The sequence below is a fragment of the Gloeomargarita sp. SKYB120 genome, assembly GCA_025062155.1.
GTDB lineage: Bacteria > Cyanobacteriota > Cyanobacteriia > Gloeomargaritales > Gloeomargaritaceae > Gloeomargarita.
Genome location: JANXAM010000014.1, coordinates 1 through 44,736 on the forward strand (window position 1 = coordinate 1; position 44,736 = coordinate 44,736).

Consider the following 44,736-nt stretch of genomic DNA (forward strand, 5'->3'; position numbering starts at 1 on the left):
GAGATGGCTTCTACCGCCTTCTTACGCAAATCATAGTTATATGGTCTGGGCATTTTCTCACTCCCTAGCAACACGTTTATTATATGACAACCTTAAAAAGCTTGGCTATAACTGTACCCAACTCATCAATAACTTTCCTAACAAGCCCACCGTATAACCATTCATGATCACTTTGCTTTCCCATGACAACTACAATCAAATACTTAAAGCTCACTTGAGGTAGGTCAGTAAACAATACTACATCACCTGGTTTGCTGCCATTAGGCTATGTACGAAATCAAATAGTCTTGGCCTACTGTAGCAGCAACTGCACCAATAGCAGAATCAGGTGCAAAGTGCCTTTCAGGATAAGATGATATAACAATCGTTTCTAGTTCGCTTGCACAAATATTACCATACCCCAAGGCAATAAATTTGCCGGATTTAATTTCCTTGAACATTTTTGTTCCTACGGAATGTGATGCGCCAGCTCGCTTGTAGAAGTTGCTCACAGTTATTTCCTATACCCCTTACTTTATTAGTCTAGAGATGAATTGTGAAAGCGAACTGTTCCTTTAACAAGAGTTTAACATTACCCAGCAACCTGACTTGGACCCTTGTCCGCATCGAGTCCGAAGGACGGCTATCCCTACCGCCTTAGCCATAACACTGGCCTAACATAGACATAGAAGGAGTTGGTCACAAAGGATCATGTTTTACTTTGACCCGTTGTACTTGATATTGGCGCTGCCGGCTCTCGTGCTTGGCTTGTGGGCGCAGATGCGAGTACAGTCAGCGTTTCAACGCTATTCGCAAGTAGGGACTCGGTTCACAGGGGCACAGGCAGCCCGTCTGTTGTTGGATCGCTATGGCTTAAAAGGCGTGCGGGTAGAACGAGCATACGGTTTTTTAACCGATCACTACAATCCTTTGACGCGGGAGTTGTGCCTGAGTCCAGCGGTGTATGATGCGCCAACGGTCGCTGCTGTAGGGGTGGCCGCCCATGAAGCCGGTCATGCCTTGCAACACGCAGAAGGTTATGCCCCGTTGCAATTTCGCTCAGCGATTGTGCCAGTTGTGGCGTTTGGCAGTTGGCTGGGGCCGATCCTGTTCATGGTGGGGTTTGTTTTCAGCGCCCTGCGCATCTTGGCCTGGATTGGGGTACTCATTTTCGCCGCATCTGCCCTGTTTGCCCTGATTACATTGCCGGTGGAGTTTGACGCCAGCAACCGCGCCAAGAAACTGCTGGTGGCCGAAGGGATTTTAGCGCCCCAGGAAATGGTGGGGGTCAATGCTGTACTGGACGCAGCAGCGTTGACGTACGTGGCGGCGGCGATTCAGGCCATTGCCAACCTGCTGTACTACGTGCTGCTGTTACTGGGCAACCGGCAACGCGAGTAGCTGGAGAATTTCCTGGGCAATCCCTGCGGCGCCCCCGCCCCGTGCGACCCGTTCTCGGCCATTGCGCCGACAGCGTTGGTGATACAGTTCATCGTCCACAATCTGATGCACTAAGTGGGCCGCTTGTTGTAATTCCCTGTCGCCAGCGGGACCTTGGCCAACCGTTTGCACCGAACATCCCAGTAGTCGCATTTGCGCTTCGGCAAACCGGTACGTAAACTGCGGCCCACGCCCAGGAATCTGTATCACGGGTTTACCCAACCCCACTGCCTGCTCAATGGCTGTGCCGGCCATGCCCACGACCACGCGGCTCGCCCACAGAATGTCTGCAAATTGCGACCGGCTGTAGTGAATGACCCCCTTATGGCACTGGAGTTGTCCTTCCTGGTGCAACCATCCTTCAGCCTGGGCAAGTTCACTCAGCACTGCATCGGTGAAGCCAGGTACGAGCGCGGCCCACACCTGCACCTGGGGACGGATAGCGAACAGATAGCGACAAAAACGCAGTAACAACCGGAAATTGTCGGTGGCTTCGGGCAAACGACTGCCTGGCAAGAGCGCAACAACAGGATATGCATTGTGGACATTGATTGGCTGGCCGCTGGGTTCTAGTCCGTCCATGATGGGATAGCCGGCAAAGACGGCTTTGACCATACCCTGTTGCTGCAACTGTTTCGCCGTCAGACTATCGCGTGTGAACACTTTGCGACATCGGGGCGCTGTCAATCCCCACCAGGTTAGCGCTGGTAGTTGCAATCGGCCTTCGTAATAACTGGATGTGGACACGATAAACGCCACGTAGGGCCGACCAGACAGGCGGGCAAAGGTCAAGGGAACACCGTCGCCCACCGCCACCAGCAGGTCAGAATGGGGAGCCACCCGTTGCAACGCCTGCCATTGCTGCCAGGTCAACTGGGGTAGTCCCGCTAGCACGTCCTGCACCAGCACCAGCGGATTCATATAAACCAGGCCCCCCGATGGCAATGCCCGCACCGGCCCCACAACCGGAATGTCCAAGCGCCGGTAGGCCTGCCCCAACCCCACCAGCGGTAATGCCAGAACGTCTGCTCCCCCTAACTGGCGACAGGCATCGGCAATCAAACTGGCGTTTAAGTCTTCTCCATGCCCATTGCTGAGAAATAGCAGCCGCGCCATCTATTCCCAACCGGCCCAACCGCTGGTTATCAATGTCTTCAAGGCTTGTAGCCAGTCCCGCACTTGCGCCTGCCGCGTTTCAAAGGTCGCTGCCATCCACAATAACACCACACCAGCCGCTAACCCCAGCACCCAGATGAAAAAGCTATGGGTCGTGACAAACATCCAGACTTGGATCAATGCTTGCAGGGCAAAGACGAGCGTTCCCACCCACAGATAAGCCCGCACTCGTCGCCATAGACCCAACCCCGCCAGCGCCAATCCCAACGCCATCGTCAGCAATCCTGGTCCCCAAGCTCCTTGCGTTTCCCAAATCAACGTTGCCCCGATCAATCCCGTCGCCCAACATCGCAGTGCGTGGCGTTCTTCCCGTGTGTCCGCCTGCCGCCAATAGACATCTACCTGCGCCACATACAGCATTGACACGCCGATGATCAGGGCATAGGCCAAAAATGATGACCAGTCTTGCTCCCGCAGAAACTTGAACAATCCCCAATCCAGCAGCAGCAGACTGACATAGCTCCAGCGCAAGTTATCCTTGGCGGCCCAGGCGTAAAATGCCGCTGTCACCAGTAGATTCGGCCAGGTCACCCAGTTCCCACCGGCCATCCAGCCCAACAGCAACACCGTCCCCCCTGGCACCGCCCATCCCACCGCCTGCCAGCGCTGTTTTTCCGGCCATCCCCACCGTTCCCAAGGGGCGCTCACGAAAAATAAGCCCAGCAAACTGCCCATGGTCCCCGCCCAGGCGGCTAACGTCGTCTCCGCTACCAGCACCATCAATATATCGCCTACTGCTGCTAGAAATATCGCCGCCCCTGCCCATACCCATGGCCCTTGATGCCGCCCGTACCCCAAGGCATAAACGCTGCACAGCAATAGGACAATGGCATTACCTACAACACCACTTTGACTCGTAGGAAAGCCCAAGCGAATGGCTGCCAGCAGCACCGCCAATCCCCAGTGGGCATGTCCCAGGTAGAACGCCACTGCCGGTGCAATGACCCGGGCCCCCCAGCGTTGTAGGCCAACGTAGGCATAACTCAGCAGCATCGCCAACGCCGCCAATGCCATCCAGCCATCGCCCGGTTGTCCCGCCGGTTGTTGCAGGAGCCAATAGACCAGGAATTGATAGAGTCCTAACGAAATCGCCCCCCAACCGGTGTAGGTCAGCCATAGACTGAGCGAGCGCCAGCGCTGGATACTCAACACCACCAAGCCAAAACCCACTGCCGTCCAACCCGTTAAATCTGTCAAGGGTGTTCCCAGCCCTACGACCAAACCAATCGTGACGTAGAACAGGGGAATGACCATCACCCAGCGAGACGGTAATTGCCGCCGAAGCAGCACCAGCGCCACTAGACCCAAAACGGTATTGCCCAGCGCCAACACCAGCCAGCGGTCCGCCGTTGCCAGTACAGCGCCGACTCCCAGGGCTGCTTCCAATCCCAGCACCAGCATCCAGCCGACCCAGCCTTGCACGCGTTGATACAACCGGTAGGCCAGCCCTAGATTGACAATTCCCAGGCCGGTGAGCGTGCGGACAACAGTGCTGGTATCCGGCAAAACACCTGCGGTATAGGCGGGGGAAATCGTGTACACTGCCCCGAACAGCAGCCCCCCACTCACCACGGCTGCCCAATCATCGGCAATCCAGGCGTAAAGCTCTCGATGTAAAGCCAAATAGTGGCGGCCCGCCCACACCAGCAATAAAAACCCCGTCTCGAGTAGTGTTGTGATGACTCCCAGCTCATCGGGGATCAACCGCAGCCACAGCCACCAGCCCAGCGACAGCGTCACCCAGCCGGTCAGACCATTCGGCCATTGCCAGGCATTGAATGCGGTTATCACTGCTGCTAACCCCAACGCCAGCGTTCGCCATTCATCCGGCATCCAAAGCGCCACCAACCCCGCACTCACAGTTGAAATTCCCAGCCACCAGCGCGGTAATGGGCACGGCGGCTGCCAGGCCAGAATACTCAACGCCAAGGGGGGGAGCAGTCCGCTCAGCAACCAGGCATTTGAGGAACTCATGAGCCACTGTCCGTAACCCAGCGCCATGAGCACCAACCCCACCGGCCAGCCCGTTTGGCGCCAGCGATGCTCTGTACAGCACCAGCACCATTCCCCCGCCGCCCCTATGAATAAAAGCAACGCCCAAATCTCGCTCGGTAATTCAGGCGCCAGCCGGTCAACGGCAAATAACACGGCACTCCACGTCAAGGCTTGCCCTAGATAGACCCAACCGAGATGAACCGCTGGTTGTCCCCGCCCCCACCCCCACAGGTACAGAGCACAACTGCCCCAGACCAGCACCCGCCAAGTGGGATTGGCCAGGCTGAGCACACACAAAGCCGCCCCTAACGCCAGGGCAAACCATCGGCCATCACGAGCAAAATCGGCATTTCCCCGGCGCTCCCACCACTGGCTGACCGCTAAGACCACTCCCAATGCCGGTAGCCACAGCACACTGAGCAACACCATTGGCATCCCCAACGTGCCCCCGACCCGTTCCGCTGTGGTCAGGACTGCATCTCGTCCCGTTGCTGGAATCGCTGTCCACAGCAGCCACCAGGCTTGAAGTTGCAGCAATCCCAAACCCCAAATCCCTATCCTGGCACGGGTTTGATGCACCCACCGGTAAATCAGCGCCCCTAGCACCAGCACCATGCCGGCTGCTGACCATGCCCATTCCGCGCCCCAACTGGCCCACAACCATCCCGCCCACGCCAGCGGCCAGCCTACCCACTGCGGTCCCAACAGCACCAACAACCCACCGCTCCCGCCCACTGCCAAAGCCAATTCTCGCGCTGACCAACCCAACGTCCCAATGGCCCGCACCAGCAACAGCCCCACGCTCCCAGCAACCGCTATTTCCGGCCATTGCCAGCGCCTTTGCCGCAGCAGCACTGCCGTTGCCAAGCCCACACCCAGATACACCGCGCCGTAAATGACCACCGGTTGCGGCCAGTACGATTGCAGCCAAACTAACGCGAGCGCTACACCCGCCGACCGGTTCTGCCCCAGTAACCACCATCCCAAACCGGTTAGTATCAGCCCTGAGCCGATGGCGACTGCCAATTGTTCCTGCCACAATCCCAGCCCATCCATCGCCCAGAAGTTAATGGGAATCAACAGTAACGTCAGGCTCTGGAGTAAAGTCGTTGTCAAAGGCACCCGGTTCGTACGCCGTAACCGCCAGGTCAGACCGCCAAACGCCAGTGTGTACAGCGCCACAAGGGCGTACTGCCCGACCCGGCCCAAGACATCCCAAACGCTGACCACCAGCACCACCGACGACAGCACCACCAAAAACACTCCCACAAGTCCCAGCCAGAGAATGCTCAGCTCGGCTTGCAGGGATTGCAACAGCGCTGGTGGTTGAGCGACAGATGCCACCGGTTCAGTCACGACAGAAACCACTCCTCGGCGCTGGTTGGCCACTCTTGTCATGTACGGAATGAGCAGAATATCTACCAATTGCCCGATGCCGCCCAATCCGAAGGTAAAAAACCACAGCAATCCCCAGCCTATTTGCCCTAGGTAGAGCCGGTGCAGGCCGCACAGTCCCACAAAGCCCAATGCCCACAGTAGATAGGCTGTTCCTATGGATAGGGGCTGAACCGCTCCGCCTAATCGTCCAGGTTCCGTCACGCGAGACGACCTTGGCTCTACCAACGACGGAATTTCCCTGAGCGGTTGCGTGAGATAGTCCTGGCAAAACCAGGCCAGCTGCTTGTCCGATAGCAACCCAAGTTGTAGCCAACGTTCTAACCCCCCTAACAACTGTTCCGGCAACTGGGAGAAAACCACTTTCCCTTCGACTGGCGCCGTCACCAAACCCAATTCTGCCCAGGTCTTCATCCCTTGAATCACTCGGGGAATTTGGGCAGTAGTCGTGATGTTTAGCGTTAAATCAATCGTCCGCGCCCCTCGCTGGATAATCGCTAGGTTTAGGGTTGCACCTTCCCACAATCCCCGCTCTTGCCAGTCTTGTAACCCCGCCACTAGCGCATCCGCCGATTGGCTGGAAAAACGCAACACATATCCTGCGGCTGGGGACATAACCCACTAGGGCGAGTTGCTCTTAGATATACCATATCGGTCTAGGTTAACCAAGCTGAACGGGCAAAGCAGCTTTAAGATGGATAGCCAGATGAACTGCGTGGAGTCTTTTATGGAATGGTTCAACCGCTGGGTAATGCCCTTGCTCCTAGTCCTGATGTTCGGGGTAGCGTTAGTTGCCGTAACGGCGCGTTCCTTTTTACCAGGAGACATGGCAGCGCCAGCACCGACGGGTGTAATTTTGCTGAGCGTTCTCAAAATGATTTGCGTGCTGTAGCTAAGTACAGAATGCTTGGCACGAGCAACCGCTGAAATCTTTGAGCAGCCGGCCTTAATTCCGGCGTGCCTGTGACAATCTAACTGTTTTCAGCTATAAATAGCTAAGCCGCTTCAGTTTGTTAGAAAAATGGGAGAAAAACCAAGGGCGGGGCTGCGCCCTGCGACTCCTAGCAAACATTGATGGCTCAGCTATAGTAGGTTCTGATGGCTCTTTGCCCACCCTGACCACCTCTCAAATAGGTTGCTATATCTCCTACTAGCAGATTAGAAACTTAACCTTTCACTAACAAAAATTTAACCCTAATATAACTACTATATGCACCTTAGCCTGATACAACTAACCCCTGTTGGCCATTGATTGCATCGCTAGGAAACTATGTCTGTTTCACTAACTCATGCAACGGTTTATACAGAGACTTTTGATATTTTCACAGACCCTAGTAGCACAACGTTTGTGACCCACCAGTCCCCTGTTGCAAATGATAGCAATGTAGCTACTGTAACTGCCTTTTCGTTGGTTGGTGAACAAACCGTGCAGTTCAGTAGTATCCTTAGCGAAACTAAAACCGGTGGCCTAACGCCTCCTATCGTCAATAATTTTGACACGAATCTGGGGACAGGTTGGCAAGTTTTTAGTGTAGATAGTGATAAAGCAAACACCTGGTTCTTTACCCTTGCTCAGGGCGGTCGTGCTGAAGTTAACGGGTTTGGTGACAGCGCGCCGGCTAATGATTGGTTAATTTCACCCCCTGTCAATTTGGATATCTTCAGTCAAGAGATTGTTTCCTTCACGACGTTTACCCAGTTCACTGACATTGGGCTACCCGTCAGTCAACAGCTACGATTTCTCTACTCCACCAACTACAGCGGTTCAGGGGACCCCAGCCTGGCCACCTGGATACCCCTGTCCTTTACACTGCCAGCTGCCAATAGCCAGGTGGATACCTTCTCGGGCAATATCGATCTAAGTGGTATCACTGGTAGTAAGGTCTATTTCGCCTTTCAGTACAAATCTTCGGGTACGGGAGCGAACACCTCTACCTTGTGGCGCATTGACAACTTTAATCTTAGGGATGCGGAGCCTGGTTTCTCGATTGTGGAAACTGATAATGTGACTGCGGTTGTTGAAGGGGGTGTTTCTGATAAGTACGAAATTGCCCTCATTCGCAATCCCTCTGCGCCCGTACAGGTTACGGTCAACCCTAATCCCGATTTACTCTTTAGTACCGATAATGTCAATTTTTTTAGCACAGTGACCCTCACGTTCACCAGTGGCCTTCGACCGCAAAGTGTGTTTGTTAAGGCGGTTAATGATACGACAGCAGAAGGCTTTGAACGTGTAACAATTACGCATACGGTTCGTACTAGCGACCCCAGCTACAGTCTTCTCTCGGCACCTACATCTGATCATTAATGACGACCGCATCACCCCCATCTATGAGATCCAAGGGGCAACCCATACGTCAATCGCCAAGGGTTTACCCATCAAAACTCAAGGGGTTGTGACCGCGAAAGCAAGCAATGGTTTTTACCTGCAAGACCCTGTCGGTGATGGCAATCCGGCCACGTCTGACGGGATTTTTGTCTTCACGGGTAGCGGTTCACCTATCCTGAGCACGATTGCTGTTGGGAAAAGCTATCAGGTCAGCGGCAAGGTGACCGAGTTTGGCACCGGTCTCAATCTCACCATTACTCAGATAACGAGTCCGACGGTCACGCCGATTGCGTCGCTTGGGACAGTGACGCCCACCGTCATCGGAGCGCTGGGCGGTCCGGGTGTGCGTGTTCCGCCAACGCAAGTAATTGATGATGACAATTTCACGGCCTTTGAGCCTGCAACGGACGGAATCGATTTCTTTGAGTCCCTTGAGGGGATGGTGGTTACTATCCGTAATTTCGTGGCGGTTGCACCGACGTTTGGTTCTGGGAATAATGCCAACATTTGGGGACTCTCTGATCAGGGCAAAGGTTCAACTGGCTTGAGTTTGCGGGGGACGAGCAACATTGCCCCTGGAGACTTTAATCCTGAAAAAATCCAAATCCGTCAAAACGACACGATTCTCCCCGGTTTTGCATTCCCAAATGTCAATGTGGGGGACCGCCTAGGGGATATAACGGGTGTTGTAACCTACAGCGGTGGCAATTACGAAATTATCCCCATTCAGCCCTTCAGGGTCGTGAATCCTACGGCTTTGACACCGGAAGTGACAACCTTCCCCAGGCTCGCCAATCGGAGCAACCAACAGTTACTCATTGCTAGCTACAACGTGCTCAATCTTGACCCTAATGACAACGATGGGGATACGGATATTGCGGATGGGAGGTTTGCAACCATTGCCCGGCATATTGTTAATAACTTAGCTGCCCCTGATATTATTGGTTTGCAAGAGATTCAAGACAATAGCGGGAGAGTGGATGATGGCACGACGTCTGCTACCGTGACTCTCCAGACACTGGTTGATGCTATTGACTTGGCCGATGATGGCCGGTTAAACGGTAGCTTGGTTTATCGGTTCATTGACAACCCCTTTATTATCAATAACCAGGTAGGGGGTGAACCAAGTGGGAACATCCGCACGGCTTTCCTGTACAATCCAGCGCGGGTTGCGGTGGTTCCCAATTCGGTGGGGACGCTTGACCCCAATGGTAACTTCACCCAAAGCCCCGTTAATTTCTTCAATAGTCGTCCGCCGCTGGTAGCCCGTTTTGTCTTTCTCCCTAACGGGCAGGAACTTACGATTGTGAATAATCACTTCACGTCAAAAGGCGGTAGCGCACCTTTGTTTGGCACCGTCCAGAATTTTGCCGCCTTGCAGGAAGACACCAACGTGAATGCTGGGTTGGCAAACCGTCGTCTCCAGGCCCAGGCGGTGGCAAACTATCTCAACTTTGTGCGCTCCCGCAACCCCGATGCCAACCTGGTGGTGCTGGGAGACTTAAATGAGTTTGAGTTTGTGTCACCGCTACAGATTGTGGCGGGCACCTTGCAGAGCAGTCCCGATGGTTTGAGTGTTACGCCGACGAGACAACCGGCTTTTATGCGGAATTTGATTGACACTTTGCCCGAAAATGAACGCTACAGTTTTATTTTTCAAGGAAATTCCCAGTCCCTAGACCACATCTTGGTATCCACCAACCTCGAAATCAACGCCAAGATTGACATTGTCCATGTCAATAGTGAATTTGCAACGACGCCGAGTACCGCTAGTGACCACGAGCCACTCGTCGCGCTCATCAATTTCACCATCAGGGGGACGACGGGCAACGACGTTCTCACGAGTGGGGATACGGATGACGTCATGGATGGGGACACGGGTAGCGACACACTGGATGGTCGTGGCGGGGATGATGTGCTCATCGGTAGTTCCGGCAATGACCGGCTGTTGGGTGGACTAGGCAATGATTTACTCAGTGGCGGCTCCGGCTCTGACGAGCTTTTGGGTGGGCCGGGAAATGATGTCCTTGATGGGGGGTCTGGCTTTGATGAACTCACCGGTGGTCAGGGGAATGATGTCCTTGATGGCGGTTCCGGTTTCGATACGGTTATTGAAGGGTACACCGGTTCCAGCGATGGCCAATACCTGATTACAGACCAGGCCATCATCCACAGGAATGCAGCCGGTACAGCCCTCGTACCTGACGGTCTCGGAGAAGATACGCTCATCAGCATCGAAAGGGTAGTCCTTACCGGCGGCAACGGCAATGAAGTTTTCGACGCCAGTGGATTCAGTGGTGTATTGGGTGTGGAGTTGAACGGGGGGGCTGGGAACGATGTACTCGTTGGCGGTTTCGGGACGGATGTGCTTACCGGTGGTGCTGGGAGTGACCGCTTTGGGTTCACCGCCAGCGCTGCGTTTAGTGCTTCGGCCCACAACCCTGACGTGATTACGGATTTCGACCCCAATCAGGATTTCCTTGTGCTGAGCCGCACGATGTTTGATGGCTTCGTTGAAGGGACTGCGAGTGGCACGCTGCTCAGTGGTGGCACGCCCGTAAGCAGCGGTGATTTTGCCGTTATCAACGTTCCCTTGTCCCAGGAGCAGGCCGTTGCGGGTAATGCCACAGCTCTAATTGTGTACAACCAGCAAACGGGTCACTTGTTCTATAACCAGAATCGGGGCGTGGCCGGCTTTGGAACTGGCGGCCTGTTGGCCACACTGGTGGGTACCCCCAACCTGACTGCTAGTCGGGTCTTACTCGTCCCCTGAAGCGCCGGTCGTTGACGGCCTGCTTATGCTACTGTTGACGGGACGCTCTCAGAAGGGAGTGCGCAAGTGGTGCAGCCTATTGCCTCCTGGCGCATGGGTTGCCGGCAATGAGTTCCCCCCAGGCGCGACCGGAGTTGCCGCTGGCGCTGGTGGAAACCTCGTTTTTGGCGAGTGCAGCTAGCTTGGCCTGGTTGACGAGTTTTTACCTGGGTTTGACGCCGGTGCTGCGGTTGTTTCTGCCGATTCCGTTGGCCATGGCGACCCGTCGCTGGGGGCATCGCTGGGGCTGGCTGGGATTAATCACCACGTTTTTGCTCCTGTCGGTGTTGATGGGACCGCCCCGTGGGTTGGCCTATATCCTGCGCTACGGCTTCCTGGCGGTTATGCTGGGCTATCACTGGCGCCGCGGCACAGGTTGGGGGATGACCATCCTGCAGGCAATTGGCGTGGGAACGGTGGGTTTTTTTGCCCAGATTGGCGTGCTGTCGGTTTTGGTGGGGGAAGACCTCTGGCTGTACATCACCAACCAGGCCACGGGGGCGCTGGAATGGCTCCTGGACCGGCTGGGGATTCTCTGGCAACCAACGGTCTGGGCGATTCAAATGGCAACGGTAGTGCTGGTGATGCTCAACACGGCGGTCTATACCTTGGTGGTGCAATTGATGGCCTGGGCGCTGCTGGAGCGATTGGATGCACCCGTTCCCCCCCCACCGGTTTGGCTGCGGGCTTGGTTGGGCTTGGATGAACCATGATCCAAACCCATAGCCAGCTTCTTCAGGTAGCCGATTGGTGCACCCAGGTGCAAAGGCAGCCCCCCGCCTTGATTTGCGTGCTGGGATTTACGGAAACCGCTTTGCGCCCAGGGATTTCCGCTGCTGGGGCTACCCCCTGGTCGCGACGGTTTACAGCCGCCGCCGATGCAGAGTTTTTAATCCATGGCCCCTGTTCCCAACCGGTGTATCCCCTACCGCCCTTGACGGCTGGGGTTTCGCCGGTGTACATCACGCGCGCCCTGGTACAGGCCCTGGACCTACCGGTGCGTCTGGTCAACGCGGGGTTGCCAGTGCCGCTGTCTGTTCCGGCTATGTCCCTGGGTCCGGTGCTTGCCCGCTGCGTCAGTACGGGAAACGCCATGGACCGGGCTGCTGTGGATTTACTCTGGCGACAGGGATGGGAGCTGGGAAAACAGCTATTGCAGTCACTTCCGCGGCCCTACTACGTCATCGGGGAATGTGTGGTGGGAGGAACAACGACGGCCCTAGCGGTATTGACGGGGTTGGGGTGGCCAGCCCAGGGACGGGTCAGTAGCAGCCATCCCAAGTGCAATCACGCCCAGAAATGGCACCTGGTGCAAACGGGTTTGCACCATTGCCGTGGCCAGTTGGGCGATCCCTGGTCAGTGGTGGCCGCCCTGGGTGACCCCATGCAGGTGGTGGTGGCGGCCATGACGCTGGCGATGCACCAGGATACTCCGATTCTGTTGGCGGGGGGAACGCAAATGCTGGCGGTGTGGGCCTTGATCCAGGCCATCGCCAACCACGAAGCTTTGCCCTGGCAACCCGAACGAGTCCTAGTCGGCACGACCAGTTGGGTGGTTCAAGACCCCAGCGCCCAGGTCGTTGCCTTGGCGCAGGCGCTGCAAGCACCCTTAGCAACGGCTAACTTGAATTTCCAGGCCTCCAGCTATCCGGCACTGCGGGCCTATGAACAGGGCTTTGTCAAAGAGGGGGTCGCCGCCGGAGGATGCGCAATCGCAGCCCACCTGTATCGTGGCTGGGGGAACGCCCAAGTGCTGGCTGCTGTGGAAACCCTGCTCAAGCAGTCGGCAACGCTAGCTTCACCAGACGGCTGACCAGTTCCGGGTAGGGAATCCCGCTGAGTTCCCAGAGCTTGGGGTACATGCTGATCGAGGTAAAACCGGGGATGGTGTTGATCTCGTTGACAATCCAGCGGCCCTCGGGGGTCAAAAACCAATCCACCCGCGCCAGGCCTCGCCCCTCGAGCACCTGAAAAACCCGCAGGGACAGGCGCTGGACTTCAGCCACCTGGTCGGGCGTGAGATCCGCTGGCGCTTTCAGCAACGCGCCCTGGGCGTCCAGGTATTTGGCGGCGTAGGAATAGAACTCGTGCTGGGGGATGATTTCGCCAGGAACCGACGCCTGGGGCGGCGACCCATCCAAAATGGCGCATTCGATTTCCCGTCCCACAATGGCCTGCTCCACCAGCGCTTTGGCGTCGTACCGCCAGGCCAGGGCCAAGGCCGGACCCAATTCATCAGCAGTATGGACTTTGGTGATCCCCACCGACGACCCCATGTTGGCCGGTTTCACAAACAGGGGCAACCCCAACTGGGCGACCAACGCTTGCGGGTCGACCGTCTCCCCGCGCCGGTAACAGCGATGGGGGGCCACCGCCAAACCCGCCTGGGTCAACAGCCGTTTCATCACCTCCTTGTCCATGCCCAGCGCCGAGCCGAGCACACCCGCACCGACAAACGGTAAACCCGCCAGGGTGAGCAACCCCTGCACCGTGCCATCTTCACCGCAGGGGCCGTGCAGCACCGGAAACACCACGTCCAAGGGCAACAGTTCCCACTGGTGCTGTTGACACACTGCTAGGCCTTGACCGGGTAGCACGCCCACCGGTGCGAGACCCTGGTCAAAGGTGGGCAACCGCTGGGGGTCCGCCTGCTGGAGCCAGGCCGGGTCGGCCAACCACCAGTGCCCCCGCCGTGTGATGCCGATGGGAATTGCCGTGTAATGGGCAGACGCCAACGCCGCCAGGACATTGCGCGCTGATTGCACGGAAATTTCGTGCTCTGCTGACTGGCCCCCAAACAGCACCCCAACCCGGATCATTCCGCCAGCACCGAACTCCGGGTCAAGGGCACCTCCGCGCGCGCAGGGCTGGGGTCCAGCTTTTCGATATAGGGGCGGATGTCGTTCAGGTCAATATAGCAGTCGGCGGCGTTGCGCAACTCCCGCGCGATCATCCCCTCAGTAGAGACCACAACGATATGGGTGTTTTTAGAACGTAGCAGTTCCACCGCCCGTTCAAAGTCGCCGTCGCCGCTAAACAGTACCACTCGGTTGTACTGCTCCACCGTGTTGAACATATCAATCACAATTTCAATATCTAGGTTGGCCTTTTGTAGGTGCCGGTTGGACTGTTCGTCGTAGAATTCCTTGAGCAGTTTTGTGCGCACAGTGTAGCCCAAGTTAATCAACGCATCCCGAAAGCTTCGCTGGTCGTTGGGGTCCTTGATCCCAGTGTACCAAAAGGCATTCACCAAATGGACATGGGGTTCGCGGGTAAAGTAGTCCAGCACACGTTTGGGGTCAAAAAACCAACCGTTTTTCTGCTGGGCATAAAACATATTATTCCCATCAATGAAGATGGACAGATACACATGGGGATAAGTCATATCTATCGCTAAAAAAATAGGCTCTCTCCATCTTAGCAAGGTTTCACCAGGGATTTCCTACCAGGGTAAAAGCTGCCCAGTTGTGGGGATGCGAAAAGTACTGTTCGCCCCCGGACGAGCTAGGTAACGGGAGTCCCCTTTGTTGGCCTTGCCGCCGCCACTCGCCGTCTCGCAGGGTGATTTGCTGTCGGAGTAAAGCCACCTGCGCCCCTTGCAGTGCGGTGGCCATCAAGGCCAGGGTGCTCTCATCACCTACGGACCAGAGACTGGCCAGCACCGATTTGATGTCGGCCTTGGCCGCCACTCCCGCAAATCCCATTTCTGCCCCTTTGTCCTCTACCGCCGTTCGGCACGCGTTGAGGACCAGCAAATCCATGCCCTCCCAAGGCAATTGGGTCATCTCCGACAAGCCTAGACGACGCTCCCAGAACTGGATGTGGGAATCATGGATTGCGCTGGGGCGAAAATCGGTATGGGTGGCAAGATGGACAACGTTGTATCGACGTTGGCGCTGTTGGGTCCGCAGTTGGTCAATTGTAAAGGCCGCTCCCGGCCATTAAGTGGTGATGGTCGCCGGTTCAACGGGCACGGCTGGTAGCGGGGGATGCTCGAAAAATTCCGACGCCCCTATTGCCAGGACGCGCAAATTCGGCAGGCGGGTGCGGTCATGATTGGTCAAGCTGTAGGCCGGCATACGCCCCACGGCGTATTTTTCAGTCAAGTCAGTCAAGAACTGTTGCCCGTCGTGCAGAGCAGCAAAGGGCACCGTGCGCAGTCCCGGCCTAGCGCAAAAAATGAGCGCCTGGATATGCTCTGCCTGCAAGGCCGCCTCCAAGGGAACAATGAGCCACTGGTGTAAAGGGCTTGCGCTAGCGGCAGGTAACGCTCGAGTTGGTGGGGGTATGGCCTGTAAAAACTGATCCGCCGTCGGTTGCAAAACCTCAGGGACCGCGTCGGTCACCCGTCTGACAACCAGGCCCCCGCTCGGCAGCATCAGCAGGAGTTCTAGGTCCGTTGCGCGCGGCACTACGTACAGCACAGCCACTCGTTGCAAATCCTGGCCCACCTGCTGTTGGGTCAGCACGGGAACGGTCCATTCCATCCGCAGGTGGCATAATCGTCTTTACCAAAGAGCCTCGATTGGGTTGACGGGGTCAAGTCCCAGCGTGACCTGAACGGGCGCAAGCTGGGGCAAAGCCAGATGGCCTGTCAAACTCAGAACGAATACAACCAAAGCCTGCTGCCGTTGCATGACGCCTGGCACGCAGGTAGGGAAAAGGTGCCGTGGACACTGCGCCAAAGAACAAGCGGACTTTCTACCCAGGCGCAAAACGATTCTAACCAAACCCCCTGTGGTTTGGCCAATCCCTTGACTTCGTTGACAGATATTCATCTCTGGCTACAAAAGTGCATAAATGGTTCAGCAGTTGGTAACCCGCGCGCGCCACCGGGCTGCTCCCTAATTCCAGGAATTACGCAGACCGACGCTGAGGCGATGGCGCTTGGTTTAATTCCAGGAGTCCGGGCGGCAACACAAGTTCCAGTCGTCCCTCCGCCAGATTCACCACCGGCACCAGTTCCGGCACAAAGGGCACCCAATGCACTTGGCCGGTCGGCGTGGTAATTTCTAACAAATCGTTACCGGCGGGAATCACCGCCGTGACCCGCCCCAACATCGCACCGGCATGCCAGGCGGTGAGACCAATTAAGTCGGGTACGTAGAATTCATCCGGCTCCAGATGAGGACGGTCTGCCTCCGACACCCACAGCGTCGCGCCCCGAAGCTGTAGAGCTTGTTCAGGGGTTTGAATTTCCTGAAATTGGACAATGTACAGGCGTTTGCCCGGTACAGGACGAGAACGCACCAGCGTCAAGGGTTGGGGTTGCGGCTGCTGCGGTAGGGAATACCAACGCACCCCCGGCTGGGTAAACCGCTCGGGAAAGTCGGTAAGGGACAAGACTTTGACCTCCCCGCGTAGGGCATGGGGCGCTAGGATTCGACCGATTTCGCGCATGGGCCGTGCAGGTAGGTCTGCCACCGCTGCAGGACTTGCCGCAACTCCTCCTTGTGGACGGGCTTGCTCAGGTAGTCGTCCATCCCGGCGGCCAGGCATTTCTCCCGGTCCTCCTTCATGGCGTTGGCGGTCAAGGCCACCACAATCGGGCGCTGGGGCAACCGCCCCTCCCGGTGCAATTCGTGCAGGCGGCGCGTCGCAGCAAACCCGTCCAGCACCGGCATTTGACAGTCCATCAGCACCAGGTCGTAGGGGAAACGCAACGCCATTTCCAGGGCCTCCTGACCATTGGCCGCCACGTCGGCTTTGTAGCCTAGGCTTTCCAGTTGTTTGAGGGCCACCTTCTGATTCACAGGATTGTCCTCCGCTAGGAGAATGCGCAGGGTACTAACAGGCACAGTGGAAGCGGGGCTGGGCATCGCCGTTGTTGCCGGCGTCAGGGTGCCCTCCAGCACATTCATAATCGTATCCAGCAAACGGGAGGCCTTGACGGGTTTGACCAGATGGGCGGCAAACCCAATCGCTTGTGCCTGTTGCGCATGCTCCTGCAGGGGACTGGAAGTGAGCATGATCAGGGGTGTCTGGGCCAGTTGGGCGTCGGCTTTGACCTGCCGCCCTAGCGTTAACCCGTCCACCTCAGGCATGTTCATGTCCACCAGCACCACCGCGTAGGACCGCTGCCGCATTTTTGCCAGTGCTTCGGCCGCCGAAGCTGCTTCTTCGACTTCCAATCCCCAGCGGCTCGCGTGGTAGCGCACCACCTTGCGGTTGATGGGATGGTCGTCCACCACCAGCAGCGCCTTGCCCTCCAGCGGTTGGGTCGAAAGCGCCGGAGCTTCCGCTGTCGGTGCCGCTACGGCGGGCAAGGGCACGGTGAAGAAAAAGCGCGACCCCTGTCCAGGGGTGCTCTCTAGCCCGATTTCACCCCCCATCAAGGTCACTAGTTGCTTGCAGATGGCCAGGCCCAACCCCGTGCCGCCGAATTTGCGGGTGGTGGAGACATCCGCCTGGGTAAAGGGACGAAACAGACGGCTTTGCACCTCCGGTGGGATGCCAATCCCTGTGTCGGTGACGCTAAACAGCAGCAAGGGCGGGTGTTCCCCTGGTTGCACCCGGATCACCACTTCGCCGCGTTCGGTGAATTTGATGGCGTTGCTCACTAGGTTCATCAACACCTGGCGTAGGCGGGTGGCGTCACCCCGCACCCAGGAGGGCACCTGTGGGTCTACCAGCGCGGCGATCTCTAGCCCCTTGACGTGGGCCTGGGGCGCCAGCAGGTCCACCACCTCCTCCACCACCGTCAACACCTCAAAGTCGAGCGCCTCCAGTTCCACCTGGCCCGCCTCGAGCTTGGACAGGTCGAGAATTTCGTTGATGAGATTCAACAGAGTGTCGCCGCTGACCCGAATGGTATTGACAAAGTCGCGCTGCTCGGGGGTCAAGGGGGTCTCTAGCAGCAGACCGGTCATCCCCAGCACGGCGTTCATCGGGGTGCGAATCTCGTGGCTCATGTTGGCCAAAAAGGCGCTTTTGACCCGCGACGACTCCTCAGCGGCCCGCCGCGCCTGCTCCAGCTCCTGCAGCAAATGGGCTTGGGTCAGGGCTACCCCCACTTGGTCCGCCAACTGGGTGAGCAAGTCCTGTTCAAAGGCATTCCAGATGCGGGGTTTGGCGTACTGGTGACAGACCAGCATCCCCCACAGCTCTGCCTTACGCATCAGGGGCACCACCAGTTGGGCCTGGATCCCCAGCGCCTGCAGTCGCCCTAGCTGGGTGGTGAGTTCATCGGTCACCAGGAGTTGCCCTTGCCGCAGCCAGGCCAGCTCGTCCGCTATGCTTTGATACCACTGGTCCGTCCAGTCGTCGCTAAGGGTACAGTCGCCGCAACAGGCCTGGGCCACCACCGCTTGCTGGTCGAGCGCGTAGATAAATGTGCGGTCGGCCTGGATGATCTTTTGCACCTCGTCCACGGTGGTTTGCAGGATCACCGGCAAGTCTAAGCTTTGGCGGATTTTCAGGGTGATGTCGTTAAAAATTTGCAACCGGCGATTCTGGCGCGCCAGCTCGGCTTCCGCCCGTTTGCGGTCGGTCACATCCCGGAAAATCCCCCGCGTGGCGACCGGACAACCCCGCTCGTTATAGGAACAACTGGTGCTGCCCTCAAGCAGGCGGGTTTCCCCATCCCGCGTCCGCACCCGCAACTCCACAAAGGGGAGCGTCCCCGTCGCCAGCAACTGCTGGAATTTCTCGCGGCAGGCCTCGCGGGCGTCGGGATGGAGGACGTCCCAAATGGTTAAACCGACAATCTCCTCATCGCTGTAGCCCAGAGTCTGTTTCCAGGCCCGATTCACGTACAGGAACCGCCCCTGCATATCCACGCTTTGGATCAGGTCGTAGGCGTTTTCAAACAAATCCCGGTAGCGGGCTTCGCTGGCGGCCAGGGCTTGGCGCGCAGCCTGTTCCTCGGTGATGTCAATCCCAGCGGCGATGACGTACTCGGTCTCCCGCTGGTGGTCGGTCAGCAGGGTGGCAGTCCAGCGGATCAAGCGCTTGTCGCCAGTGCGGGTGCGCCAGTGGTTTTCGTAGGCGGTCAAGGGCTGACCCTGCAGCAGTTGGGCAAAGGCAGCTCGCACACTCTCCTGTTCCTCCGGTGGCACCAGCAGTTCCCAGACCGGTTGTCGGTTGACGTCGGCCAGGGTGTAGCCGCTGAGTTCTTCGCAAAACCGGTTCCAGCGTACCACTCGCCCGTCGTCATCCAGCGCCAGGATCAAGGCGGGGGTGGTTTGGAAGATGGCCTCCGTGAGGTGGGTCTCCTGCTGGGCAGCCTGCTGGGCCTGCTGACGCGCTTGGATTTGCCGCGCCACAAACACCGCTGTTGCCCACAGGATTGCAAAATTCAACACCAGCCCGCCGCTGAACAGGTGCTGGGCTTGCTGGTTGACGGCCGCTAACCGGTCTAGCCGTTGTTGCAGCAGGTATTCCTCTGTCCGGCGCATCGCCTCCAGTAGCTCCCGCACCTCCTGAGTCAGACGGCGTTGGGCCTCGGAACGCACGGCCCGGATACTGGCCGGTTGCCCCTGCTGCTGGTACAACCGAATGCTCTGGTCCCAGTGGAGCAACGTGGTGGTGGTAAGGGTGTGGAGCCGGTCCCAGCGGGCCTGCTGGGCGGCGTTGTCCTGGATCAAATGCCGTAGAGTCTGCAGGGTCAGTTGCAGGTCGGTGCGGGTTACCTCGTAATCCCGCAGGTTCTCCGCCTCACCGGTTAGGAGATAACTGCGGTGCTGGCTTTTCAGGGTCGCTAGCTGCGCTTCGATTTGGGTTAGGGACCGCAACACCTGCTCCGTATGGCGCACCCACTCCTCGGAGGCCATTTGCGCCTGCCAGCTGCGCAGCAGGGCGTTTCCACCCACCACCAACATCACCGTGGCGGCGCTGAACCCCAACAGCACGCGGTTCACCCAGGGAAAAGTTGTCTTGGTTTTTTTCGGGGGCAAGGCCATCCCAGCAGCCAGCGCTCTATGGTACCAGTCTAGTCCGCCAACCGGTTAATCTGGTAAAAAAGCCTCTGCTGGAGCGCCTGTGTCCTTGGTCAATCCCCTGCACTATCCCTTGGCTGTGTTCCTGGGGGTGCTTGTGTGGGTCGTCGGCGTGCGAGTTGGGTCCCTGCCGCGGCTGCTTGTGGTGCCGGTAGGGGTTGGGGTGGCCCTGGGCGCAAGTGGGTTTTTGCACCAGCGGGAGCTTCAGGCGCGACTCGACCCGGCCTTGGCCCGGCAAATCTCGGACCTGCGACAACAGGTGCATCGTTTGGTGGAAGGAGCCGAACAGGTTCGAGCCGAAGCGGCGCGGTTGTTGGCTGATGCCCCCGATTTCGACCTGCTGATTACGGTGCAGGAGGTGTGCGACCAGGTGCAAACCCTACCCCAGGCGGTGGAACAACAGCTCGCGCGGCTCCGGCAGATGGATGAAGCGGTGTTGTCCGTGGAGACGCTGGAGCGGCAACTGGCCCAGGTGCAACGCCAGCAACGGCACGTCGGTCCTGCGGCCTCAGAGCAGTTTGCCCAATTGGCTGCGAGTTTAGCTCGCAATATCCAGCTTGCCAAGGCCGGTCAGGACATCCGTTCGGCCCACCTCACAGCGCTGGCAACCCTAGTGCAGGATGCGGCGGGGGTCCTCCAGCAATTGCAAAACCAACTGCGGGCGATGGAGGTGGGCAATCCACGCCAACGGCAGGAGGTGCAGGCTTTGAGTGAAACCCTGCGGGGGTTTGAACAGCAGATGACCATCCTGACGCGCCGTTAATGGACCTGCTGCGCTCGTTGCCCCTGGGTCTTTACCTGGAATCCCCCCAGACTTGGTTGCACTGGCTGGATGCGCGGGTGAAGTTAGGCTGGTTGATGGCCCTCCTGCTGACGCCCATCCTGGCCAATGGTCTCTGGCGTGGGGTATTGGTAGCCCTGCTGGTGGCGCTAACCCTGCTTTCCGGTCTACCCCCGCGGGTGTGGCGCAAGCAACTGGGCGGTTTGGCCGCCTTTTGCCTGGTCTTGCTGGTGGTCATTGCCCTGGCGCCGGACGGTTTGGCGGTGACGACGCAACCGCGTTTACCCTCTGAGGACGGCACGCCGCCGACCTCCTACGACTACGTGCTGTGGCGCTGGCACTGGTTCACGGTCACCCAGCGCTCCTGGCAATTGGCCTGGCGGTTAAGCAGTTTGTTTTTCACGCTGGTCTATGCCACCCACCTGTACCTGCTGACGACCCCCAGCGAAGCGATTGCAGCGGCCATGACCTGGTGTTTACAACCCCTGCGGCGTTGGGGATGGCCGGTGGCAGAAATCAGCCTCAGTTTGACCCTGGCGCTGCGGTTTATCCCCCTGGTGTTGGAGGAGGTGCAAAATCTGGTGCGGTCGGTGCAGATGCGGGGGATTCGTTGGTCCAAGTTGAAATTGCGGCAGGTCATCCAGGTGTGGCTGCGAGTGGCCGAGCGACTGCTGGTAAATTTGTTTCTCCGAGCGGAACAGGTGGCGACGGCGATGGTGGTGCGGGGCTATCAACCCGGTCAAGCGCCTCCGTTGCACTGGCGACCAGCGCGATGGCAGTGGGGCGATACGCTCGCAGTGCTGGCCCTGCTGGGATTGTGCGGCGCACGCTGGGTCTATGGTGGGAGCTAACTGGGTCTGGCGGGAATGGCCTCTGGAAGGACGCACCGGTAGCCAGGTGTTTGCCCGGTTAGGGTTGACCCAGCCGGTAGCGGCGCTGCTGGAAAGCCCGCCAGGGAGTGGGGGGCGGTATTCCCTGTGTGCTGCTGGTCAGCGCTGGGTGGCCCTGGAGGTCCAGTCGTTGCTCCCCTGGATGCGCCGCCACTTACGACGTGTGCCCCAGCTTGGAGCGCCGGAGCCTGTTCCCTTTGCGGGCGGCTGGTGGGGCTGGCTGGCCTACGAAGCGGTATGGGGCTGGGAACGCTTGCCCCCCTTGGCGCCCGACCCGTTGCCCTTTCCAGTGGGGTTTTGGTTTCAACCGGATTGGTGCGCCGTTTTGGACCACCAGGAGAACCGGCTATACCTAGGCGCAGGCGATGGCGACCAGCTCCGAACCCTGGCGCAGCAGTTGCACCGCGCGGCAGAACTCGATTTTCCCGACCAAGCGCCGAACGGTCCGGTGCAATGGCAATTATCTCCCTGGGACTACCAGCAGCGGGTACAGAAGGTGCAGGCCCATATCCGGGCAGGAGACATTTTCCAGGCCAACTTGTCGGTGCGGTTCGGGGTGCCGACGGCGGCCCATCCCTGGCGCGTCTATCAGCGCTTGACCCGGTTGAATCCGTCTCCCTTCGCCTGCTACTGGCAGACACCCTGGGGCCAAGTGGTCAGTTGCTCGCCGGAGCGCCTGGTGCAGGTGCAGGGAGATAGAATCGAAACCCGTCCGATTGCTGGCACACGACCTCGGGGACGCACGCCCGCCGAGGATAGCGCCCTGGCGGCGGAACTGCAACAACACCCCAAGGAGCGGGCCGAACACATCATGCTGGTGGATTTAGAGCGCAACGACCTGGGACGGGTGTGCCAGACCGGTTCCGTGCAGGTGGCGGAGCTGTTGACCATCGAGCGTTACAGTCATGTGATGCACCTGGTAAGCCGGATTACTGGCAAACTGCGCCCGCAATGGACGCCTGCGGACGTGTTCCAAGCGGTGTTTCCTGGGGGCACCATCACCGGCTGTCCCAAGGTTCGTTGTATGGAAATCCTCCAGATGCTGGAACCCCAGCGCCGCAACTTGTTTTACGGGTCCTGCGGCTACTGGGACTGGCGAGGCCGGGCTGATTGGAATATCTTGATCCGCACGTTGCTGTTTCCGGCGGGTGCCGGCATGGCCTGGGGACAGGTGGGCGCGGGCATTGTCAGCGACAGCGACCCTGAGCGGGAGTGGCGTGAATCGCTGCAAAAGGCCCAGGCGCAACTTGTGGCATTAGGTGTCCCGGACGACAAATCCCTTGGCAGTTGGGCTTAAAATGAGCTACTATACGCCATGTTAGTTACTCCCTGTGGAATGTTGGCTCTAGTCGTGGAGACTAGAGCTTTTTACTCGGCCGGAACTGGTCATTGCCCCCAGCCAAGCCACTTGAGTTTGTCAAGTAATCAACTGGAAAACCAGGAACAGGGCTGCGTCCTACGACCCAAGTCCAGACTAGACCCTACCCAACCTGTAGACGAGTGCGACACAACCGTCAGTTGGCAACCCCACGGGTGTTCAATGGTGGATAAGTCGTTTTTGCGAGCTAGGGCCGGCCCGTGCTAGATAGCCTCATCGCGCTGATTCTCTGCGGTTTTTTGGGAGGACAGATTGCCCAGCGATTGCGGGTACCGGCGCTGGTGGGCATGGTGCTGGTGGGCATAGCGCTCGGCCCCCAGGGGTTGCAGGTGCTCCGTCCCGAACTACTGGCGGGGGCGTCGGATGTGCGGGTCATCGCCGTGATGGTGATTTTGATGAAGGCGGGCCTGGGACTCGACCGGGAAAAACTGAAGCAGCAGGGCACTGTGGCCCTACGCCTGGGTTTTCTCCCAGCGCTCGGGGAGATGGTGGTCGTGGCGATAGCGGCGGCGGCCCTGTTGACCTTTGATTGGCAACGGGGACTGCTTCTGGGCTGTGTGCTAGGGGCGGAATCACCGGCGGTGATTGTCCCCGGCATGTTGCGGCTCAAGAGTTTGGGCTGGGGCGTGGACAAGGGCATCCCCGACGCCATCTTGACGGGGAGCGCCCTCTCAGATGTGCTGCTGCTGTTGCTGTTCAATTTGTTGATGGGCTGGTTGACGGCGCAAACCGAAACCGCCAGTCTCTGGTGGTGGCCGGTGCAGGTGCTGGCCCAAGTCGGGTTGGGGGTTGCGCTGGGCTGGTTAATGGCCCAGGTGCTGGTGTGGTTGTTCGTCCGGCAAAACTGGACTCAGAATGCGGTGCAGGAGGGACTGCTGACGGCAGCCCTAGCCCTGTCACTTGTCGTCGGCGCTGAACGCCTCCCCTGGTATTCCGGTTACCTGGCGGTGATGGCCACGGGCTTTTTTCTCATCGAAGTGGACGCTCCCCTAGCCCGACGGTTGCGGGGGAGTTTCGACGGTCTGTGGGTGGGCGCGGAGTTGTTTTTGTTCGTCCTGCTGGGGGCGAGTATTCCTCTAGCGGTGCTGGGAACGATCTGGCGCGACGGACTCTTGATCCTGGCGCTCGGGACACTGGTGGGTCGAGGGTTGGGCTGGTGGCTCTCCACCTGGGGCAGCAACTGGAATCCCCGAGAACGGCTCTTTCTGCTGGCGGGGAATTCCGCCAAAGCTACGGTGCAGGCGGCGATTGGGGCCTTACCCCTGGCGGCGGGCATCCCCGGGGGCGAGCAGATCCTAGCCCTGGCGGCCCTTTCTATCCTGGTGACGGCTCCCCTGGGCGCTTGGGCAATTCCCACCTTTGCGCCGCGATTGCTCAGCCGAGGCCCGGTAGACCCCACCAAGGTCAGTGTGGGACAGCCAGTGGTGGTGTTGGCGGCGGTGGATGTGTCCCCCCTGGCGGTGGCGGTGTTGACCAAGGCCGCCGAGTTGGCCCGCCGTAGCGATGGCCGGGTGGTGGTTCTCCATGTCGTGCAAGTAGCCGACCCCGCAGGCATCACTTGGTTGCGCCAGCAAACCAACCGTCTCCTGGCTGATATTCGCCACGAGTTGCTCTGCGTCGAAGGGGCGGTCGTGGAAACCATCCTGCGCACGGCGGCAACGGTGGGGGCGACCGAAATCGTCATGGGCAAGCGGGGACAACGCCCGGAACTGCTCATGGGTTCCGTGTCACAGGCGGTCCTGGAAAGCAGTCCCTTGCCCGTGGTTGTGGTCGAGGAGTCGCGCTAGGGTTGGGCGGCGGTTTCCGCCTGATGCACCAGGTAAATCTGGCGCAGCGTGCCGTTGATAAACCGGTAGCTGTCGGCCCCGCAGTAGCGCTTGGCCAACTCCACCGCTTCGTTCATCACGACTTGCACCGGCGTCTCCAGAAACACCATTTCCGTCGTCGCCAGCCGGAGAATATCCCGCTCCATGCGATGCAGCCGGTGGAGCTGCCAGCCGCGGATGCCCCGTTGCATCAGGTCGTCAATTTCCTGGCGGTGGGCGTACCAGGTTTGAAGCAAGGTCAGGGCAAACTGACGCACCTCTGCTTGGCCCGCCAGGTACACCCACTCTGGCAAATGGGTCGCGGTTCCCAGGTAGTTAATCGCCGTACGGGTAGCCTCCATCGCCTCCTGGAGATGGGCCTGGGCGCTGGCCGGGTGCAATTCCAACTGCTCATAGGCCCGCTTCAAAGTGCTGCTGGCTTGCTCTAGGGTGTCCTCCAGTTCCTGGGTCAAGGTGCGAATCGCCGCCAGGATCAACTCCTCCAGGTCAACCGCCTTGCCTGGCGCCATCTGACTCAAGCCCAACAAGGCCAGCTCGCGCGCCACGCGCCGGGGTTGCATTAGACCCGCTCCGAAGGCAACAGGGATTCCGGAGAACCCGCCAGGGTGGGGTTAACGATGCCCCCCGAAACCAGCAGTTTGAAGGCGTCCTCCACCGAGATGGGCAACGGTACAATGTCCCGCTCCGGTACCATGGCGTACCACCCCGTCGCCGGGTTGGGGGTCGAGGGGATAAACACGCTCACCAGCGTCTCCTGGCGCGGCACCGGCAAGGCGCGCTCAATCACCTCCCCTGGTGTCCCAGTCACGAAGGCCACCGCCCACACATCTCGGCGGGGATATTCCACCAGCACCACCCGGCTGAATTTTTGACCCGAGTCCCGCAACAGCGTTTCCAACAGTTGCTTCAGCGTTCGGTAGACCGACCCGGCCAGGGGAATTTGCTGCAGAATCTGCTCCCCTAGGTTCAACAACCACCGGCCCACGATATTGCGCGCCATCAGCCCGATGAGCAAAATGCCCACCAGCGGCACCGTCAACCCTACGCACAAATTCACCAGGTCCTGCAACAGGGGCGGTAAATTCAGGGGGTTCAACTGCTTGGGGATGCGGGTCAACAGCCGGACCACCCAGTTGGCCGTGACAAAGGTGATCCAAATCGTGGTCGCTAGGGGGATGACCACCAGCAATCCCGCAATCAGGTCATTCTTCAGGTCCTGCCGCCAAGTGGACATAGGCCCATCACCAGCCTTGTGTGTTTGAAATTAGCATAATTCAGTGCAACCGCGACAAAACATACTCGGTCAGGTCCCACAGGGATTGCCGCGCCGGCGACGGGGGTAGGTCTGTCAAAAAGGTGGTCGCCCGCTGGGCATACTCCTGGGCCATTTGGCGGGAGCGTTCAATGCCACTGCCCATGCGCACCAGGGCCACCGCCTGCTCCAAATCCCCCGGCTCACTGAACTTGCGCTCCACCAGCTTGCGCAACGCTGGGGTTTCCTGCAACGCAAACAGCACCGGCGCGGTGAGGTTGCCCTCCTGCAGGTCGGCGCCCGCTGGCTTGCCTAACACGGCGCTGGAGCCTGTGAAATCAAAGATGTCGTCCACCACCTGAAAGGCCAGCCCCAGGTAGCGCCCGTACTGGTACATCTGCTCGCACAGGGACTCGGGACAATTGCTCAACACCGCTGCCGCCTTGCAACTGGCCGCCATCAGAGACGCTGTCTTCAGAAACGTCTTCTCGATGTACTCCTCAAAGGACAAGTCTGGGTCGAAATGGGTCATGCTCTGGCGGATTTCCCCCTCCGCAAAGTCCATAATCACCCGCGACAGGAGCTTGACCACCGTGAGATTGTCCAGGTTGGCCAAGTACCAGGAGGACTGGGCAAAAAGGTAATCCCCCGCCAAGATGGCCACCCGGTTGCCGAAGGAGGTATGCACCGTTGGGACATTGCGGCGCATATCCGCCCCGTCCACCACGTCGTCATGCACCAGGCTGGCTGTGTGGATCATTTCAGTGATTTCTGCCAACCGCCGGTGCTGCATCGTCACTTCTCCCGCCGTCGCCTTGGCCACCAACAACACCAGGGCTGGGCGCAAGCGTTTGCCTCCCGCCCCAAACAGGTACTCCGCCGCTGCGGACAGGATGGGATGGCGTCCCCCCACCAACTGGCGCAAGCGCTCGCTCAACTCCTGTAGGTCGGCTTCAATCGGGGCAAACGGCGCAGTTACCAGGGTCATGGTTGAGTTACATTTTTTTACATTGTGTATCCCTATTCTAAGGGATGCAACCCTGCGCAAGCCAGCGCTGGCTAGGTGGCGGACGTTGAGAAGCTGGCCTAGCGTTCATGTTTTTTTCAGATTGGTCGCCCGCCGTGTTAGATTTGGAATTAGAAGATTTTCCAGACGGTGACGCCTTCAAGGTTTGACCTCCCACTGGTCCAGGCGTGCGTCTAGGTTGATAACAAGCTGAGATAGTAAGCGGGAAAGACAAAGCAGTTTAGGGAAGCCGACCCGGGGTTTGCAAGCTGAGGGCTACAGGTGCGCCAGGAGTGGCGCAAGTTGTGTTGGGCGAGGGCCAATGACGACTCCACTACCGGTTGTGATTGTCCTAGCGGCGACGGGCTACGTAGGGGTGATCTATCTACTGTTGAGCCTGTGGGCCCGCTGGTGGCAACGGTTCCAGGGTTAAATGGCGGTTGAGGTCTGGGTGCCAGCGACGACGGCCAATCTGGGGCCAGGCTTTGACTGTCTGGGGGCGGCGCTCGATTTTGGCAACCGGTTCCGCTTTACGGTGCGGTCCGCAGGCAAACCGGTTGAAGTGGTCGGGGCTGACTTACCGCCAGACAATTTGGCCTACCGCGCCTTTGCCCTGGTGTACGAACGCCTGGGCCAGCCCGTACCGCCGGTGACCCTGGCGCTGCAACTGGAGGTGCCCTTGGCGCGGGGATTGGGCAGCTCGGCGACGGCAATTGTGGCGGGCTTGTTGGCGGCGCAGTATTTATTGGGACAACCGGTCCCGGAAACGGAATTGCTGGACTGGGCGGTGGCCCTCGAGGGGCATCCCGATAATGTCGTACCAGCTTGGCGGGGAGGCTGCTGCTTGGTCTGCGACGGGCACGTGTGTGCGATTTCCTGGCACTCGGACGTTGTGCCAGTGCTGGCGATTCCCGATTTCCCGCTGGCAACGGCTGAAGCGCGGGCGGTTTTGCCGGCCCAAGTCCCCTACCGGGATGCCGTGGCCAACCTGGGAGCACTGGGGTGTTTACTCCAAGGTTTGCAGCGGGGCGACCCAACCCTCCTACGCCGGGGGTTGCAGGACCGCTTGCACCAACCCTACCGGCGGCGACTGATTCCGGGCTATGACCAGGTGGAACAGGCAGCTCTAGCGGCGGGGGCCTACGGCGTTGTCATCAGTGGCGCTGGGCCCACCTTGTTGGCGTTAACGGCACCGGCGCAAGCAGAGGGGGTGGCAGTCGCAATGGTGCAGGCGTGGCGGGAGCTGGGTGTGCAGGCGCTGACTCGGGTCGCCAAGGTCACGGCCCAGGGAGCCCAGGTCAACGCCTGACCCTTTGCAGGGGAGACGGTGCATCCTAGAATGGGAGCGGACGGCCTGGTGGTGGGGGCGTTGGACAGCAATGGTGAAAGTGCGTGGACGTACCCGGCGTCGGTTATCGCTATGGCCGGCAGTATTGACGGGGTTTGGCCTGGGTGCTCTCACGGGGCTGGCGATGGTTCTCTGGACCACACCCTTGCGATGGCCAGGGCGGGCGCACCAGCAGGCTGGCGATGATTGTGCCGCCGGAGCTTTGACCCAGTTATCAATACTCACCTGCTGGCACGTCCCAGTGACTCAAACCATGACCCAGCAGCGGTGGGATGCGGTGAGTTTTGCAGCGGCCATGGGCGACCAACTCATCCCGTTTTTACGCCAAGACCCTTGGCCCAAGCTGGCACAAGCGGCGCAAACCGCGCGGGTGCCGGTGATGATGTACCACGACATTACCCCCCACAAGCAGGTCTTTTTTGATGTCACCCCCCAGGAACTCGAAGAACACTTTCGCCTGATCCAAAGCCAGGGATTGACGCCGGTGAGTTTAGAGGTGCTGGTAACCCACCTGCGCACTGGCTTGCCCTTGCCCCCCAAACCCATCGTGCTGACCTTTGACGACGGCTATCGCGGTCATTATGAATACGTCTATCCCCTGCTCCAGAAGTACAACTACCCGGCGGCGTTTGCCATCTATACCCAGGGAGTCGGCACGGGTGGGAACCGGCCTAAGATGACCTGGGCACAACTGCGGGAGATGGCCCAAAACCCGCTGGTGACCATTGCCTCCCACAGCGTGACCCACCCGTTGGATTTACGTTCTCTGGACGATGTGGCCCTGGAGCGGGAGTTGGTGGTGTCCAAGCAGGTGTTGGAGCGGGAACTGGGACGGCCTATCCATTACTTCGTCTATCCGGTGGGGCACTACGACGAGCGGGTGCGGGCAGCCACCCAAAGGGCGGGTTACCTGGCGGCATTCACCATGCGCAACGGCGAGGAATTTTACGCCGGTCAATCGGCGGACCTGCTGGCCATTGAACGGTTTGGGCAATCGCGCTTGCCTAGTCTGGTGGAACACGCCTGGGGCGGGTCACCGGCGGCGGCGCCCTTGGCTGGGGTGGATTTCACAGCGCCCATTCGGTTGCAGCAGACGACGGTGGAGGGGGTGGAGTTGGTGCTGGTCAGCGGCGGGCGTCCGGTCACCTATCACGCCGATGCCCGCTATCAAGTGGAGGAGTTTCTGCGGCGCGAACCCCGCGCTACAGCCGTTGTAGATGGGGGCTTTTTCTCCCTGGAGTCGCTGAATTCCAACGTGATGATTGGGCCAGTGCTGGCCCAGAATACGCGCCAATTTATCCCGGGCGGCAACGGCGATACTCCCAAGCTGCGGGGCCGGCCCCTTGTCGTGATCACCCCCAAAACCGTGCAGTTTCTGCCCTTTGACCCAGACCGCCACAACACCCTGGCGGGGGTTCAGGCCGAGGTGCCGGGCGTCACCGATTTATTTGTCGCCTCCGCCTGGTTGGTCAAGGATGGCCAGCCGCGCGATCACGCCAGTTTCGGCAATCTCTACGGATTTGACGCCTACCGGCACCGGGCGTTCTGGGGACTCCACCACAGCGGGCAGCCGATGATTGGCATTTCCAAAAACCGGGTGGATTCGGTACACCTGGGCCGAGCGCTGGCCAAGGTTGGTTTTCGAGAGGCGGTGATGCTGGATTCGGGCGCAACGGCAGCCCTGGCTTACCAAGGACGCAGGTACACCGATTACGAACCCCGACCGACCCCCCATGCCGTGTTGCTCTTGCCGCCGGGAATGCCGTGAATGTGCTGGGTCTGGTTGCCGGTAACAGTCGTTATCACTGGGGCTGGTGGCGCAACGGGCGCTTAAAACGTACCTGGCATACGCCCTGGGATAGCCCCACCACCACCTGGGTTGCAACCCACTGCCGCTGGCCGTTGTACGTGGTTTCGCCGGTGCCGAGTCAGGTGACCCGCTGGCAATGCCATCCCCACGCGCGCGTGTTGACGTTGTCGGACATCCCTTTGCTAGGGGTTTACCCGACGTTGGGAGTGGACCGGGCGTTAGCTGCTTGGGGAGCCGCCCGGTTGTACGGCCCGCCCGTACTGGTGATTGATGCGGGAACCGCCATCACATTAAATGCAGTGGACGCCCAAGGAGTGTTCATCGGCGGGGCAATTTTGCCGGGGTTAGCGCTCCAGTGCCGCAGTTTGCACCAGGGAACCGGTGCGCTCCCGCTGGTGGAATGGCCAACGCAACTACCACCCCTGTGGACGCGAGATACCGTGCAGGCGATTCAAAGCGGGGTTGGGTACAGCGTGCTGGCGGGGCTGCGTTTTTACCTGAACCAGTGGCCGGAGCGAGTGGTTCTCACCGGCGGTGATGGCGCATGGCTTTGGCGGCAATTGCGGCAAGAAAGACCTACGCTTGTCTGGGCACCGGATTTGCTGTTGCAGGCGCTGGGCCAGTGGTGGCAAAGCCGCTAGGGGCGAAAGATATTGACGTAGCCCGCCGGGCAGGTGGGCCATGCCCCATCGCGCGCGTCATTGACCACGGGCCTTTCCGCTAAACCGCGACCGGGTGCGTGGCTCTCGCACAAGACGGGGAGGTTGTGAACCTGGTATTCGCGCCGACCATCTGGCAAGTTTACAGCCACGGTGTCTCGTTCCACGCCGGCAGCATAGCGTTTGAGGGAGTCATTCTTGCTGTAGGCCATCAGTCGGGCAAAGTCGTCTGCAAATTCTTCTTCCCCGCCGCCGCCGAGATAGTTGTAATTTTTGCTATCTGTGGGCAGCCCGAGCGCCAGGTCATGGAACGAAAAAAAACGACCATACTCGTGGCGGTAAAGTTGTTGCGCTTTGGTCCAGGCATTCAGGGTGGTTTTGGCTTCGGCTTGCCTGGCTCTAACGGATTGGTCGAGAAAGCTCGGCAGGGCAATGGCAACCAAAACGCCTGTTATCACCACCACCACCAGCAGTTCTATCAGCGTAAATCCCCCTTGGGCTGACCGTCGCCCCCAACGCTGCACCCAGTAGCGTTGCCACGCTGCACTCGTCATACAGGTTCTCCAATGGACGGTGACCAGAAGCACTTGATGAAAACGTACCCAACCAGCTGATACTTCACCACAAGCCTGTCTATAGAAATCCTTAATACCGTGAGATGACAGAAGGGCTGGGTGGGAGACAAAATTGGGTATATTAGGAAGGCGATGGCTTGCCAAAGGGGTCTATGGCCGACCGGATTTTGATTTTCGACACCACGTTGCGGGATGGGGAACAGTGCCCAGGGGCGAGCTTGAACGTTGAGGAAAAACTCATCATTGCCCGGCAACTGGAGCGGTTGGGAGTGGACATCATTGAAGCAGGGTTTGCTTATGCCAGCCCGGGGGATTTTGAAGCGGTGCGCACGATTGCTAAGGAGGTGCGCGGGCCCATCATCTGCTCCCTGGCGCGGGCGGTCCCAGCCGACATTGAGGCGGCAGCCAAGGCCCTGGAGCCAGCAGAACGGCCCCGCATTCACACCTTCATCTCCACGTCGGATATTCACCTCAAACACCAGTTGCGCAAGAGCCGGGAGGAAGTGCTCGATATTGCCGTAGCCATGGTGCGCAAGGCCAAAAGCTACGTGGACGATGTGGAGTTTTCCCCGATGGATGCGGCCCGCACCGACCCGGAATATCTGTATCAAGTACTCACGGCGGTGATTGAAGCCGGGGCCACGACGGTGAATATCCCCGACACGGTCGGCTACTTGATGCCGGAGGAATTTGGCCAGTTGATCAAAGGCATCAAGGAGAACGTACCCAACATTGACCGGGCGGTGATTTCGGTGCATGGGCACAACGATTTGGGCGTGGCGACGGCCAATTTCCTGGAGGCAATTAAAAACGGAGCACGCCAGGTGGAGGTGACGGTCAACGGCATCGGGGAACGGGCGGGCAATACGGCCCTGGAGGAAATCGTCATGGCGTTGCACGTACGGCGCAGTTACTTCAACCCCTACCTGGGTCGCCCGGTGGACTCGACGGAACCCTTGACTCGGATTGACACCACCCAGATTTACAAGACGTCGCGCTTGGTGTCCCAGTTGACGGGCCTGGTGGTCCAGCCCAACAAGGCGATTGTGGGGGCGAACGCCTTTGCCCACGAGTCGGGGATTCACCAGGACGGAGTGCTCAAACACCGCCAGACCTACGAGATCATGGACGCCCGCACCATTGGCTGGCAGGCCAATCAAATCGTGCTAGGGAAACATTCGGGCCGCCACGCCTTTCGCACCCGCTTGCGGGAGTTGGGCTATGAGTTGAACGACCAGGAACTCAACCGGGCCTTTGTGCGCTTCAAGGAACTAGCGGACAAGAAAAAGGAAATTACCGACCGGGATTTGGAGGCGATTGCCAGCGACGAGATGCAGACGCCGGTGGTGGTGAATTTCCGGCTGGAACGGGTGCAGGTCTCCTGCGGTGACCACGAAATTCCCACGGCGACGGTGACGGTGCGGTTGCCCAATGGGGAAGAGCGCACAGATGCCGCAACGGGAACAGGGCCGGTGGATGCGGTGTACAAAGCGATTAACCGGGTGGTGCAGGTGCCCAACCGGCTGGTGGAATTCTCGGTGCAGTCGGTGACAGAGGGGATTGACGCCATCGGCGAAGTGACAATCCGGCTGGAGCACAACCAGCGCACCTACAGTGGCCATGCGGCCCACACCGATATCATCGTGGCGTCGGCCCAGGCCTACATGAACGCCCTGAACCGGCTGTACAATGCCCTGCAGCAACCCCCGACGCCGGTGGTCACCAGTCAAACGTGACATGGCGGAGCACAGCGATTGGTGCTGGCGAGCGTTACGGGGCGCGACGACGGCGGAGGCCAATACGGTAGCGGCCATTCGCGAAGCGGTCTTGGAATTACTCGAAACCCTGGAGCGGGAAAACCACCTGCACCCCCGGCAACTGCTGAGTGTGACCTTTAGCGTGACGCCGGATTTGGATGCTATTTACCCAGCGACGGTGGCCCGCGAGCGCCCCCATTGGGATGAGGTGGCGATGCTAGACGTGCAGCACATGGTGGTGGCCCAGGGGTTGCCCCGCTGCATTCGCCTGCTGGCCCACGCCTACCTGCCGGCGTCCCAGCGCCTGGTGCATCCCTACCTGCGGGGGGCCCAACAGTTGCGACCGGACTGGAGCTACAGCCATTGAGAACCGATGGAGGTGCGGGAATTTCGGGTAACCACGCCCATCGCCCGGTTGGACCAGGGTCTCGCCCAACAGTGGTCGGACTTGTCCCGCAGCCGCCTCCAAAAGCTCATCCAGCAGGGGCGGGTCTGGGTCAACCAGCGGGTGCAGACGGATAAAAATCACCCCTTGCGGCCCGGCGATTGGGTGCAGATTCACCTGCCGCCGCCGACGCCCCTGGATACGCCGGCTCAACCCATGCCCTTGGACATCTTGTACGAGGATGACCACCTGCTGGTCCTGAACAAGCCGGCGGGGTTGGTGGTGCATCCGGCGCCTGGGCATTGGGATCAAACGTTGGTGAATGCGCTGCTGGCCCATTGCCCCCACTTTTTGGACATGGCTGACAAGCAGCGCCCAGGGATTGTGCATCGCCTGGACAAGGACACGACGGGGGTGATGGTGGTGGCGAAAACGGCGGCGGCCCTGCAGCACCTGCAACGGCAACTCCAAAGCCGCCAGATGCAGCGGGAGTACCTAGGGCTGATTCACGGGCGTTTACCCACGCCCACCGGCACCATTGACGCGCCCATCGGTCGGCATCCCCGGCACCGGCAAAAAATGGCAGTGGTACCCACCGGGCGACCGGCAGTCACCCACTGGCGCGTATTGGACATGCAGGGCGATTATAGCTGGGTGCATTTCCGCCTGGAGACGGGGCGAACCCACCAGATTCGGGTGCATCTGAGTCACCTGGGACACCCCCTGGTGAACGACCCCCTGTACAGTGCCCGGCGCACCTTCAGCCGTTATTTGCCGGGTCAAGCCCTGCATGCCTGGCGCTTGCATTTCCAACATCCCGCCACAGGTGAGTCCCAAACCGTCACAGCGCCCTTACCCCCGTCGCTCCAGCAATTGCTCCGCCACCTGGGGTTCAGACATAACCCAGCAATGGGGATGGCGGTTCCCCCCGTTCCACCGGCCAATCGGGATTGACGCCGCCAATGATGACCGTTTTCAGGGGCACATACTCGCGCGAAAACTGACGTAGAGCATTGATGAGGACATCCAGAGCCAGCGCGTCGCTCGTGCCCAAGTCGAACCAGCAGCGCGCCCAGTGATCCCGGTACTCTACGTCCCCCATGTTGTGCATGAGGGCCTGCATCGCCCGTTCCCCCGCCTGGTTGTCGTAGGGGAAAAAGTTCAGGTCGTAGCCCTGCTCCTGGACCTGTAGGTTTTCGGCGTTGAATCCGCCCAATTTGCCCAGCAAAAACCAGGAGCTGAGAATTTCCTCTAGATACTGGCGGGCTTGGTTGTCCGGTGGCTGGACAAACTCAAACCACAGCCACAGGTTAAAGACATCCACCTCCCGGAATTGGACGTTCATGGCGGGGTCGTCACCAACCGTCGTTGCGCCCGTTCCCGTTCGCGGCGAATTTGCTGCACAAGTACAGGCGGCAATTGCGCCTCCATGGCTAGGGCCTGGTCAAACCACCGAACCGCTTCCGCGTAGTTTTGCTGCCCCGCCAGGATTTGGGCCTTTAGGTAGTGCAATTCGGGATGGTTGGGCGCGGCGGCCAACGCCTTGTCCACTTCCTGGAGCGCGTCAGCCCATCGCTTCATATCTCGATAGGCCAGGGCCAGGCCCCGATGCACCAGATAAGGGGGCGCTCCCGAGCGACGCAAGCGATTCACCGCCTCGTCCACATTGCTAAAGGGGATGTTGATGGCAATGAGCAGGTCAGCAAACCCCCGGATGAGATTAAGTTCGGGGTCGTTGGGGTCCACCTGGGCCGCCCGGTCAAAGGCCGCCAGGGCCACCCGCACCTTGTCCAACAATTGGGGGACGACCAATAGGAGATTTCGCCGGTTTTCCGTCGCAATGACGCCGCCTTCCAGGAAATGGGCCACGCCCACGTACAGGTGTCCTCGCAGGGGGTCGGTTCTCTGTAGCTGTTCCGCCGCCTGCATCGTGCGAGTGGCGGCCTGAGCCATCGTGGTCAAATCACCGTCTAGATAGGCCATGGCCGCCTGCAGGGCATAGACCAGGGGTTCCGATGGATTTTGGGCCAGGAGGTCGGCAAGAATCGCCCGCGCCCGGGGGTAGTTGCCGAAGCGAAACACCTGCTCAAACGCCTGCTCCGTCTGGTCGCTGATGGGACGGGGAGGGTTGCGGCGAAAGGGATCGCCCGCTTGGGCCGGTACGGCCGTCAGCCCCAGCGTTAGGGCCGCCAGGATGGCACACCCCCAGCGTTTGACCCTAAATCCGCTCATTGCTCAGGATGCTGGTTTGGAATGTCCGTTTATCCACCCGCACCACCGTCCGAATCGAATAACGACCGGCGGCGACTTCCTCCGGCGTGCCCCCCCGAAACGTGAAAACCCAGGCGTCGCCCACGTCTTCATAACGGGCTTCCCCCACCGTGCCCACTGTCCGGTGCATGGCCGGTTCGGTGCGATAGACCTCAATCCCGCCGTTGGCCCGTTCCCCCGCCATGCGCGCCAGATTCTGCGCCCGCTTCAGATTCATGATTTCCTGGAAGCGGTTGGTTTGGGCTAAAGTCGGCAAGGTGGGGGTCAGGGTGAGGGTTGCTAGGAACAATCCCATTGTCACCGTCAAAGCACGCATGATGTCTCTCCCACACGTTACTCCCGTTAAGAATCACCTGGCCCCGCCAAGTTCCGCACCAGATGTATATAGTGGCGCGCTGCGTGGGTCAAGGGCGTCCGTTGCGCGTCAATCTGCACCAATTGTAACCCCTGAGCGTGGGCCGTCAACGCCGCTGTTTGCGCATCCGTCCATCGCCCCTGGTAGAGCACCAAATGACCACCGCGTTTGACGAACGGCGCGCCATAGGCCAGCGCTTGGTCAGCGGGGGCCACTGCTCGCAACAACACCAAATCATAGGCCCGCTGGTGGGCAGGGGTCGCACCCAACACCTCCGCCCGCCCCGTGAGCACGGTGACGTTTTCCAACCTGAAATCAGCCACCAACTGCTGGAGAAAGTGAGTCTTTTTGTGGCGAGCGTCGAGCAGCGTAACCCGCCAGTGGGGTTGCAACAGGGCCACCACGAGTCCTGGAAATCCTGCGCCGGTGCCAATATCTACGACCCGCCATGGGGCTGTCTCGTAGAGATAGGGGCGAATCCCCTGGGCGCTGTCCCACAGGTGCTTTTCCCAGAAATCCGCCGGTGCCGTGATGCGGGTGAGATTGAGCCGTTGATTGCCCTGCAGGATGGCCTCGTACAGCGCTTGCCAGCGGGGGTCAGGGTTGGAGGTGCTGCCTGGCCAGGTCTCCAGGGGGCTAGGCATCATGCCGCATCGTACTGCTGTTGAATGTACTGCTGGAGTTCCAGACCCGTCCCTTGCCGAGTAATGCGTCCGTCACTAAGCAACACCGCCTGGTCGCAGTAGGCGAGTTCCTCCAAGCGATGGGTCACCCACAGGGCCGTCACGCCCGTAGCTCGCACCAACTGTTGCACCTGCTGCGCCAGTTCCAGTTGCTGGTCGGGGTCGAGGAAGGCGGTCGGTTCATCCAGGAGCAGAATGGGCACCTGGCGCGCCAAAGCACCTGCAATCGCCAAGCGTTGTTTTTGCCCGCCGCTCAAACTATAGACGGGCCGGTTGTGCAGTTCCCACAGGCCCACCAGGCGCAACGCCTGTTCCACCCGCGCGGCCCACTGTTTTCGGGGCACATCCGCCAGCCCAAAGGCCACATCCGCGCCGACGCTGGGCATCACCACCTGATGGTCGGGATTTTGCAGCACCAGGCCAACTGGACCCGCCAGTTCGACGGACCCCTGGTCTGGTTCAATCAAACCCGCCAGGATTTTCAGCAACGTGGACTTGCCGCTGCCGTTGGCTCCCAGTAGCATCCAGAACTCCCCCTGGGGCACTCGCAACGTGCAGTCCTGGAGAGCCAGCCGCTCCGGCGACCAACCAAAGCGAACGTTTTCTAGGGCAATGGCCGTTTTCACCGTTCCTAAAACTATGGACAACTATCCACAGGCTGCCAACCGAACGGTACTGTTGACAACTTCCTCCGCCACCGACGGAGGCGGAGCGTGCCGGAGTCTCACCGGCAAGCCACTGCTGCACGCAAACCGCGCTCTCGGGGCGGTAGGTGGTCGGTCATCTCCAGCTGGTGGTAGCTGGAGACTCGCACGACTCAGTGACTGCGGTACGACCGCCGCTAACGCCTGAGCAACTCCCCGCCAGAACGACCATACATGCTTTCCCCGATTCCTTGCAGGTAGGGAAAAGGTGACATAGCCGTCTCGGCAGGGAACAATGACTGTCCCCCGGCAAGCGGGTCGTTCACCCAGGCGCAAAACTCTTCTAGCCAACACCAACGCTGCAGCAAGATGCGGTGAAATGCCAAGTTTCCTGGCGTAATTAACCGCACCGATAACACTGCTGTGGGCTGGGTTGACTTCACACACGTCCACCCCCGCTCTCAACGCAGCCAACTTGAGACCAGTTAAAACCTTACGATAAGCAAAACTCGACAACTGACGGCAACGGCGGGGTGATTCACTCTCTAGCTGCGCCCGTTTACGCTGAAAGTCGAGCTCTTCTACAACCAACGGCTTTCCCTTCTCTGCTGCTAACCGCGCAACCTGGGCGCAGGTTTCCAAAATCATGGCTTGTGCTTGACCAGTCGTCTTGCCGTACAGGTTCCGGTCAAACCGCCAAGACGCGACCCAGTTCCCATACCGGTCCATTTCGGTTACGGCCAAGTGGTCAGCATTGATGTCCACACCATCAGCATTGATGTCCACACCAATAGCACCAGCCGCCAGGTTGGTCACCGGTTCTGGTCGCATTTGTTCGATACTGACGATGACTCGCCAACCACGCGCATCCAGGATGAAACGATAGTTAACGGCTGTACCGATACGCTTGGTCGTAGCTTTGCCGCTACGCGTGGTCGTGCGTACCTTCACTCCCTGTAACGCTTGCACAATTTGGTCATGACCATAGGCAAACCGAAGGCCCGTTAACTTCAGGTAGACTTTCTTTCCTTTTTGCTCTGGTCCTGGAGACAAGTGGTCAGCAAATGAATCCACAAGGGCATCCGGCACGCGCAGATAAAGCGTGAACGTCCCGTCCGTTTCCGGTACGGCTTGGCATGATACATTACCGGCTGTCTCATCCTGACTACCAAGTACGAAAAACTGTCGAGAACGGCTAAACCGCCAGTCGGCTAACCATTCCGCGTGAGAAGCATAACCATTAGCCGCCAGAGCAAACTGCTGGCGAAACAGTCGATTGGAACCGAAACACAGCCGTATCTTGCCACTGTGCCTATCGGCTTCCAGCCGCGACAGTTGACTTTGCAACCTAGCCAAGCACCGTTGCTTTTGGTGCAAGACAAACCGACGCTTTTCCTTCTTAATGACTCGTTCTGCCTCGCGTATTTTCTGTTGCAACTCCTCAATCGGCGTCAATTGACTTTCTTTGACAGCTTGTATGCGTCCTTCTAGTTCCACACGTGCACTGTTGAATTGTCTGGAAGTGATACCAAACCGTTGCAGGAATTCCCGTTTTGTCTGGTTTTTGTCCCGCCCCGCAGCCGTGACAGCGAATAATGACCGCTCCGCCCGGCCAAATAATTCTGCATAGGCAGACAGCACCTGATGCTGTTCTGAGCTGGTGGCAATCCGTGCTTGGTAGCTAAACGTCAGACGCACAACCGCTGGCACCGCTCACTTAATTTCATGGCTAGATGCCCATATATGTATATAAGCGCGCTCACTTAATTTCATGGCTAGATGCCCATATATGTATATAAGCGTACATACATTAAACAGTTATCAACCCCTGGTCCAGGTAGGTTTTGAGAGGTTGCCAGCGAAACTCGCGGCCACTGGCGACCTCCACCACCACCTTGCAGCGGGGGTACTGGGTCGGCACCACCGTCAAATAACGCAATTCCTGGCGGGACAACACTTTGCCTTCAATCAGCCACAGTACCACGCCCTTGGCCTGGGGAGGTAACGCCGCCAGCGCTTGGTCGAGCAAGGGCGGGAAGTAGTACACATCGCCAACTGCTGCGGTTTGGGCCAGGGCTTTTCCCAAGTGGGCCGGACGCACCCCGTGAAAGCGAGTCAAAAACGCCTCCAGTTCACCCATGCCGCGCGCTGTCATATGGAGCGTGCGATACCCCGCGCCCTTCAAGCGCCGTTGATAGCGTCCTTCGTGACCGCCTTCCGGTGGCACCCACACCGCCAGCGCCCCGTGTTGCTCCAAATCCTGCTCAAACTGATTGCCAATGACAATGAGCGCCATACCCTTTTCCCCAGGCCATTTACTAAAACTGTAACAGAGTTTGCCCTAGCGAGCAGGCAACTGGGGGTCTCGTGGTATCCCGCCTCGGTAGGCCCCGCAGTAGTAAAGGGTCATGACGGCCTCAAAGGCCCAGTGGTTGGGGTCCAAATCAGCAAAGGGGATGGGTAACTCCCGCACCCGCCGCGTGGCGCAGGCTTGGGCAACCCGAGACTCAGCCGCAATAGCTGGGACTGGGAGCAGCAGAGCCGCCAGCCCGAAGATCAGCAACAAACGGTTCATCTTTGGGTCTGGTCAACCTCGCACTACTACAACGGTAACAAAGCTGGCCCCTAAAACGAGTTACAGTAGGTGGGAGCGGGAAAAACCAACGATGAACATCACCGACTTTCGCGCCGCCTGCCAAACCTGGAGCGTGGGCACTCGACCCGTTTTGGAACTGGGGAGCCTGATTCGCACAGGCGAGGACGCGCGCGCCCTGATGCGGGTGATTGCCGCCTTGTGGTGCCAGAACCTGGACCTGGACGACTCCACCGTAACCCGCATGGCTTTTATCTACGACCTGCTCAGCCATTGGGAATCCTGGAGCAAACACCAGGCCCAGGAGTGCGAACAGGTGGTGCAGGGTCTCCACCTGCAGCTTCAAGGCATGGGGCAGCGGACCAGCTCCCAGGAAACCCTGGACCTGCTCATCCAAGTCCTAGCTAGCGGCATCAGCGCCCACATTGACGACATGGATTAGGAGTGCCCCGAGGCCCAACCCAATCGCTGGGTGACGTTTGTCGCGCCCTACCATCACCAGATAGCAGCAGGTTGAGCATGCCCCATCCCCACTTCAGGGCACAGCCCCGCCCTTGGCTTTTCTCTAAAGCGGCTTAGCTATACTGACTGGCAAATGTCCCAAAGTTACTTGAAATGACTAGGGCAGAAAAGAAACAAGAGCGCAAACATCTAGGGTTTCGGTTGCTGCCCATATAAGGTGCTGAGCGGACCGCCCTCGTTTCCCCTTCAGACATTCGTCGCCAGTTGCCTATTCTAGCGTCGGTCCGCTCCTGCAGCTCAAAAATCAATTCCATCCGGTGTGCGGGGAAACGGGATCACATCGCGGATATTGCCCATACCGGTCATGAACTGGATCAACCGCTCAAACCCCAGCCCGAATCCCGCATGGGGTACAGTCCCGTAGCGCCGCAAATCCAGATACCACCAGTAGGCGGCGGGGTCTAAACCACAGGCTTCAATCCGCCGCAATAGCACGTCATAGCGCTCCTCCCGCTGGGAACCCCCGATCAGTTCGCCCACCCTGGGAACCAGCACATCCATCGCCGCCACGGTTTTTTCGTCGTCGTTGAGCCGCATATAAAACGCTTTGATGTCCTTGGGGTAGTCGTAAACGATCACTGGCTTTTTACACAGTTCTTCAGCGAGATACCGTTCATGCTCCGACTGCAAATCCAAACCCCACTCCACGGGATATTCAAAGTTTTTGCCGGATTTTTTCAGGTAAGCGATGGCCTCCGTATAACTCATCCGCTCAAAGGGTTGCTCCGCCATCCGTTCGGCCACCGTTAAAACCGTGGGTTCAATCCGTTGCTGGAAAAATTCCAAATCCGGTAAATCATGCTCCAGCACATAACGAAACACATGCTGTAAAAAGGCTTCCGCCAGGTCCATGTCGCCCGCCAAATCACAAAAGGCCACCTCCGGCTCAATCATCCAAAACTCGGCCAGATGGCGAGACGTATTGGAGTTTTCAGCGCGAAATGTCGGGCCAAAGGTATAGACCTTGGTGAGAGCCGTGGCCATAATTTCGGCCTCCAGTTGCCCGCTCACCGTTAGATAGGCCCGCCGCCCAAAAAAGTCCTGGCGAAAATCAATTTCTCCCTGCTCATTGCGGGGCAATTGGTGCAAGGGCAAATTCGTGACCGTAAATAATTCCCCCGCCCCTTCACAGTCACTTGCCGTCAGGATAGGCGTATGCACCCACACAAATCCCCGCTCCTGGAAAAACTGGTGGATGGCCATCGCGCAGTGGTTGCGAATCCGGGCAATCGCGCCGAAGGTGTTAGTCCGGGGGCGCAGGTGGGCAATCGTGCGCAGGAACTCAAAGGAGTGCCGCTTCTTTTGCAGGGGATAAGTCTCTGGATTCGCGTCGCCGTACAATGTAATGCTTTCGGCCTGCAATTCCACCCGCTGTCCCTTAGCGGGGGACGCCACAAGCAACCCCTGCACCGCAATCGCCGACCCCGTGTGCAACCCGGCAGCCAGTTCGTAAAGCGGCGAGGTCTTCGGCACCAGCACCTGCAGGTTAGCCAGGCAACTGCCGTCGTTGAGTTCCAGAAAGCACAAGTCTTTCAAGTCACGGCGCGTGCGCACCCACCCCTGGGCAACCACCGGGGTATCGGGTGGGGTTTGGGTCAATAACTCGCGAATGGGTGTCGCCGCCAACATACCTTAAAACTGTACCAGCACGTTGGCAATGCGTCCTTGGCGCGCTACTGTCAGCAGCATGGCTCGAGGCCGCCGTTGTAGATAGGCCCGCAATTCCTCCGCGTCCTCTAGTGGACGACCGTTCAAGGCCAACAAGCGGTCTCCTGGCCGTAGCCCAATCAGTTCCGCCGGCGAGTTGGGTTCCACGTCTTGAATCACCAGTGTTTCCGGGTCAAGGGCAATGCCTAGCCGAAATCCTTGCGCTGGGGTAGGCGGCACTGGCGGCGTTGCCACCTTAGGAATGGGATTGTTGCGGTTTTGGGCGATAAACTCCCGCGCGTTGAGAATGCTCGTGGCAAACCCAATGCCGATGTTCGCCCCGATCCCTGCTGGGTTGAGAATCGCGCGGTTGACGCCAATGAGTTCCCCTCGGGAGTTGAGCAGCGGCCCGCCGGAATTGCCGGGATTGATGGCCGCGTCCGTCTGCAAATCCCCGTTGGGCGCGATCCGGCTGAGAATGCCAGTGGTCAAGGTCCCCGACAATCCAAAGGGACTCCCGATGGCAAACACCCGCTGGCCCACTTGAATCCCATCCGCATTTGCCAAGGGCACAGTGGGCAACGGTCCTTGGACACCCTCCAGCCGCACTAGCGCCAAATCCCGCTGCCGGTCGGTGGCAATCACCCAACCTCTGTAGCGCGCGCCTGTACTGGTAATGACTTGTACCGTTCGGAACCCCCGCACCACATGTTCACCCGTCAACACCAGGCCCTCGGGGCTGATGATGGTTCCCGAACCGTTGCCATAGCCAGTGTGAATCGTGACCACAGCGGGGCTGGCCTTGCGATAGACCTCAATGCTGACCCGTTCCTCGGCGGCAAACCGGGACTGGGCCGTGCTAGGGCTGATTCCTAGCAGTGGCGATGTTGTAGCTAGGGTTAGGGTCAGCAGGGGCCAAACCAACGCAGAAGCTCTCATAGACCATCGCCAGATAAACGCCGACTCGTTAGACGGTGCGATAAAGGTGAAGTTTCAGCGCCGGAAGTCCGCCTGACCCCTAGGTTAACGCGCTCTTTGGCGTTGCGGCAACCAAAGTTCGTTAGCTTGCAGGGCAAGTTCCGTTCTTTCTGACGCTCTCAGTGACAAACGCAAGTGGCTTGGCTATATGTTTAAACAGGGTATTTTGGAGTGGGAATGCCCATGGGACGGTGGTTTTGGCAAGGGGTTTTACTGCTGGCGCTTTGGGGAATACAACCGCTGGCGGCGCAACCGGCCAATCCCGAAGCCCAGAGCAAGTTCCAGCAGGCGACCCGCTCCCTGAGCCGCAACGAAAACACCAAAGCCCTCCAAGAATTTCAAGACGCCCTCAAGCTCAATCCCAAAATGGCGGGTGCGTGGCGGGGATTGGGCATTGCCCTGGGACGCTTGGGACGCTGGGCCGAAGCCGCTCAAGCGCAGGCGCGCGCAACGGCACTGGAACCGCGATACGCCCCCGGTTGGGTGTTGCGGGGATGGGCCGAACACCGCAGTGGCAATCACCCCATCGCCGTGCAGTGGTTGCAACAGGCCCTGCAGCTCGACCCTAAAAACGTCCAAGCCCACAACGCCCTTGGTGTCGTTTACCTCTTTCTCAATCAACCCCAGAAGGCCGAAGCCAGCACTCGCGCCGTGCTCAAACTCGACCCCAAAAACGGCACCGCCTGGTACAACTTAGGGCTGAGTCTCGACCGCCAGGGACGCTATGCCGAAGCCATTGCCGCCCAAACCCAAGCCCAAAAGTGGGAACCGAATAATCCCCACCCCCTCCTAGCGCAGGCGGTGAGTTACCTGGCGCAAAATCAAATTTCTCAAGCTCGTGCGGTGTTTCAACGGGCTATTGCGCTCGACCCCTGGTATGCCCAAGCGGCGGGCATGGACGACCTAGTGCGCGCTGGGTTTAGTCCAACTCAGATTTCTCGGTTGAAGAAACTTCTGGAACAGCCTCGGTAGGCGCCATCACCTGGTTTTTCCGCATCATCTCTCTGACAGTCGAATATGCCGTTATGCTCACCAGTAGGACTGTACAGTTGTAAGGTCTTCTCTTGGGTTTTATAGCTAAAATCACAAAACTTGACATAAGCTACGGATAGTTTCATTGACCAAGGATTGCAGATTTTCGATTGGACTCACCTGTAACTTACGCACCTTTTGCTCAATCAATCGGGTTCAAATCTGGCGAATATCTAGGCAAATATATCAGCTCACACCCAGCCGCTTCCACCACTTGCCTAACCGCCGCCGACCGGTGAAAACTGGCATTGTCCATCACTATCTTTTTGCCAGGACCAATCG

Annotated in this window: 39 protein-coding genes and 2 pseudogenes; 18 read left to right on the forward strand and 23 right to left on the reverse strand. The window is 59.0% G+C overall.

Translation table 11 applies throughout. The features are described from left to right. Positions 1 to 260: 260 nt before the first annotated feature. The gene (locus NZ705_06570) at positions 261 to 491 is read right to left on the reverse strand and encodes a hypothetical protein (GenBank protein ID MCS7292622.1); all 231 of its coding nucleotides are present in this window, start codon (positions 489 to 491) and stop codon (positions 261 to 263) included. 199 nt (positions 492 to 690) lie between these two features. Between NZ705_06570 and NZ705_06575 the strand changes: the two genes are divergently transcribed. Continuing rightward, a complete protein-coding gene (locus NZ705_06575; protein MCS7292623.1) occupies positions 691 to 1,380 on the forward strand; it encodes a zinc metallopeptidase in 690 nt (229 codons plus the stop codon). On the opposite strand, the gene NZ705_06580 is transcribed toward NZ705_06575, so the two are convergent. Together NZ705_06580 and NZ705_06585 are read right to left on the reverse strand one after the other, a co-directional pair. Further along, a complete protein-coding gene (locus tag NZ705_06580; GenBank protein ID MCS7292624.1) occupies positions 1,354 to 2,535 on the reverse strand; it encodes a lipid-A-disaccharide synthase-related protein in 1,182 nt (393 codons plus the stop codon). The genes NZ705_06575 and NZ705_06580 overlap by 27 nt on opposite strands. Further along, positions 2,536 to 6,600, reverse strand: a complete 4,065-nt coding sequence (locus NZ705_06585; protein ID MCS7292625.1) for a TM2 domain-containing protein — start codon at positions 6,598 to 6,600, stop codon at positions 2,536 to 2,538. Positions 6,601 to 6,712: 112 nt separating this feature from the next. Between NZ705_06585 and NZ705_06590 the strand changes: the two genes are divergently transcribed. The 5 genes from NZ705_06590 (at position 6,713) to NZ705_06610 (ending at position 12,939) form a co-directional block, all read left to right on the forward strand. Then, positions 6,713 to 6,877 (forward strand): hypothetical protein, encoded by a 165-nt coding sequence (locus NZ705_06590; protein ID MCS7292626.1) that lies wholly within the window; start codon positions 6,713 to 6,715, stop codon positions 6,875 to 6,877. A 378-nt stretch (positions 6,878 to 7,255) separates the two neighbouring features. After that, positions 7,256 to 8,293, forward strand: coding sequence for a DUF5017 domain-containing protein (locus NZ705_06595; GenBank protein MCS7292627.1), 1,038 nt, complete (start codon positions 7,256 to 7,258; stop codon positions 8,291 to 8,293). A gap of 88 nt (positions 8,294 to 8,381) precedes the next feature. Beyond that, the gene (locus NZ705_06600) at positions 8,382 to 11,087 is read left to right on the forward strand and encodes a hypothetical protein (GenBank protein MCS7292628.1); all 2,706 of its coding nucleotides are present in this window, start codon (positions 8,382 to 8,384) and stop codon (positions 11,085 to 11,087) included. Positions 11,088 to 11,194: 107 nt separating this feature from the next. Then, entirely contained in the window at positions 11,195 to 11,839 is a 645-nt protein-coding gene (locus NZ705_06605; GenBank protein ID MCS7292629.1) for a DUF2232 domain-containing protein, read from the forward strand. Next, positions 11,836 to 12,939: a TIGR00303 family protein gene (locus NZ705_06610; GenBank protein ID MCS7292630.1), complete on the forward strand. Its 1,104-nt coding sequence runs from the start codon at positions 11,836 to 11,838 to the stop codon at positions 12,937 to 12,939. Before NZ705_06605 ends, NZ705_06610 begins: the two co-directional genes overlap by 4 nt. On the opposite strand, the gene NZ705_06615 is transcribed toward NZ705_06610, so the two are convergent. From NZ705_06615 to NZ705_06635, 5 genes and pseudogenes are all read right to left on the reverse strand, one after another. Continuing rightward, positions 12,902 to 13,945, reverse strand: a complete 1,044-nt coding sequence (locus NZ705_06615; GenBank protein MCS7292631.1) for a D-alanine--D-alanine ligase — start codon at positions 13,943 to 13,945, stop codon at positions 12,902 to 12,904. The two genes, NZ705_06610 and NZ705_06615, sit on opposite strands and share 38 nt — an antisense overlap. After that, positions 13,942 to 14,511, reverse strand: a complete 570-nt coding sequence (locus NZ705_06620) for an NYN domain-containing protein (protein ID MCS7292632.1) — start codon at positions 14,509 to 14,511, stop codon at positions 13,942 to 13,944. The genes NZ705_06615 and NZ705_06620 overlap by 4 nt, the downstream gene beginning before the upstream one ends. A 43-nt stretch (positions 14,512 to 14,554) precedes the next feature. Then, positions 14,555 to 15,505: pseudogene (locus NZ705_06625) on the reverse strand (CHAT domain-containing protein). 478 nt (positions 15,506 to 15,983) lie between these two features. Continuing rightward, a complete protein-coding gene (rimM, locus tag NZ705_06630; GenBank protein MCS7292633.1) occupies positions 15,984 to 16,526 on the reverse strand; it encodes a ribosome maturation factor RimM in 543 nt (180 codons plus the stop codon). Beyond that, the gene (locus tag NZ705_06635; protein MCS7292634.1) at positions 16,502 to 20,026 is read right to left on the reverse strand and encodes a PAS domain S-box protein; all 3,525 of its coding nucleotides are present in this window, start codon (positions 20,024 to 20,026) and stop codon (positions 16,502 to 16,504) included. The genes rimM and NZ705_06635 overlap by 25 nt, the downstream gene beginning before the upstream one ends. Positions 20,027 to 20,105: 79 nt before the next feature. Between NZ705_06635 and NZ705_06640 the strand changes: the two genes are divergently transcribed. From NZ705_06640 to NZ705_06655, 4 genes are all read left to right on the forward strand, one after another. Further along, complete coding sequence (locus tag NZ705_06640) at positions 20,106 to 20,825, forward strand: hypothetical protein (GenBank protein ID MCS7292635.1); 720 nt, start codon at positions 20,106 to 20,108, stop codon at positions 20,823 to 20,825. Beyond that, positions 20,825 to 21,694: an energy-coupling factor transporter transmembrane protein EcfT gene (locus tag NZ705_06645; GenBank protein MCS7292636.1), complete on the forward strand. Its 870-nt coding sequence runs from the start codon at positions 20,825 to 20,827 to the stop codon at positions 21,692 to 21,694. The genes NZ705_06640 and NZ705_06645 overlap by 1 nt, the downstream gene beginning before the upstream one ends. After that, positions 21,681 to 23,030, forward strand: a complete 1,350-nt coding sequence (locus tag NZ705_06650) for an anthranilate synthase component I (protein ID MCS7292637.1) — start codon at positions 21,681 to 21,683, stop codon at positions 23,028 to 23,030. The genes NZ705_06645 and NZ705_06650 overlap by 14 nt, the downstream gene beginning before the upstream one ends. A gap of 281 nt (positions 23,031 to 23,311) precedes the next feature. Beyond that, positions 23,312 to 24,898 (forward strand): cation:proton antiporter, encoded by a 1,587-nt coding sequence (locus tag NZ705_06655; protein ID MCS7292638.1) that lies wholly within the window; start codon positions 23,312 to 23,314, stop codon positions 24,896 to 24,898. Here the strand turns inward: NZ705_06655 and nusB are convergent. The 3 genes from nusB to sds are packed head-to-tail and all read right to left on the reverse strand — an operon-like array spanning position 24,895 to position 27,177. After that, positions 24,895 to 25,497: a transcription antitermination factor NusB gene (gene nusB, locus NZ705_06660; protein MCS7292639.1), complete on the reverse strand. Its 603-nt coding sequence runs from the start codon at positions 25,495 to 25,497 to the stop codon at positions 24,895 to 24,897. The two genes, NZ705_06655 and nusB, sit on opposite strands and share 4 nt — an antisense overlap. Continuing rightward, positions 25,497 to 26,171: a DUF502 domain-containing protein gene (locus tag NZ705_06665; protein MCS7292640.1), complete on the reverse strand. Its 675-nt coding sequence runs from the start codon at positions 26,169 to 26,171 to the stop codon at positions 25,497 to 25,499. Before NZ705_06665 ends, nusB begins: the two co-directional genes overlap by 1 nt. A 40-nt stretch (positions 26,172 to 26,211) precedes the next feature. Further along, positions 26,212 to 27,177 carry a solanesyl diphosphate synthase gene (gene sds, locus NZ705_06670; protein MCS7292641.1) on the reverse strand — a complete coding sequence of 322 codons (966 nt, stop codon included), beginning with the start codon at positions 27,175 to 27,177 and terminating at the stop codon, positions 26,212 to 26,214. Between the two features lie 451 nt (positions 27,178 to 27,628). Here sds and thrB point away from each other — a divergent pair, with 451 nt between their 5' ends. From thrB to NZ705_06685, 3 genes are all read left to right on the forward strand, one after another. Next, complete coding sequence (gene thrB, locus NZ705_06675; GenBank protein MCS7292642.1) at positions 27,629 to 28,504, forward strand: homoserine kinase; 876 nt, start codon at positions 27,629 to 27,631, stop codon at positions 28,502 to 28,504. 70 nt (positions 28,505 to 28,574) lie between these two features. Beyond that, positions 28,575 to 30,311, forward strand: a complete 1,737-nt coding sequence (locus NZ705_06680; protein MCS7292643.1) for a polysaccharide deacetylase family protein — start codon at positions 28,575 to 28,577, stop codon at positions 30,309 to 30,311. After that, the gene (locus tag NZ705_06685) at positions 30,308 to 30,994 is read left to right on the forward strand and encodes a type III pantothenate kinase (GenBank protein ID MCS7292644.1); all 687 of its coding nucleotides are present in this window, start codon (positions 30,308 to 30,310) and stop codon (positions 30,992 to 30,994) included. The genes NZ705_06680 and NZ705_06685 overlap by 4 nt, the downstream gene beginning before the upstream one ends. Here NZ705_06685 and NZ705_06690 read toward each other — a convergent pair. Beyond that, the gene (locus NZ705_06690; GenBank protein ID MCS7292645.1) at positions 30,991 to 31,446 is read right to left on the reverse strand and encodes a type IV pilin-like G/H family protein; all 456 of its coding nucleotides are present in this window, start codon (positions 31,444 to 31,446) and stop codon (positions 30,991 to 30,993) included. The two genes, NZ705_06685 and NZ705_06690, sit on opposite strands and share 4 nt — an antisense overlap. Then, positions 31,423 to 31,566: pseudogene (locus tag NZ705_06695) on the reverse strand (prepilin-type N-terminal cleavage/methylation domain-containing protein). The gene NZ705_06690 and the pseudogene NZ705_06695 overlap by 24 nt, the downstream one beginning before the upstream one ends. Positions 31,567 to 31,739: 173 nt before the next feature. Here NZ705_06695 and NZ705_06700 point away from each other — a divergent pair. The 3 genes from NZ705_06700 to NZ705_06710 are packed head-to-tail and all read left to right on the forward strand — an operon-like array spanning position 31,740 to position 34,683. Further along, entirely contained in the window at positions 31,740 to 33,323 is a 1,584-nt protein-coding gene (locus NZ705_06700; GenBank protein ID MCS7292646.1) for a 2-isopropylmalate synthase, read from the forward strand. 1 nt (position 33,324) lies between these two features. Beyond that, entirely contained in the window at positions 33,325 to 33,711 is a 387-nt protein-coding gene (gene aroH / locus NZ705_06705) for a chorismate mutase (GenBank protein MCS7292647.1), read from the forward strand. Positions 33,712 to 33,717: 6 nt separating this feature from the next. Further along, positions 33,718 to 34,683: an RluA family pseudouridine synthase gene (locus tag NZ705_06710; GenBank protein MCS7292648.1), complete on the forward strand. Its 966-nt coding sequence runs from the start codon at positions 33,718 to 33,720 to the stop codon at positions 34,681 to 34,683. On the opposite strand, the gene NZ705_06715 is transcribed toward NZ705_06710, so the two are convergent. The 8 genes from NZ705_06715 to NZ705_06750 form a co-directional block, all read right to left on the reverse strand. Beyond that, the gene (locus tag NZ705_06715) at positions 34,622 to 35,074 is read right to left on the reverse strand and encodes a DUF3531 family protein (protein MCS7292649.1); all 453 of its coding nucleotides are present in this window, start codon (positions 35,072 to 35,074) and stop codon (positions 34,622 to 34,624) included. The genes NZ705_06710 and NZ705_06715 overlap by 62 nt on opposite strands. Then, positions 35,071 to 35,961, reverse strand: coding sequence for a tetratricopeptide repeat protein (locus NZ705_06720; GenBank protein MCS7292650.1), 891 nt, complete (start codon positions 35,959 to 35,961; stop codon positions 35,071 to 35,073). Before NZ705_06720 ends, NZ705_06715 begins: the two co-directional genes overlap by 4 nt. Then, positions 35,948 to 36,316, reverse strand: a complete 369-nt coding sequence (locus NZ705_06725) for a hypothetical protein (GenBank protein ID MCS7292651.1) — start codon at positions 36,314 to 36,316, stop codon at positions 35,948 to 35,950. The genes NZ705_06720 and NZ705_06725 overlap by 14 nt, the downstream gene beginning before the upstream one ends. A 26-nt stretch (positions 36,317 to 36,342) precedes the next feature. Continuing rightward, positions 36,343 to 37,002: a 16S rRNA (guanine(527)-N(7))-methyltransferase RsmG gene (rsmG, locus tag NZ705_06730; GenBank protein MCS7292652.1), complete on the reverse strand. Its 660-nt coding sequence runs from the start codon at positions 37,000 to 37,002 to the stop codon at positions 36,343 to 36,345. Further along, positions 36,999 to 37,685, reverse strand: a complete 687-nt coding sequence (locus tag NZ705_06735) for an energy-coupling factor ABC transporter ATP-binding protein (GenBank protein MCS7292653.1) — start codon at positions 37,683 to 37,685, stop codon at positions 36,999 to 37,001. Before NZ705_06735 ends, rsmG begins: the two co-directional genes overlap by 4 nt. Then, the gene (locus NZ705_06740) at positions 37,686 to 39,392 is read right to left on the reverse strand and encodes a hypothetical protein (GenBank protein MCS7292654.1); all 1,707 of its coding nucleotides are present in this window, start codon (positions 39,390 to 39,392) and stop codon (positions 37,686 to 37,688) included. 100 nt (positions 39,393 to 39,492) lie between these two features. Beyond that, complete coding sequence (locus NZ705_06745; protein ID MCS7292655.1) at positions 39,493 to 39,978, reverse strand: NAD(P)H-quinone oxidoreductase subunit N; 486 nt, start codon at positions 39,976 to 39,978, stop codon at positions 39,493 to 39,495. Positions 39,979 to 40,023: 45 nt separating this feature from the next. Further along, complete coding sequence (locus NZ705_06750) at positions 40,024 to 40,257, reverse strand: hypothetical protein (GenBank protein ID MCS7292656.1); 234 nt, start codon at positions 40,255 to 40,257, stop codon at positions 40,024 to 40,026. 91 nt (positions 40,258 to 40,348) lie between these two features. Here NZ705_06750 and NZ705_06755 point away from each other — a divergent pair, with 91 nt between their 5' ends. Further along, on the forward strand, positions 40,349 to 40,717 hold the full coding sequence (locus NZ705_06755; protein ID MCS7292657.1) for a hypothetical protein: 369 nt from the start codon (positions 40,349 to 40,351) through the stop codon (positions 40,715 to 40,717). A gap of 317 nt (positions 40,718 to 41,034) precedes the next feature. Here NZ705_06755 and asnS read toward each other — a convergent pair whose 3' ends face one another. After that, positions 41,035 to 42,426 (reverse strand): asparagine--tRNA ligase, encoded by a 1,392-nt coding sequence (gene asnS / locus NZ705_06760; GenBank protein MCS7292658.1) that lies wholly within the window; start codon positions 42,424 to 42,426, stop codon positions 41,035 to 41,037. 3 nt (positions 42,427 to 42,429) lie between these two features. Continuing rightward, positions 42,430 to 43,368, reverse strand: coding sequence for a trypsin-like peptidase domain-containing protein (locus tag NZ705_06765; protein MCS7292659.1), 939 nt, complete (start codon positions 43,366 to 43,368; stop codon positions 42,430 to 42,432). 237 nt (positions 43,369 to 43,605) lie between these two features. On the opposite strand from NZ705_06765, the gene NZ705_06770 reads away from it, so the two are divergent. Next, the gene (locus NZ705_06770) at positions 43,606 to 44,394 is read left to right on the forward strand and encodes a tetratricopeptide repeat protein (protein MCS7292660.1); all 789 of its coding nucleotides are present in this window, start codon (positions 43,606 to 43,608) and stop codon (positions 44,392 to 44,394) included. The last annotated feature ends 342 nt before the right edge of the window (positions 44,395 to 44,736 follow it).

Excerpts from the sequence above, each read along its gene's own strand:
- NZ705_06575 (MCS7292623.1), top strand. The coding sequence starts at position 691 with ATGTTTTACTTTGACCCGTTGTACTTGATATTGGCGCTGCCGGCTCTC.
- NZ705_06580 (MCS7292624.1), bottom strand. The coding sequence starts at position 2,535 with ATGGCGCGGCTGCTATTTCTCAGCAATGGGCATGGAGAAGACTTAAAC.
- NZ705_06585 (MCS7292625.1), bottom strand. The coding sequence starts at position 6,600 with ATGTCCCCAGCCGCAGGATATGTGTTGCGTTTTTCCAGCCAATCGGCG.
- NZ705_06590 (MCS7292626.1), top strand. The coding sequence starts at position 6,713 with ATGGAATGGTTCAACCGCTGGGTAATGCCCTTGCTCCTAGTCCTGATG.
- NZ705_06595 (MCS7292627.1), top strand. The coding sequence starts at position 7,256 with ATGTCTGTTTCACTAACTCATGCAACGGTTTATACAGAGACTTTTGAT.
- NZ705_06605 (MCS7292629.1), top strand. The coding sequence starts at position 11,195 with ATGAGTTCCCCCCAGGCGCGACCGGAGTTGCCGCTGGCGCTGGTGGAA.
- NZ705_06610 (MCS7292630.1), top strand. The coding sequence starts at position 11,836 with ATGATCCAAACCCATAGCCAGCTTCTTCAGGTAGCCGATTGGTGCACC.
- NZ705_06615 (MCS7292631.1), bottom strand. The coding sequence starts at position 13,945 with ATGATCCGGGTTGGGGTGCTGTTTGGGGGCCAGTCAGCAGAGCACGAA.
- NZ705_06620 (MCS7292632.1), bottom strand. The coding sequence starts at position 14,511 with ATGACTTATCCCCATGTGTATCTGTCCATCTTCATTGATGGGAATAAT.
- rimM (MCS7292633.1), bottom strand. The coding sequence starts at position 16,526 with ATGCGCGAAATCGGTCGAATCCTAGCGCCCCATGCCCTACGCGGGGAG.
- NZ705_06635 (MCS7292634.1), bottom strand. The coding sequence starts at position 20,026 with ATGGCCTTGCCCCCGAAAAAAACCAAGACAACTTTTCCCTGGGTGAAC.
- NZ705_06645 (MCS7292636.1), top strand. The coding sequence starts at position 20,825 with ATGGACCTGCTGCGCTCGTTGCCCCTGGGTCTTTACCTGGAATCCCCC.
- NZ705_06650 (MCS7292637.1), top strand. The coding sequence starts at position 21,681 with ATGGTGGGAGCTAACTGGGTCTGGCGGGAATGGCCTCTGGAAGGACGC.
- nusB (MCS7292639.1), bottom strand. The coding sequence starts at position 25,497 with ATGCAACCCCGGCGCGTGGCGCGCGAGCTGGCCTTGTTGGGCTTGAGT.
- NZ705_06665 (MCS7292640.1), bottom strand. The coding sequence starts at position 26,171 with ATGTCCACTTGGCGGCAGGACCTGAAGAATGACCTGATTGCGGGATTG.
- sds (MCS7292641.1), bottom strand. The coding sequence starts at position 27,177 with ATGACCCTGGTAACTGCGCCGTTTGCCCCGATTGAAGCCGACCTACAG.
- thrB (MCS7292642.1), top strand. The coding sequence starts at position 27,629 with ATGGCGGTTGAGGTCTGGGTGCCAGCGACGACGGCCAATCTGGGGCCA.
- NZ705_06680 (MCS7292643.1), top strand. The coding sequence starts at position 28,575 with ATGGTGAAAGTGCGTGGACGTACCCGGCGTCGGTTATCGCTATGGCCG.
- NZ705_06700 (MCS7292646.1), top strand. The coding sequence starts at position 31,740 with ATGGCCGACCGGATTTTGATTTTCGACACCACGTTGCGGGATGGGGAA.
- aroH (MCS7292647.1), top strand. The coding sequence starts at position 33,325 with ATGGCGGAGCACAGCGATTGGTGCTGGCGAGCGTTACGGGGCGCGACG.
- NZ705_06710 (MCS7292648.1), top strand. The coding sequence starts at position 33,718 with ATGGAGGTGCGGGAATTTCGGGTAACCACGCCCATCGCCCGGTTGGAC.
- NZ705_06715 (MCS7292649.1), bottom strand. The coding sequence starts at position 35,074 with ATGAACGTCCAATTCCGGGAGGTGGATGTCTTTAACCTGTGGCTGTGG.
- NZ705_06720 (MCS7292650.1), bottom strand. The coding sequence starts at position 35,961 with ATGAGCGGATTTAGGGTCAAACGCTGGGGGTGTGCCATCCTGGCGGCC.
- NZ705_06725 (MCS7292651.1), bottom strand. The coding sequence starts at position 36,316 with ATGCGTGCTTTGACGGTGACAATGGGATTGTTCCTAGCAACCCTCACC.
- rsmG (MCS7292652.1), bottom strand. The coding sequence starts at position 37,002 with ATGATGCCTAGCCCCCTGGAGACCTGGCCAGGCAGCACCTCCAACCCT.
- NZ705_06745 (MCS7292655.1), bottom strand. The coding sequence starts at position 39,978 with ATGGCGCTCATTGTCATTGGCAATCAGTTTGAGCAGGATTTGGAGCAA.
- NZ705_06750 (MCS7292656.1), bottom strand. The coding sequence starts at position 40,257 with ATGAACCGTTTGTTGCTGATCTTCGGGCTGGCGGCTCTGCTGCTCCCA.
- NZ705_06755 (MCS7292657.1), top strand. The coding sequence starts at position 40,349 with ATGAACATCACCGACTTTCGCGCCGCCTGCCAAACCTGGAGCGTGGGC.
- asnS (MCS7292658.1), bottom strand. The coding sequence starts at position 42,426 with ATGTTGGCGGCGACACCCATTCGCGAGTTATTGACCCAAACCCCACCC.
- NZ705_06770 (MCS7292660.1), top strand. The coding sequence starts at position 43,606 with ATGGGACGGTGGTTTTGGCAAGGGGTTTTACTGCTGGCGCTTTGGGGA.